This window comes from Massilia aurea, assembly GCF_040790145.1.
Lineage (GTDB): Bacteria > Pseudomonadota > Gammaproteobacteria > Burkholderiales > Burkholderiaceae_D > Telluria > Telluria aurea_C.
The window spans coordinates 55,821-111,451 of record NZ_JBFMMP010000012.1 but is presented as its reverse complement, the minus strand read 5'-3'; the positions used below and the strand labels follow the sequence as shown (position 1 = coordinate 111,451).

The window sequence follows — 55,631 nt, the reverse complement described above, 5'->3', positions numbered from 1 at the left end:
CCGGAAGCCGTCGCCTTTGCCAGCGGCGCCGGCGACGTGTTGACGAACGCACGCGTGGTGGCCGATATCGGTGCAGCGCTCGATGGCTGCAATTTCGCCGCCGCCGTTTCGGCCCGCCTGCGCGAGTTTTCGCCCCCCGTCTGGACCCCGCGCGCGTTCGCCGAACACGCCGGCGCCGCCCCCGAACTGCACGCCGCCATCGTGTTCGGCAATGAACGCGTCGGCCTGCCGAACGACATCGTCGAACGCTGCAACGTGTTGATCAATATCCCGGCCAATCCGGACTACTCGTCGCTGAACCTGTCGCAGGCGGCCCAGGTGCTCGCCTACGAGGCGCGCATGGCGTCCGTCGACGGCGCCGTCAACACGCGTGGCGTCGGGTTCCAGGGTGACGCCGCCAGCGTGACCCAGATCGACGGCATGTACGCGCACCTCGAGCAAGCGCTGGTTGCCATCGGTTTTCTCAACGCCGACAACCCGAAAAAGCTCATGCCGCGCATTAAACGCATGTTCGCGCGCGGCGGCCTTGAACTCGAAGAAGTCAACATCCTGCGCGGTATCGCCCGCGCGATTCTCAAGGACGAATCGCCGCGTTGATGCATGCCGAGCGGCAGGCCTATACTCGTATCATGGACACCTCCCGCATCGCCCCGCGCCTGCCCGGCCGTCAATTGACGGAGCCGGCATGAGCTCGCGCCTGCTGCTGCGCCTCATCCTGCTGGTCCAGGTGCTGATCGCCTGCGCCATTGGCGCGGCAGCCGCCTGGTTCGGCGCCGGGCCGTGGCAAGCCGCCGCCCTCGGCGTGGCCAGCGTGGTCCTGGTGCGCCTGGCAATCAACGCGAACAATTTTGTGATGAGCCGGCGCGTCGCCAGCCCCACGCCGCCCGAGCACCAGCTCGGCGTGGCCGGGGCCTTGCGCATGTTCGGCGAAGAGTTCGGCGCCAGCATGCTGGTCAGCTCCTGGCACATGCCGCGCGCGCGGCCCCACACGCGCATTTACCCCGACTGCGCTACGCCCCCCGTCCTGCTGCTGCATGGTTACGGCTGCAACAGCGGCTACTGGGCGCACCTGGCGCCACGGCTCGACGCGGCCGGCATCAGCCACGCCACCATTGACCTGGAACCGCTCACCGGCGACATCGACGGCTTCGCCGATGCGATCGAAGAGGGCGCAGGACGGCTACGGAAACAGACCGGCGCGTCGCAGGTGATCGTCGTCGGCCACAGCATGGGCGGCCTGGCCGCGCGCGCCTGGCTGCGCCGCCACGGCAGCGCGCAGGCGGCGCGCGTCATCACGCTCGGCACGCCGCACCACGGCACCTGCCTGGCCGCGCTCGGGATCGGCGTCAACGCCACGCAGATGCGGCGCGCCGGCGTCGACGGGCCTGCCTGCGCCTGGCTGAACGAACTCGCCGCGCATGAAGACGCGGCCACGCGTTCGCGCATCACGTCGATCTACACGCATCACGACAACATCGTCGCGCCCCAATCGTCAGGCCATCTGGGCGGCGCGCGCAACCTCGCCATGGGCGGCGTCGGCCACGTCGCACTGGGCCGCAATCCGCGCGTTCTGGCCGCCGTGATGGACGAGATCATGGGCGTACAAACGGCCGGTCGGGCACGCCCCGTTTCGCACGCCATTCATTGAATCCACCCTGCGCCCGAGCGTGGTACAGTGATGTCAATAACGCATTCCCCGGAGCATTCAGTGGCGCGTATCCTGATCATCGAAGACAACCCTGCGAACATCGAACTGATGTCGTTCCTGCTCAGTGCTTATGGCCACTCACCATTGAGCGCGGCCGATGGCCCCCGCGGCGTGGCCGCTGCGCGCAGCGAGCGCCCCGACCTGATCGCCTGCGATGTCAACCTGCCAGGCATGGACGGCTTTGCCGTCCTGGCCGAACTGAAAGGCGACCCGGCGCTGGCCGGCGTGCCCATCCTGGCCGTGACCGCGCTGGCCATGACGGGCGACCGTGAAAAAGTGCTGGCCGCCGGCTTCGACGGCTATATCAGCAAGCCGATCGAACCCGAAAGTTTCGTGGCCGAGCTCGAAGCCTTCCTCACCACTGCGCCGCCTTCCGCCCCGGCTCTGCCTCAGGCCCAGGCCGCGCCGCCAGTCCGGACTACGCCGGTTTCTGCGTCCACGGCAGCGGCGGCCGCAGGCGAACGCACGCTGCTGCTGGTCGACGACGACCGCTTCATGCTCGGCGTACTCAACGATATGCTGATCGGCCAGCCGTACCGCGTGCTCAGCGCCTGCTCGGGTGAAGAAGCGCTCGAGGTGCTGTCGCACGAACCGGTCGAAGTCATCCTGTGCGACCAGGCCATGCCGGGCATGCGCGGCACCGAAGTGCTGGCCGAGGCGGCCGCGCGCTACCCGAACACGGTGCGCCTGATGCTCTCTGGCCAGCCCGACCTGACCGAAATCGAAGCAGCCATCGAAAGCGGCGTGGCCGATGGCCACTACATCAAGCCTCTGGGCGCCCGCGCGCTGCGCGAGCAGCTCGACGAAGCGTTTCGCCTGCAGAGCGCGCGCGCCGCCGCCTGAGGCTGGCGAGCCGCGAGGCTCGATAGAACGACCGTTCGATGATATCCTTGCGGGAACACACACGAACAGCGGCCTACATGCAACAAAAAGCACCGCGCCGGACCCGTGAACGCATCCTCGAGCTCTCGCTCAGGCTGTTCAACGAGTTCGGCGAGCCCAACATCACCACTACCGTCATTGCCGAAGAGATGAATATCTCGCCCGGCAATCTGTACTACCATTTCCGCAACAAGGACGACATCGTCAATTCGATCTTCGTGCAGTTCGAGGCGGAGATCGAGCGCATCCTGACGGTGCCGGCCGGGCGCCGCTCGAACATGGAAGACGTGTGGCTGTACCTGCACCATATGTTCAAGCTGATCTGGCGCTACCGCTTCTTCTACCGCGACCTGAACGACCTGCTGTCGCGCAACCGCAAGCTCGAACTGCACTTCAAGGCAATCCACGCGCACAAGATCAAGGTCGCGCGCCAGTTGTGCGAAGACTTGCGCTCCGAAGGCTCGCTCGACGCGTCCGACCAGCAGATCGGCGCCATGGCGACCAATATGGTGGTCGTGGCCACCTACTGGCTCTCATTCGAATACGTGCGTAATCCGCGCAAGTACAGCGAGCAGCAGGCCATCGCCGATGCGCTCGCGCGCGGCTGCTACCAGGTGCTGTCGATGGTCGGCCCGTACCTGAATGGCGAAACGCGCGTGCTGTTCGAAAAGCTCTCTGACGACTACCTGAAAAAACTGTCGGCCGACGCCCGCCCCGGCGCCGACTTCCTTTAAAAATGCACACGATGAAAACCCTTGCTGTCTATTGCGGCGCCGCGCATGGCGTCAACCCTGCCCACGCCGATGCCGCGCGCCTGCTGGCGCGCGCCATGGTCGAGCACAACATCAACCTCGTCTACGGCGGCGGCAAGGTCGGCCTGATGGGCGTGATCGCCGATGAAGTGCTGCGGCTCGGCGGCGAAGCCACCGGCGTCATTCCGCGTGCGCTGGTCGAGCGCGAAGTGGGCCACGCGGGCCTGACGCGCCTGTTCGTCGTCAAGGACATGCACGAGCGCAAAGCGATGATGGCCGATCTGTCCGAAGGCTTCATCGCCATGCCGGGCGGGATGGGCACGCTGGAAGAGTTGTTCGAGATGGTGACCTGGGCCCAGCTGGGTATCCACGCCAAGCCGATCGGCCTGTTGAACGTGAACGGGTTCTACGATGGCTTGCGCGCCTTCGTGGGGCACCAGGTAACAGAAGGCTTCGTGCGGCCCGAGCATCAAGAGCTCATGATCGCAGACAGCGATCCGGACTCGCTCATTCACCGCCTGCGCGCTGCGGCGCCGGTGCTGCTGGCCTCGAGCCTGCCGTCAGCCGCAGCAGACGAACTAAAAGGGTAGGATTGAACGTCTAGTGTCCTGAATCAGAGATTCGTTGAATAAATACGGCGAGCGTCGCCCTGACACTGCGTCGCAAATGCGCGCAAGGCCCCGGCCTTGCTGTGCTTTGCTCCTTGTTTCAGGTCGACTTCGCCACATTTATTATTCAACGAACTTCCAATTCAGGACACTAGGCCACTTCGATCCGGTCGCGGCCCGCCGCCTTGGCCCGGTACAAGGCCTTGTCTGCGCGGCTGATCGCTTCGGTGAACGGCTCGCCAGCGCGCCGCTCGGTCAGGCCGGCCGAAAAGCTGATCCGCCGCTCCGGCGGCATGCCGTCGATCTGCAGCGCGTGCACGCGCGTGACGATGCGTTCGAGTACCTGGCGCGCGGCCTGTGGCGAGGCGTTTGGTAGCAGCAGCAAGAATTCTTCGCCACCCCAGCGTGCCAGCGTGTCGTGTTCGCGCAGCGCGCCGTGGGCGGCGCCGGCGAATCCGCGCAGCACGGCGTCGCCCATGGCATGGCCATACTGGTCGTTGACCTGCTTGAACAGGTCGAGGTCGAGCAGCGCCACGCAACTGGTCGCCGGCGCCGAGCGTCGTTCTTCGGCGCCCAGCAATTCGTTCATGTGGCGGCGGTTGGCCAGCGATGTCAGTTCGTCGACCGTAGCCAGCACGCGGATGGTCTCGACGGCGGCCAGCAGATCCTGCTTGCTGGCTTTCATACGACGGCGCAGCTTGGTCATCTCGCTGGCCAGCAGGGCGGTCGACAGCAGCGCCGCCGCCAGGTAGCCGAAGCTCATCGCCTCGACGGCGGGTGGATGTCCCAGCGGATCGCTCGCCTGCAACCACCACATGGTGCCGGCCATGCCGGCCAGTGCGGCCCCGGCCAGCAGCAGCGCATGGCGCCGGTGCATCGCGAAGGTGCAGAAGGCGATCGCCACCACCAGCATGCTCAGGAGAGAGGCGCGCAGCGGGCCGGCGATCGCGTAGCCCGCCATCGTGCAGCCGATCGCGAACAGCGACTGCATGGCTGCCAGCACGTCGGGCGCGATCTTCAAGCGGATGCTGAAGCGGATCAGCGCATAAAAGCCCAGCGTACCGCTCGCGGCGACGATGCCCAGCACCAGCGCCGGGCGTCCCGGCGTGTAGCCAAATTTTACTTGCGCCGCCAGCAGGCTCATGGTGGCCACGTAGAGCATCGCGGTGGCGATCCAGTAGTTGCGCATGCGCCGCAGTGTGAGCGCCTCGCGCGATAGTGGCGGGGTATTGCTGGCGCTACTCGGTACAGGGGGCATGCGCGTCTCCTGCGCCACCCGCGAGCAGGCGCGCGATGTCACCGGCCGGGAGCGGACGGCTGAACAGGTAACCTTGCATCTCGTCGCAGTCGTTGGCGCGCAGGAAATCGCGCTGCTGTTCGGTCTCGACGCCTTCGGCGATCACGCGCAGATCGAGCTTGTGGCCCAGCGAGATCACGGCCATCGCGATGGCCTGGTCGTCGGGCGAGTCGGCCAGGTCGGCGACAAACGATTTGTCAATCTTGAGGCGACTGATCGGGAACGACTTGAGCGCCGACAGGCTCGAGTAGCCGGTGCCGAAGTCGTCGATCGACAGCGCCACGCCCATCGCTTCGAGTTCGCGCATCTTGTCGACCGAGCGCCCGAGGTCGCGCATGATCAGGCTTTCCGTCACCTCGACCTCAAGGCCACTGGCCGGCAGGCCGCTGGCGCGCAGGGCGTCGGTGACGCGCTCGACCAGGCGCTTGTCCTCGAACTGGCGCGCCGAGACGTTGACCGACACGCTGACCGGGGTCAGTCCATCGGTGCGCCAGGCCTGGGCCTGGGCGCAGGCGGTGCGCAGCACCCAGTCGCCGATCGGCACGATCAGGCCGCTTTCTTCGGCCAGGCCGATGAAACGCAGCGGCGAGATCAGGCCTTGCTCAGGGTGGCGCCAGCGGATCAGCGCTTCGACGCCGAACAGGCAATTCGTGCGCAGGTCGAGCTTGGGCTGGTACAGCAGTTCGAACTGGCAGGGGCCCGGATAGTCTTCGGCGCAGGTGTCGATCGCCGCGCGCAGGCCTTCCAGCATCACCAGTTTCTCGTCGACGCTCTCGTTCATTTCGCTGACGTAGTACTGCACGTTGTTGCTGCCCGCTTCCTTGGCGCGGTACATGGCCACGTCGGCGTGCATCATGAGGGCGTTGGCGCTGGCGCCGTCGCGCGGGTAGAACGTCACGCCGATGCTGCAGCTGACCTGCACTTCCTGGCCCTCGACCAGCACCGGCTCGGTGACGGCTTCGCGCACCTGTTCGAGCAGCGGTGCGATCGCCGCCGGGTCGCCCGCCAGTGCCGGCAGCAGGATCACGAATTCGTCGCCGCCGAAACGCGCCAGCGTGTCTTCACGGCGCAGGCAGCGCCCCATGCGCGCGCCGACCACCTTGAGCAGTTCGTCGCCGGCGTTGTGGCCCAGCGTGTCGTTGACCAGCTTGAAGCCATCGAGGTCGATGAAGGCCAGGCCGACCGCGTGCCCGGCGTCACCTGCGGCGACGATCGCCTGGCCCAGGCGCTCGCGCAGCAGGCTGCGGTTGGGCAGGCCGGTCAGGTCGTCGTGGTGCGCCAGGTGGCGGATGCGCTGCTCGGCGAGCTTGCGCTCGGTGATGTCGCGCACGATCACCACCACGCCGCCCTCGACCGCCACCACCTGGCGGTGCAGCCAGACGCCCGGCTGGGGCAGCGTCTGCGCCAGCCATTCGGTCTCGCGCGCGACGCCGTCGCGCGCCACCGCCGCCAGGTCGTCGAAGATGGACACGCCGATCGCCGGCGGCAGCAGGCTCGACATCGGTTTGCCTGCCATCTGGCCCTTGCTCAGGCCCGAGAAATGCTCGGCGCGGCTGTTGGTGGTGGCGATGGCGAAATCGCGCACCTCGCCGCGTGGGCCGAACATCGTGCGCAGCACGAAAAACGCGTCGGGACTGGCTTCCGACGCGGCGGCGTAGGTTTCCTGCGCCAGCCGTTCGCGCCGGCGCGCCTTGGCCAGCTGCCACGACCACGCACTGACCAGGATCACGACGGCGATCAGCAGCGCGCTTGCCGCCCCCGCCCCAAGCAGCCAGGCGCGCCGTTGCTGGTTGAACGCGGCCATCTGTTCGGCCTCTGACAGGCCCGCCACAGCCACCAGCGGGAAGCTGTTCATCGGCTGGCTGGCAACGGTGCGCGCCTCGGCAGCGATTGCCGGCGCGCCGCGCGCGCCCGTGCCGGCCGCCACACCGCCGTGCACGCTGAGCGCAAAGCGCTGGCCCCACGATACCGTCTCGCCAATGCGCAGTGCGCGCAGCACGCCGTCGGTGCCGGCCATGCCGAGCATGCCGCGGTCGCCCTGGCGCGAACGTTCGTAGCCGCTGGTGAAATAGGCCGGGTCGAGCGCCACGACCGCCACGCCGGCAAAGCGCCCGGCGGCGTCGTCGATGCGGCGCGAGAAGTGGACCACCGGCTCCTGCGAATCCTTGCTCAGGCTCGTGAGGCTGACGAACGGTACGTCGTCGCGGGTCTGGCGATGAAATTCGAACCACGCGGCGCCACCCATGTCGCGCACCGTCGATGCGGGGTTGCTGGCGACGATGCGGCCGCTGGCATCGCTGATCTCGACCTGGAACACTAGGCCGGGCGGCAAGAGGCCTTTGGCTTCGAGCGCGGGCAGTGCGCCGGTCGGGCCGTTCTGTTCGACCGCATACTTCAGCACGCGCAGGGTCTGGTCGATCGCGCTCAGGCTGCGCGCCAGCTGCGCTTCATAGGTGTCGAGCAGTTCCTTGGTGGCTTCGCGCGTGGCCGCGATGGCGGCGCGCCGCTCCGCCTCGATCACGTGCAGGGTGCCGAACCACATGGCGCCGAGCAGGACCAGCGCGAACAGCGGCAGCGAGATGTGCGTCTCGAGCGCCAGGCCAAGCCAGCGCGCGAGCGGACTGCGCGTGCGCGGCGCGCCGGCAGCGGCCAGCGCCGGGCCGGTCGGACGCACGAGCGTGTTCATGGCGCGCTCACTAATTGGGCGCTCACTGCAGCACCATCACCGGGCGCACCGACGCATCGAGCGCGGCGCGCTCGATGTAGCCGATCATCGACGGGTTGTCTGCCACCAGGCGGCGCACGGCGGCATCGTTCGCGGCCTCGCGCGGCGGCTGGCCGCGGCCGGTGAACACCATCTTCGACCAGTGCGCCTTGAGCAGCGCGGGGGTCTTGCCGGTGAGCTGGCGATAGAACAGGTCGCGCTGCGCTGCGCCCAGGCCCTGGTCGATGGCGATGGCGGCGGCGCCATCCGGGAAGCGGCCGGTCTGGCCGAGGAAGATGGCGCTGACCTGTTCGGCGTTGAGCACCGGGTTCGGATTGCGGCTCGAGACAATGACGACCAGTTCGGCCGACGCACTCGAGGCAGCGATGCACAGCGTGCACAGGGCCAGCAACTGGCGGGAGTAGGTACCGAGGAGAGTTTTCATCGGCGTCAAAATACAAAGTCCAGCGCGACGCTGGTCACGTTGATCGTGCGATCGGAACGAAACAGAGGCGTCGGGTTGATCAGGGTGCCGCGCGAGCCGCCACGCGGGCGTACTTGCTCGAACTGCAACTTGAGGGCCAGGTCGGATGCGACATCCCAGCGCACGCCGGTGCTCCAGGTCGTCTGCACGGGTATCGTCGCCAGGACGGCGTTGAGCGCGCCATTGAGCTGGGCGGCGCCGGCGGCCAATGGCGGGGGCAGGCCTTGCAGCGACAGACCTGGGTCGGTCGTGCTCACGTCGGAGCGAATCTGCGCATAGCCCAGGTACGGCGTGAACGCACCCTGGCGCCAGCCGGCCCCGACATACACCGAGGTCCCGCTGCCTAGCAGGGAGTCGGTACGGGTGCGGCCCGTTTCGGCGGTGACGAACCACGCGCCCGGATCGTAGCTGGCGCCGGCGCTGATCATCGTCACGCGCTTGTCGACGATGGCGTAGCGCTCGGCCAGCATCTGGCCCTGGGGACCGAACATGCGCAGGCCGGCGAACAGATCGGCTGCGATGGCGGTGTTCAGGCGCGCGCGGGCCGCCGACAGGCGGACAGTCAGCGGACCGTAATCGATGCTGTGCGACAGTCCGAGGATATTTTCGGCGTCGATCTGCAAACCGTTGCCGAGGTCCTGGTCGGTGCTGCCCGAAAAGACCTGGGTGGCATGGCGCACGGCGCCGGTGCTCCAGCGCCAGGTGGCATCGACGCCGTCGCTGCTCGAAATCGGCAGCGCGCCATAGACTTCGACCGGCGTGCGCACCCATGGAATGGTGTAGCCGACCTTGCGCGACTCTGCGCCAAGGAACACCGGCAACGCGATGCGTCCGGCCCGCACGGCGAGATCGGGCGTGAGCTGGTACTTGATGTTGGCCCATTCGACCAGCGGCTGGTAGCTGCCGTCGAGGCGCTGTTCGCTGATCACCTGCAGCACGCCCGACCAGGCGCCCTGGCTGACGTCGAGCTGGGCGCCGAGGCGACTGTCGACATTCGGGCTCCATGCGCCCGATGCGCCGGCGCCGCTGGCGCGCAGAATGGACGAGCTGAAGTCGGCATTCTTGCTGTTCGAATGGACGACGCCGAGCGTGCCGAAGCCGGACAGTTTCCAGGTGGGCTCTGCCGTCTCGGGTGCGACGTCGGACGCCAGTGCGTACAGCGGCGAGCAAGCGAGCACGCAGGTAGCGAACGCGGCAGGCAATAGCGTGCCAGTGAAATAGTGCAAAAGCATGTGGTGTGATGTTGGCGCAGTGGGCCTGTGCGGTGTCGGATTGACGCCGGACCAGAACCTGAAGACTCTAACGAAGCGTACCGTCAAAGTCGAGTGGTGCTGAATAGTTTGGACGATTGGTGATGTTGATGTTGTGGTGCTGCAACGATAGTTGCATATAGTAACATCTTCACGAAAGTGGCGTCGCCTCGGCGCTCCACAAGCGTGCGCCAGCCAGGTCGAGCCAGGTCAGGTACAGGCGCACGTCGAATTCGAGCTGATGATAGGCCGGCTCCATCCAGCAGCACAGCTTGTAGAACGCCTTGTCGTGTTCTTTCTCTTTCAGGTGTGCCAGTTCGTGCACGGCGATCATGCGCAAGAACGGCAGCGGCGCATCGCGAAACAGGCTGGCGATGCGGATTTCGTGCTTGGCTTTCAGGCGCCCACCCTGCACCCGCGAGATCGCCGTGTGCAGGCCGAGCGCGTGCTGGACTACCTGGATCTTGCTGTCGAAAACCACCTTCGAAACTGGCGCGGCCTGGCGCAGGTAGTCGTCCTTGAGGTCTTGCACGTAGTCGTACAGGGCGCGGTCGGTGCGAATGCCGTGCGGCGCCGGATAGCGCTGGCGCAGCGTGTCGCCAAGCCGGTCTTGCGCGATCAGGCCGCTGACCTGGGTGCGCAGTTGCTCGGGGTAGGCAGTGAGGTATTTCAGGGTGTGCATAGGGCGGGCAATGTACCACAGGGTGGGTGTGCCGCGCGACACAGACTCGTTAACCTGTAAACGTCATTCCCGCGACGGGCGAATGACGGTCTCCAAGCGAACAACCAACAACTGCCTAGCTCTCTTTGCTGCCCTGCCGATTGCCCTTTTCGGCCACCGCAGTGGCCGCGGCCCGCTGCGCCGACTGCCGGCTCTCGCCACCCTTGCGGCCGATATCGGCCATGTGCGCGCGGTTGCGGCTCACGGCTTCGCCGCCTTTCTGGCCGGCGCGGCGCGCTTCTTCGGAATCGAATTCGTGCGCCGTGCCTTTCTGGTGCGCCGCCTGGCCGCCCTTGCTGGCGATTTCACGTTGCTGGTTCTGGTCCATCGCCGCAAAACCGCGCTTGGCCGGGTGCCCGCTTTTCTGGGCGCTGCCGGTGCTCGTACCTTTATTGCCGTTCTCTTTGCTGGTCGCCATGTCGATCTCCTGTGCCCGTGGGCTGTCAGTGGTAGAGCTCGTACCCGAATGCCATGAGCGCACAAAGGTTGCGCTCTTGCGTTTAGAGAAACGTGGTGAGCGTTAGTTCCGCCGTATTTGTGGCTTGTTGTCGGTGCAGATCGACGCGCTTCATTGCGGCTTGCGCGCTGTCGGTTGCGCCATGTCTGCCGCGAACATGGGCGCATTGGCCAGGCCGGCCTGCGCCTCGGCCAGCATGCCCATCATGTTTTGCTGGTAGTTGCGCACATGCTCCCCGAGCGGCTGCCAGCCGCGCATGGCGACGGCGCTCAGTTGCAGGGGATCGGTGCAGGCCGCGAGCTGGCGGCCGGTGTCGAGCGCGGTCTCGAGCGCCTGGCGCGCCATCTGCATATTCAGTTCACTCACGCGCGCCAGCAAATCGACATTGCGCTGCGACAGCGTGGCGATCATGCCGGCCTGGGCATCGAGCTGGGCCTGCAGCGCCGGATTGGGCGGGACACTCTCGGAAAAGGAAGGCATGGCACGCTCCATGGAGGGAAGGGCGGTGCGCCCTGACCTTGTACGACCATGGAGCGGGCCGGAAGTTCTGGCGCGTCAGGCGTCGGCCACCTTGAGCACCAGCTTGCCCAGGTTGCGGCCCTCGAACAGCATCAGCAGCGCCTGCGGGAATTGCTCGAAGCCGTCCACCACGTGTTCATGGCTGGCGATCTCGCCGGCCGCCAGCCACGCCCCCAGTTCGGCCACCGCTTCCGGGTAGCGCGCCGCGTAGTCGAACACCACCATGCCCTCCATGCGCGCGCGGTTCACCAACAGCGCCAGGTAGTTCGACGGCCCCTTGACCGGCGCCGTGACGTTGTACTGCGAGATGGCGCCGCAGATCACGATGCGCGCCTTCATGTTGATGCGGGTGAGCACGGCGTCGAGGATGTCGCCGCCGACATTGTCGAAATAGACGTCCACGCCTTGCGGGCAAGATTGCTTGAGCGCGGTGGGCAGGTCGCCCGCCTTGTAGTCGATGCAGGCGTCAAAGCCCAATCGCTCGACGACGAACCGGCATTTGTCGGCGCCGCCGGCGATGCCCACCACGCGGCAGCCCATGCGCCTGGCGACCTGGCCCACGGTCATGCCAACGGCGCCGGCCGCGCCCGAGACCACGACCGTGTCGCCGGCCCTGGCCTGGCCCACGTCGCGCAGGCCAAAGTAGGCCGTCATGCCCGGCATGCCGAGCAGGTTCAGCCACGCGGTGAGCTGGCCCACGCGCGGGTCGATCTTGACGAGGTTGGCGCCCTTGTCATCGGCCGGCCCGGACCAGTAGCGTTGCACGCCGGTGCCGCCGGCCACATGGTCGCCGACAGCAAAGCGGGGCGAGCGCGAGGCCATCACCACACCAAGCCCGCCGGCGCGCATGACTTCACCGATGGCGACCGGGCGGATATACGATTTGCCCTCGTTCATCCAGCCGCGCATGGCCGGATCGAGCGACAGGTACAGCACCTTGACCACGACCTCGCCGTTGCCTGGTTCGGGCACCGCGACTTCATGGAATTGCCAGTCGTGCGGCCGCGGCAGGCCGACCGGGCGCGCGGCGAGCAAGAATTGCTGGTTCGGCGGGAAAGCATTGGTCATGCGGGTCTCCTGGTCATGGATGAATGATCTCTGCCGGGAAGTCTATACCGCACCGCCGCACCGCGCGCGCCGCGCATGCGACAATAGCGGGTTCACGAGCGAGCTTACCAGCGCTACCACCGATCAATCCGTTCAAAGCACCGCATCAATGGCTATCAAAGCGACCATCTACAAGGCCGACCTGTCGATTGCAGACATGGACCGCAACTATTACCAGGAACACAGCCTGACGATCGCCCGGCATCCGTCCGAGACCGACGAGCGCGTGATGATCCGCGTGCTGGCCTTCGCGCTGCACGCCGACCCGGCACTGGCGTTCACCAAAGACCTGTTCGACGTCGAGGAGCCGGCCCTGTGGCTGAAAGACCTGACCGGCGCCATTGACCTGTGGATCGAAGTAGGCCAGCCCGACGAGAAGCGCTTGCTGAAAGCTGCCGGCCGCTCCGAGAAAGTGATCGTCTACAGCTACAGCGCGACGAGCAATATCTGGTTCAAGGGCATCGCCAACAAGATCGAGCGCGCGAAAAACGTCAGCGTGATCAATATTCCGTCCGAGATCAGCGCCCAGCTCGAAAAAATGGCGGCGCGCTCGATGGCGCTGCAATGCACGATCCAGGATGGCCAGGTGTGGCTGACCAATGGTGTCGACACCGTGCTGGTCGAGCGTGAAGTCTTGCGCGGCGCGGCGTAAGACTGTATTTTTCACTGACTTTCATTTGCCAAGGATTGCCATGACCCGTCACCTGATCGCCGCGCTTGCCGCCGGCCTGTTTTCCATCTCCGCGCTGGCCCAGGTCACCGTCACCGAACCGTGGGTGCGCGCCACCGTGCCGGCCCAGAAAAGCACCGGCGCCTTCATGCAGCTGCAATCGGCCACGCCGGCGCGCCTGCTCGAAGTGCGCACGCCCGTGGCCGGCCGCGCCGAGATCCACGAGATGGCGATGGAAGGGCAAGTGATGCGCATGCGCCAGGTGAAGGGCCTCGATCTGCCCACCGGCAAGCCGGTCGTGCTGGCGTCGGGCGGCTATCACGTGATGTTGCTGGACCTGAAGCGCCAGCTGAAAGAAGGTGAAAACGTCGAACTGACGCTGGTGGTGCAGGACGCCGCCGCCAAACGCTCGGAAGTGAAGGTGACGCTGCCAGTCATGCCGCTGACGCACAGCGGCAAGCCGGCAGCGCACGATGCGCACAGTGGCCACGCGGGTCACGCCGGCCACTAATCAAGGCAGGCTTTTTCAGTGCATCACTGCGGCGCGCTCCCGATGCGCCGCACTTCGCCCGAGCCGGCCACACTGCGGCTCACCTTCGGGTCGCCGTAATACCCGACGTCGCCCGACCCGGCGATGCTCGCGCGGATTTCGTTCTTCGCCCACACCGTGGCGTCGCCCGAACCGGCCACGCTGATGCGGGCGGTGTCTGAAGCGATCCGGCCCAGGTCGACATCGCCCGATCCGCTGATCGATACCGCCAGGTCGCGCACCGCGCCGCCATCGGCGCGCAGGTCGCCGCTGCCGGCCACACTGGCCGACACCGTCTCGGCGTCCAGGCGTGCGATCTGGATCTTGCCCGATCCGCCCAGGTCCAGGTCCACCCGTTTGCCGCGCAGGACATCCGCATCGATGGTGCCCGAGCCGCCCAGCGACAGGCGCTCGATCTGGCGCGCCGTCACGACGATCTTGAGGTTGCGCGTGCGCAGGTTCAGGTTGCGCTTGGCGGGACGAATGCGCAGCATGCCGTCTTCCACCTGCGTTTCGATCAAGGCCTGCAGATTGTCATCGGTCTCGACCGTGACGCTGTCGACGCTGCCGCTGCGCAGTTCCAGCCGGCCCGGCAGCCCCATCGCGATGCCCTTGAACGACTCGACCTTGCGGGCCTGGCGCGTGACGCTGCCGTTGCCTTCGACCTGTTCGCTGCCGAACGGCCAGGCCATCGCCGTGGGCGGCGCGGCAGCGCAGGCGAGGGCGGCGGCAAGCATCAGCGCGCGCAGGGCAGGGGTGGAACGATAGGCTTGCGACATGAAGGGCTCCTTGAAAGTCTGTGGGAATGGTTGGCATATTGGCAGGACACCATGGCATTGCCGAGTCGTTTGCGACAGACTGCGCGCGGCGCGGTGTGAAATGCAAGACGGCAGGTTGAAGCGCAGGATTCGCTGATTCCCACGCAAACGGCCGAGATGCACTAAAATAGTGCGCTTTTTGCAACGGAGTAGTGCGATGAACCTGATTTTGTTGGCGCTCGCATTCTGTGTCGGCATTGCCATGTCGGTGCAGGCGGCTGTGAACAGCCAACTGGCCCATTCGATCGGGGCCAATTCGGTGATGGCGGCCCTGGTGTCGTTCAGTTGCGGCACCGTCGTGTTGCTGACGGTGGCGCTGGCCAAGGGCGGCGTGGGTGGCCTGGGCGCGACGCTGACGGCGCTACCGTCGCAACCGGCCTGGAAGTTCCTTGGCGGTTTCCTGGGTGCCGCGTTCGTGTTCGGGACGGTATTCCTGGCGCCGCGTATCGGACTGTTGAGCCTAATCGTGCTGGTGATCGCCGGTCAGCTGATCAGCTCGATGGCGATCGATCATTTCGGGCTGATCAATATGGCGATGCGCAAGGTATCCGGTGTGCGCATCGTTGGTGCGCTGGTGGTGGTGATCGGGGTGACGATCACGGTGTTTGGCGAGCGCATTGTTGCGAGCATGTCACGCTGAAGATTTTTTTCTTTAATGCAATACTCCGGTTCTATAATGGTCGACACTTGATCTTTTACCAGCATCGGCCAGATGGAACATCACCAGTCCTCGCAGATTCCCACCCTGTCGTACATCGAGAACGAAGACCATCCGGTATTCGAAACATTGGTCCAGCAAATCCTGCATCTGCTGAACTCGAAGCTGGTGTTCTCGGACATCATCATTCACCAGAACAGCCCGTTGATGCTGCGCCAGCCGAAAGGGCTGGTGGCGGTGACCGATTCGCCGATCACGAAGGAAGAGCTGGAAGAATTCTTCGACGTGATCGAGCCGAACTGGCCGCAGCGCATCATGTCGCGTGCGTTCGACCGCTCGATCGACCTGCACACGGCGCGCATCCGCGCCAACTGCTTCCGCTTCCAGGGCGGCAAGCGCATCGGCTGCGTGATCCGGCGTTTCCCGAAAGAGCCGATTCCGCTCGATGACCTGGGCCTGTGGGCCGATGAGCGCGAGTTCGCGCGGCTGACCAGCGGCCTGGTGCTGATCATTGGCGACACCTGTCAGGGCAAGTCGACGACGATCGCGTCGATCCTCGACGAGATCAACCGCCACCGCTCGGGCCATATCATCACCATCGAAGATCCGGTCGAAACGCTGATCCCGCAACGCAAATGCATCATCACGCAGCGCGAAGTGGGCGAAGACGGCGACGTCGACAGCTACTACCTGGGCGCACTCGACGCGCTGCGCGAGCGCCCGGACGTGATCGTCATCGGCGAGATCCGCGACGCCCAGACGGCGCAGGAAGCACTGGCGCTGGCCGAATCGGGCCCGCTGGTGCTGGCGTCACTGCATGCGCGTTCGACCGAGCTGGGCCTGCAGAAGATGCTGCGGCTGCTCGGTAACACGGACGCCCAGGCGCAAGCCCTCGCGCACGCACTGCGCGGGGTGCTGTGCCAGGCACTGCTGCCGTCGGTCGAGGGCAATCGCTATCACCTGGCCACCGAATGCCTGACGCCGAGTCCGGCCGTGGTGCGCATGCTCGAAGCCGGTGACCTGGGCAGCATTCGCGCGCACATGAATCGCGGGATCGACGCAGGGTGCCACACGATGAATGCGTCGCTGGAAGGCTTGCTGGCGTCGCACAAGGTGCGGGTCGAGGATGCGCGCAATGCGACCACCGATCGCGTGGCGTTTGCCGACATGGTGTGATGCGTCAGTCGAGAGACACCGCTCGGTAGCGATTGACTTCGGCCGCCGTCACCGGCGCACCGGCATTGCCCCAGCTGGTGCGCACCCACGTTAATACCGCCGCCACCTGCGCATCGTTCAGTTCATGCCCGAACGGCGGCATGCCGTACGGCCGCGGATTGCCGCGCGTGCCGGGCGGGAAGCCGCCGTTGACCGTCATCCGGATCGCGTTCACGGCCGGCGTGATTGTCACCGCGCGATTGCCGGCCAGTGGCGGATAGGCCGGCAGCCTTCCTTTGCCATCGTCGCCGTGACACGCCGCGCACTGCGCCGCGTAGATGCGGCCACCTTCGGCCAATACCTGTTCGCCGGCCGGCGCTGGCGCAGGCTGCGAGACTGAAGGCGCGGCGGCCAGCGATTTCAGATAACCCGCCATCGCGCTCAGATCCCCCGGGCTCAAGTGCTGCAGGCTGCGCGCCACCACCTCGGCCATCGGCCCCGTCGCCGAGCCGCGCGGCGAGATGCCGGTGCCCAGCAGCGCGACGATGTGCGCCTCGCTCCAGTCGCCCAGGCCCGCCTCGGCATTGGCCGTCAGCGAGGGCGCGTACCAGCCGAGGGTAGGTATCATGCCGCCGCCCAGCGCGCCATCCGTCGCGCCCAGGCCGTTGCGCGTGCTGTGGCACGCGCTGCAATGACCCAGGCCTTCGACCAGGTACGCGCCACGATTCCAGCTGGCGCTCCGCGCAGCTAGCGCCTTGAATTGGGCGGGCCGGAAGTACAGCAGGCGCCAGCCGGCGAGTAACGCTTGCTGGTCGTACGGGAAGCGAATCTCGTGCGGCCGGTTCGCCTGGCGCTGCGGCGGCAGGCTGCGAAAGTACGCGAACAGCGCATCGGCATCCGAGCGCGTGACCTTGGTGTAGTTCGTGTACGGGAAGGCCGGATACAGCAGGCGGCCGTTGGGCGCCACGCCATTGTGCAGCGCGTTCCAGAAGTCGTCCGCGCTCCAGGCGCCGATGCCGGTGGCGCGATCGGGCGTGAGGTTCGGGCCGTAGAAGCGCCCGAACGGCGTATCGAGCGCGCGCCCGCCGGCATAGGCCACGCCGCCACGCGCCGTGTGACAGGCGATGCAGTCGCCGGCCCGCGCCAGGTACGCGCCGCGCGCGATGTTGGCGGGTGTCGTGGCCCAGGCATCGGGCGAACTCGCCGGCACGAATTCGGCGCGTGGCCAGGCCAGAGCGACCGCGAGGATGACAGCGCCCACTACCACCAGCAAGACGATCCGCATGGTCTTCATCACGGCGCGCTGCCACACAGAAGCGGCAGCGGCCGGGCGATGCTGTCGGCCGGCCGCGCATCGGGCGGCATCGGCTGCGCCGCCAGCCACCCTGATATGGCAGCGACATCCTCGGGTGACAATCGTGCAGCCACTTGCCCCATGCAGTCCGGCGCATGCGCGCGCCGCACGCCGTTGCGCCAGGCGCCAAACTGCGCGTTCACGTAATCGCGCGGCAGGCCAAGCAGGCCCGGAATGGCAGGCTGCACGCCGGTCAGGCGCGCGCCGTGGCAGGCGATGCAGGCGGGGATGCCGCGCACCTTGTCGCCGTCGTGTACGAGCTGTCGACCGCGTTCACGCAGTGCGGGTGACAGGTCGGTGGCCGAGGGCGGCAGCACGGTCGGCGCCTGCGCCGCGAAGTGGTCGGCGATCTCGCGCAGGTAAGCGTCGGGCAGATGCTCGACCAGATAGGTCATCACGGGATAGTGGCGCCGGCCGTCCTGGAAGTTGCGCAGCTGGTGATACAGGTAGCCGGCGGGCTTGCCGCCGATGCGCGGGTAGAAGCTGTCGTTGACGGGATTGCCGCGCGCGTCGACGCGCGCGTGGCAGGTGGCGCAGGCGAGCAGGCGCTGGGTGAGGGCGTCTGGAACGGGTTGCGGCGCGCCATGGGCCACAAACGTCACCGCGCAAAGAAGGGCGGCAGCGGGCCAACGAAAGCGTGCAGGTCTCATGGACTCACCGGCAGTATGGACGCCGACGATGATAGCGCGAATCTTGAACGCCGCGCGGGAATTACACCGCCGGCGTGTCGGCCTTCCAGCGCCGGTAGATCTTCAGCGCCGCATGGGCATCGTCCGCCGCATACTGCAACTGCTTTTCGGACAGGCGCGGCAGCGACCAGTTGGTGGTCGTGATGCGCTTGGATTTTTGCAGGCGCTGGCCAAAGAAACGTTCCACTGCGCTCCTTGCGCCGAGCGGATTCTTTTCGCCGCGCCGGCGCAGCGCCGTCGACAGGTCGAGCACGTTGCGCAATTCGATTCCGAATTTCGACTTCAGCCGCCGCACGTCGTCGCCCAGGCCAAAGCCCACCTTGAGGATGCTGCTTGAGGCGAGCACGGGCTGCAGCACGGTGAGGGCCAGCGCGATGCCGGCCGGCGTGGCGGTCTGGAACAGAAAGGCGAGCTGGTCGGTGGCCAGTTGCACCAGGTGCGGGCCGGTCGAGACTTCACCCTTGGCGAAGGTGGGCTTGGATTCGGTGTCGAAGCCGATGACGTCGGCAGCAAGCAGCGCCGCCAGGGCTTCCTGCGCGTCCGCGTCGGAGCGCACCAGCCGCACCTGGGCCAGGTCGATGCCAAGGTATGGCGGCAACTCGGGCGGCAGCTCGGACGGCAACGCTTGCGTTGCCGTGCCTTTCAACACGTCGCCCGAATTCAATTCTTGGAGAACTTGGACGCCAGCGCCTGCAGTTTTTCCTGGCGCTTGCGGTTGTTTTCTTCTTCGAGGGCGGCGTCGCGCTCGGCCTTCTTGCGGTCGGCTTCCTTCTTGAAGCGCTGCTGCAATTGCTCTTTGGCGTGCAGGCGGTGCGCTTCAGGCACTTCGGCGCCGGCAGTACCGTCGAGGTCGTAGCGGACCTTGGCTTTTTCCATCGCGCGCAGGTAGCGCATCGAACCGGTGTGGATGCCCAGGGCGGCGCGCATCGTTTTTTTGTCCAGGCCCGGCATGCGTGCCTGCAGCTGTTTGTCGATACCGATCGACAGCGGCAGGCAGTCACGGAAGGCGGGATACTCCTGCTGGAGTTGCTTGAGCAGCGAGCGCGCCGACTGGCCTTGCGCCGGGGCCGGGGCTGCTGGCGCCGCCGGTGCGGACGACAACTGCTCTGGCGATTGCGAAGGCTGCTGCGCGTCCGGGGTGTCCGGCGTGGCGTTGGTGTCGACGGACTCTGCAGGGGTATTGGTATTCATTGACTTCATGGTAAGAACAGGATTGCGAAGGATAGCACGGCGCTAAAAGGCGCATTGTACTAGTTCCACTAATAAATGTTGAGAAACCCGCACTGCGATGGAGCATGACAAGGCGAAATCGTGTATGATCCGCCTCTTGCCTTGAGTCCGGCTTGCGCCGGCGCAGACCAGCAAGAAGGTCGACATGTCGGGGCATCGCACTATGTGACTTGTGTATATCCCTTATCGGATCTATCAATTGTCACCAAAACTTGCATTGGGGCATAATAGCCTCATCTCCTATTCTTCTAGAAAAATAGATGCAAGCCCGTGTTAGCGGGCTTTTTTTCGTTTCGACATGCACAGCACGATTTTGAACAGCGACCAAGTCCCTCTGCCCGCAGCCCCCGATATTGAGCCGGCGCGCGCACCGAAGGGCAGGTCGAGCTTGAAGTCTGGCATGTCCGCCCCAAGGTAGGGCCACTTCCGTTCCCCCTTTCCCAGGTCCCGCACGCGGGGCCCGCTGGATTATTGACTTCGCAGGCGCGCTACTCGCCTCGACTGGAGAGTTTTAAGTTATGAAAAACACCGCCAAGACATTGACACTGACAGCGAAAAAAGCCCCGGCCAAGGCATCGGCCCCGCTGGCAGTGCCTAAAACCGCCACTTCCTACTTCCTGGAGACGGAAGCGGCGGCCAAGGTCACGGTGGTCAAGACCCGTTCGCGCCTGGCGACGCTCAAAGCCCAGGCCGACGCGATCCTGGCCGCTGGTGGCCCGGCCGCCGAGCCTGTGGCAGACGCACCGGCTACCGCGTCGGCTACCGCACCGGTTGCTGCAGTTGTGGAACCAGTCGCCATCGCGCCGGTGCAAGCTGCCGCGCCGGTTGAAGTCAGCGAGCCAGTTGCTGTCGAAGCCGACGCGCTCGCCGGGCAGGATCCTGCAGAAGACTATATGCCAGCGCAAGCCAAGCCGGCCGCGCCGCCCGTCATCGTGCGCAAGCGCGGTCGCCTGGCTGCCCTGAAAAACGCCGAGCCGGAAAGCGACGTCGCCGAAGAAGCCGCGCCAGCCGCAGCCGCGGTTGTCGAGACTGCGCCAGTCGCCGATGAAGCGCCGAAAGTCGTGCGCACCCGCACCGCGCGCCGCGTCGACGCCAGCCCGGCGTCGGTCGCCGTGGCCCAGACCAATGCCGTCGGCACCGTCAGCAAGACCACCGACGCCGCTGCGCTGGCCGCCATCGATACCTCGGGCTACCTGCTGCCGCAAGTGAAGGTGCCTGGTCGTCGCGGCCGCAAGCCGAGCGAATTCGTGCCGGAGAACGACGAAGTCGCGGCGCTGAATGCCGTCGAGCGCGCCGAAATGAAGGCCGCGTCGAAAGTGCGCGAGCGCAAGGCCAAGGGCATCGCCCTGCTGAAAGAAGAAGGTTTCTCCGAGACCGAGCTCGAGCGCCGCCGCCAGCAGCTGAAGAACCTGATCAATATGGGCAAGGAACGTGGCTTCCTGACCCACGCCGAGATCAACGATCACCTGCCGGAAAACATCATCGATCCGGAAGCAATCGAAGGCATCATCGCGACCTTCAACGACATGGGCATTGCCGTCTACGAGCGCGCGCCGGAAGCCGAAATGATGCTGTTGTCGGACCAGGCCGTCACGCCGACGAGCGAAGACGAAGTGGAAGCGGCTGCCGCCACCGCGCTGTCGACCGCCGACTCGGACTTTGGCCGCACGACCGACCCGGTCCGGATGTACATGCGTGAAATGGGCGCCGTGTCGCTGCTGACGCGCGAAGGCGAAATCGAAATCGCCAAGCGCATCGAGCAGGGCCTGAAAGACATGGTCCAGGCGATCTCGGCCTGCCCGACGACGATCTCGGAAATCATCGCGCTGTCGCACAGGATCGCGAATGACGAACTGAAAATCGACGACGTGGTCGATGGCTTCGTCGACATGAACGACACCCCGGCCCCGGCCGCCTCGGTCGCCCACGCCGCTGCCGTCAGCGAAGAGGACGACGAAGAAGAAGAGGAAGAAGTCGAGGAAGAAGAGGGCGACGTCAATAGCGGCGCCGCCGCCGGCTACTCGCCCGAGCAGCTCGCGCAACTGAAGAAGAGCGCGCTCGAGAAATTCTCGCTGATCGAACAGCAGTTCGACCTGATGGGCCACGCGTTCAAGAACAAGGGCTACGGTTCGGCCGCTTACGAAGATGCGCAAGCCGTGATCTCGTACGAGCTGCTGGGCATTCGCTTCACCGCGAAAGTGGTCGAAAAGCTGTGCGACACGCTGCGCGGCCAGATGGACGAAGTGCGTTCGATCGAGCGCGCCGTGCTGGACATCTGCGTGAACCGCTGCGGCATGCCGCGCGCCCACTTCATCAAGGTCTTCCCGGGCAACGAAACCGATCTGCAATGGGGCGACCGCGAAGTCGACTGCGCGTATCCGTACAGCGCGGTGCTGAGCCGTAACCTGCCGGCGATCAAGGAACTGCAACAGCGCATGATCGACCTGCAGGCGCGCGTGGCGCTGCCGCTGGCCGATCTGCGCAAGATCAACAAGCAGATGGCGGCGGGCGAGAAGCGCGCACGCCAGGCCAAGCGCGAAATGACCGTGGCCAACCTGCGCCTGGTGATCTCGATCGCGAAGAAATACATCAACCGCGGCCTGCAGTTCCTGGATCTGATCCAGGAAGGCAATATCGGCCTGCTGAAGGCGGTCGACAAGTTCGAATACCGTCGCGGCTACAAGTTCTCGACGTATGCGACGTGGTGGATCCGCCAGGCGATCACGCGTTCGATCGCCGACATGGCCCGCACGATCCGCGTGCCGGTGCACATGATCGAAACGATCAACAAGATGAACCGCATCTCGCGCCAGATTATGCAGGAGACCGGCAGCGAGCCGGATCTGCCGACCCTGGCCCTCAAGATGGAAATGCCAGAGAACAAGGTTCGCGAGATCATGAAGATCGCGAAAGAGCCGATTTCGATGGAAACGCCGATGGGCGAGGACGGCGATTCGCAGTTGGGCGACTTCATCGAAGACAACGCCACGCTGGCCCCTCTGGACGCCGCGCTGCACGCATCGATGCGCAATGTGATCAAGGAAGTGCTCGATTCGCTGACGCCACGCGAAGCGAAGGTGCTGCGCATGCGTTACGGCGTCGAGATGTCGAACGACCACACGCTGGAAGAAGTGGGCAAGCAGTTCGACGTCACGCGTGAGCGGATTCGCCAGATCGAAGCGAAGGCGATGAGCAAATTGCGCCAGCCGTCGCGCTCGGACAAGCTCAAGACGTTCCTGCACAATCAGTAATCAGTCATCAATAAGCTGCGCGCCGACTGGTTCGGCGCGGGAAAATCGCCCGGTTCGTGCCTGGTGTTGTTCAGTCAGCCTCAAGACCGTCATCCCCGCGCAGGCGGGGATCCAAGGCAGTTGCACAGTGATTGCACCAAGCATTCGTGGTGTGCGTGCAAACTTGGATCCCCGCCTTCGCGGGGATGACGTTTTTGAGCTGACTGAACGGTATTCCCGGTTCGTGCCGAGCCTTTTTCCTGGCGCAGGTTTTCACCTCCCTTCCTGATAAGACACTATGCATCCGACGTTACCCCTGCAAATCGCCTTCGCCTGTCTTGCCACCCTGACGTTGCTGCCGGCCACCGCCCAGGACGCGATCGTTCCCGATCGCCCCAATTTCGTCGATTCCACGGACGTCGTCGGCCGTGGCCAATGGCAGGTCGAAACCAGCGTGCAGGCCGAGCGGGACAAGGCCGATGGCGTGCGCACGCGAACCTACACGATGCCGACGCTGCTGCGCTACGGCGTGGGCGATGTGCTTGAATTGCGGGTCGAGACGGACGGGCGCACGGTCGAGCACACACGCGGCGCCGACAGCCTTGCCGGCTATGCGGACGCGGCTGTCGGCATGCGGTGGCATGTGCAGGACGCCGCACAGGGCCGACCATCGGTGGGGCTGGTGCTGCAGGCGGACTTGCCTACTGGCTCGCTGGCATGGCGCGGCCAGCGCGTGCGCCCGTCGCTGCGCCTGACCGGCGAATGGGATCTGCCAGCCGACATGTCGCTGGGCGTGACCACCGGCGCCGGGCAGGAGCGCAACGACGCTGACAAACGCTATGGGTATGGCTTGGCCGGCTTGGTGCTTGGCAAGGCGATCACGCCCGCCTGGGGCGTATTTGTCGAACTGGCGGCGCCGCAGATTGCACGCGCCGCCGACGGTGGCACGGTTGCCACGTTCGACGCCGGTGCGACCTGGCTGGTGTCGAACCGCTGCCAGCTCGACACCATGCTTGCACTTGGCCTGAACCGGCGTTCGCCGGATGCGGCGCTGACCGTCGGCCTGTCCTTCAAACTCTGAGCAAAAGCCCGGCGCTTAGCCGGTATTGCGCAGGCCTGCAGCCACGCCGTTGATCGACAGGTGAATCCCCCGATGCACGCGCGGATCGGCTTTCTCTGGGTCGCCGCTCAAGGCCCGGCGCCGGTGAATCAGCTCGACCTGCAAGTGATTGAGCGGATCGAGATACGCAAAGCGATTCTGGATCGAGCGCGCCAGCAGCGGATTGCCCGCGAGCCGTTCGCTGGCGCCGGTGATCGACTCCAGGCAGCGCAGTGTCTCGCCATGTTCGGCGGCGATGCGGCGGAAGATCCGTTCGCGCAGGCCCACATCCGGCACTAGGCCAGCGTAGCGCGAGGCGATTGCCAGGTCGGTCTTGGCCAGCACCATGTCCATATTCGACAGCAGGGTGGCGAAGAACGGCCACTCGGCGTACATCGTACGCAGTTCTTCCAGTCTGGCGTCGCGATCACCCTCTTCGAGCCAGCCCTTGACGCTGGACGCGAACCCGAACCAGCCCGGCAGCAGCAGGCGGCACTGGCCCCACGAGAAGCCCCACGGAATCGCGCGCAGGTCTTCGATGCGGCGTGTCGACTTGCGCGACGCCGGGCGCGAACCGATATTGAGCTCCGCGATTTCGGCGATCGGCGTGGCGGCAAAGAAGTAATCGGTAAAGCCGGGCGTGTCGTACACCAGGTCGCGGTACGCTTTATAGGCGCGGTTCGACAGCTCGGCCATCACGGATTCGAAGCGGTGCAGGCGCTCGGTCTGGTCCAGGCTCGCGGTATTGGGCGTCAGGCTCGCTTCCAGTGTCGCCGATACCAGCAGCTCCAGGTTACGTCGGCCGATCTCGGCGTTCGAGAATTTGGACGCGATGATCTCGCCCTGTTCGGTCAGGCGGATCTGGCCATTGACGGTGCCCGGCGGCTGGGCGCGGATGGCGTCGTAGCTCGGGCCACCGCCACGGCCGACCGTGCCGCCGCGGCCATGGAACAGGCGCAGCTTGACCTTCTGCTGCGCGAAGACCTCGACCAGTTTCAGCTCGGCTTGGTACAGCTCCCAGTTCGATGTCAGGAAGCCCCCGTCCTTGTTGGAGTCGGAGTAACCCAGCATCACCTCTTGCAGACGGCCCTGTTTCTCGATCACGTTCGCCACGAACGGCAGCGCCATCCAGGCGTCCATGATGCCGGCCGCGCGCTGCAGGTCGGGGATGGTTTCGAACAGCGGGATCACCATCACTTCGCCCGTCGCCGCGCTGGCACGCAGCAGCCCTGTTTCCTTTTGCAGCAACAGCACTTCGAGCAGGTCGGACACGGTTTCGGTGTGCGAGATGATGTAGTTGCGGATCGCGCGCGGGCCGTAGCGCAGGCGGATGTCGCGCGCGCAGCGCAAGATCGCCAGCTCGGACGTGGTCTCTTCGCCATAGGTTTCCCACGGCGAGATCAACGGCCGGGCGCCATCGAGTTCGCGCAGCAGCAGCGCGATCTTGGCGTCTTCGTCGAGCGCGGCGTAGTCCGGCTCTACGTCGGCGCGGGCCAGCAGTTCGGCCAGCACGCGCTCATGGATGTCCGAACTCTGGCGCATGTCGAGCGAGGCCAGGTGGAAGCCGAAGATGCGCGCCGCGCGCAGCAAGCCCGCCAGGCGCGGCGTGGTGAGCACGGCGCCGTGGTTCTGGCGTAGCGAGTCGGCCAGCGTTTCCAGGTCGGCCGCGAACAGCTCGGGGTCGAGATACGGCGCCGCGTGGCCGACTTCCTTGCGCAGGATGTGGCCCACGCCGAGCTCGCGCGCGGTGGCGGCCAGGCGCGCATAGATGCCGATCAGCGCGCGCCGGTATGGCTCGTCGCTGCGGTGCGGCGAGGCGTCGGGCGAGTTCTGCGCCAGTAGCTCCAGCGCTGGCGTGACGCTCACCAGCAGCGTCGATGCCGACAATTCGGCGCCCAGCGTGTGGACTTCGTCGAGGTAGAAATCGAGGATGGTCGTCGACTGGCGCGTCAGTGCGTGGCGCATCGTGTCGGCGTTGACGTTCGGGTTGCCGTCACGGTCGCCGCCGATCCAGCTGCCCATCTGCAGGTACGATGCGTGCGGCTGGGGGGCGGAATTTTCAGCGCTGCCCTCAGCGCCGTATTGTTCGGCGATCTCGAATTCGATGTCGTCATACAGCGCCGGCAGCTCGCGCAGGAAGGTGATGCGGTAGTAAGAGAGCGCGTTGTCGATTTCGTCGGCCACCGTCAGCTTGGAGTAGCGCAGCATGCGCGTCTGCCACAGCGTGGCGATGCGGGCGTGCAGCATCTGCTCGTTGCGCTGGCGTTCGCGCGGCGTGAGCGGCGTGTCGCGTTCGGCCAGCAGGCGCGCGATATCGTGTTCGGCGTCCAGGATGCTCTTGCGCTGCACCTCGGTCGGGTGGGCCGTGAGCACGGGCGAGATCAGGGCATCCTTGAAGAAGGTCTGCACCTGCTCGCGCCCGATCCCGGCGCCGGCCAGCTTGTCCAGCGCATAGCCGATGCTGCCGGCGCGCGGGGCCGAGCCCTTCAGCAGGTGCGCGCGGCGGCGGCGGTTGTGGTGCTGGTCTTCGGCGATATTGGCCAGGTGCGAAAAGTAAGAGAATGCGCGCACGACCGAGATGGTCTGGTCGCGCGTGAGCCCGTGCAGCATCGTCGTGAGTTCTTCGCTGGCGTCGGGGGCGTCGTCGCGCCGGAACCGCACGGCGGTCTGGCGGATGGTTTCGACCAGGTCGAAGACGGCGACGCCTTCCTGGTCGCGCAGCACGTCGCCGAGCAGGCGGCCGAGCAGGCGGATGTCTTCTTTGAGCGGCGCGTCCTTGTCGGCGCCAGCGGATACGTCGGGGAGGGCAGTGTTGTTCATATCGACCACAAGTAAGCGTTGTGCGAGGGCGGTTGGCCACGATCTGCAAGAGGCCCCCATGATAAAATTTGTGATCTTATGCAGGGAGCGGCTACCGGCATCGTCCGGATCGGCCCAATGACAGTGAAAGAATTCGAGTGTTAGCAGCTATACAGCAGGGTACGTCGGCCGCACCGGCGGCGCCCAAGAAACTGATTATCGCATCCCGCGAGAGCCGCCTGGCCATGTGGCAGGCAGAGCACGTGCGCGACCGGCTCGTAGCATTATATCCACAGTGTAGTGTTGAAATTCTCGGAATGACAACCCGGGGCGACCAGATTCTCGACCGAACGCTGTCGGCCGTGGGCGGCAAGGGCCTGTTCGTCAAGGAACTCGAAGTCGCCATGGCCGAAGGCCGCGCCGACCTGGCCGTGCACTCGCTCAAGGACGTGCCGATGGAACTGCCCGAAGGCTTCGAGCTCACGGCCGTGCTCGAACGCGAAGACCCGCGCGACGCCTTTGTCTCGAACGACTACGACAGCCTGGCTGCGCTGCCTCCCGGCGCCATCGTCGGCACCAGCAGCTTGCGGCGCCAGTCGCTGATCGCGGCGCGCTATCCGCACCTGGTGATCCTGCCGCTGCGCGGCAATCTCGATACGCGCCTCGGTAAGCTCGATCGCGGCGAGTATGCCGCCATCATCCTGGCCGCTGCGGGCCTCAAGCGCCTGGGCCTGCCGCAGCGCATCCGCACGGTGCTCGAACCCGAAACGAGCTTGCCGGCCGCCGGGCAGGGCGCGATGGCGATCGAGATTCTCAGCAGCCCGCGCAGCGACGGCGTCGACCTGCGCGCCGTGCTCGCGCCGCTGAACCATGGCGATACTGCCAGCGCAGTGCTGGCCGAGCGCAAGGTGTCGCGCATCTTTGGCGGCAGCTGCCAGATTCCGCTGGCGGCGTTCGCCACCGTGGACGGTGGCCAGCTGCGCCTGCGCGCGATGGTCGCCACGCCCGATGGCAAGCGCAGTGCGCATGCCGAAGTCACCGGCCCGGTCGGGCAGCCCGAGTACCTGGGCGAGCAAGTGTCCGAACTGCTGGCCCAGCAGGATGCGAATGCCATCCTGGCGGCGTGCCGCATCGATGCCGCCGCCAGTCAGGAAAACTGAGCGGATGCTTCAATCCGATCGCGTTGTCGTGATCACGCGTCCGCGCGCACAGGCCGCTGCGCTGGCGCAGGCGGTCGATGGCAGCGGCCGCGCGGCCGTGATCCTGCCGCTGCTCGAGATCAGCCCGGTCGCCGATGCGGCGCCGTTGCGCGCGGCGCTGGCCGAGCTCGACCGGTTTGCGCTGGTGGCGTTCGTGTCGCCCAATGCGATCGATGCGGCGTTCGCGTACGTCGACGCCTGGCCGCCAAGCGTGCCGCTCGCGATCGTCGGCGACGGCAGCCGCGCCGCACTGGCGCGGCATGGCGTGCGCGGTGACGCGTTCACCATCTTCAGCCCGGCCGACACCGCGCACAGCGATTCCGAGCATCTGCTGCAGAGTCTTGACCTGGCGGCGTTTGCGGGCAAACGCGTGCTGATCGTGCGCGGCGACGGTGGCCGCGAACTGCTGGCCGATGCGTTGCGCGCGGCCGGCGCCCGGGTCGAAGCGGTGGCGGCCTACCGCCGCGCCACGCCGGTATTGACACCTGAACTGGCCGCACGATTGCGCGCCTTGCTGGCGCAGCCAAACGACTGGATAATCACGAGCTCGGAGGCCCTGCGCGGACTGGCCGGGCTGGTACGATCTCTCGACGCCGATGGCGCAGGGGACGGCGCGGGTGCGCTGATGCCCCGGTTCTTGCAGCAGCGCCTGATCGTGCCCCATGCGCGGATCGCCGAAACGGCCCGTGCGCTGGGCCTGGAGCACGTGCTCCTCACCGGATCCGGCGATGCACGCCTACTAGCAGCGTTACAATCACAATAATGAACGAATTGCCGAACAATCCAGACCAACCCCAGGCCAACGTGCCCGCTCCCAGCCTTCACAAGCCGGACGATGCCCCCGCGCCGCCGGCCGCGCCGCCGCGCCCGAGCGGCCCGGCCACGCGCGGCCTGCTCGAGCGCGTGGCGCGTCCATGGCCGCTGGCCGTGATCGCGCTGGCGCTGCTGCTGGCGCTGCAAACCTTTTCGTCGCACACCCGCATCAACTCGCTGCGCCAGGACATGGCGCGCAGTCTGCAGAAGGGCAATGCGGTCAATGCCGAGACGGCGGCGCTGGCCCGCGACGTGGCCGACCAGTCGAAAGAGCTGCAGATCAAGGTCGGCGTGCTGGAAAGCCGCCAGAGCGAAGCGCAGAGCCAGCAGGTCGCGCTCGAGCAACTGTATAAAGATTTGTCGCAGAACCGCGATGAATGGGCGCTGTCCGAAATCGAGCAGGTGCTCGCCACCGCGAGCCAGCAGTTGCAGCTGGCCGGCAATGTGCAGGGTGCGCTGATCGCGCTGCAGAACGCCGACCGCGCCGTCTCGAGCTCGAATGCGCCGCAATTTCTCACCATCCGCCGCGCGATCGCGTCCGATATCGACAAGCTCAAGGCTTTGCCGGCGGTGGATCTGCCCGGCGTCGCGCTGCGGCTGGACAACGTGATCGTCCAGGTCGAGACACTGCCGATGCTGTCCGACGAGAGGCCGCTGCTGCCGGTGGCGCCGGTGCGCACGACGCGCCGGCTCGATCCCGCAGCCGCGCCGGCAAAGGGGAATGCGCCGGCGGCCCCGCCCGAATCGCTTGGCGTCGGTCAGCGGCTGCTGCAAACCTGGAGTCTCTGGAGCCAGGAGATGTGGGACGACGTGCGCCAGTTGATCCGCGTGCGCCGCGTCGAGGAGCCCGAAGCCCTGATGCTCTCGCCGAGCGAATCGTTCTTCGTGCGCGAGAACCTGAAACTGCGCCTGCTCAATGCACGCCTGGCCCTGTTGTCGCGTAACGAAACCACCTTCCGCGACGATCTGGCCACGGCCCAGACCATGCTGGCCAAGTATTTCGACACGCGCGCCCGCACCACGCAATCGGCCCAGGCGGCATTGCGCCAAGTGCAGGCCAACGACCTCACCATCGAGCTGCCGACCCTGGCCGACAGCCTGGGCGCGGTGCGCAACTACAAAGCGAAGCAATGAAAGTGAAGCGATAAGCATGCGTGTACTTCTCTGGTTAGTCGCCCTGATGGCCGCGGCCATCGGTATCGCAGTGACGGCGCGCTTCAATCCGGGCAATGTGGTGCTGTTCTATCCGCCGCACCGGATCGACATGTCGCTCAATCTGTTCGTCGTGGTGCTGATGCTGCTGTTCGCCACGCTGTACGTGTTGGTGCGCACCTTCTACGCCACGGCGCGCATGCCGCAGCGGGTGGCGGCGTACCGCCAGCGCCGCCGCGAGCGCGATGGCAACAAGGGCTTGCGCGATGCGTTGAAAGCCCTGTTCGAGGGCCGCTTCGGCCACGCCGAAAAAGCCGCCATGCGCGCCGCCGACCTGCCCGAAAACACTGGCATGGCGGCCCTGATCGGCGCGCGCGCGGCGCACCGCATGCGCGAGCCGGCGCGGCGCGACGCCTGGCTGGCCGGCATCGCGCACGACACCACGCTCAAGACGGCGCGCCTGATGACGCTCACCGAACTGCTGGTCGACGACCACCGCCCCGAAGCGGCGCTGGAAGCGGTGGCCGAACTCAATGCCAGCGGCCAGCGTCACATCCACGCGCTGCAATGGGCGATGAAGGCCAACCAGCAGGCGCGCAACTGGCCCGAGGTGCTGCGTCTGGTGCGCATCCTCGACAAGCGCAATGCACTGCATCCGGCGCTGGCCCGCCGCCTGCGCGAAATGGCCTACGAAGCGTTGCTGGGCGAAGAAGGCCACGACGCCGAATCGATCCGCTGGACCTGGGCCACGGTGCCGCTGCAAGACCGCACCGTGCCGTACGTGGCGGCGCGCGCCGCCGGCGCCTTCAATGCGCGCGGCCTGCACGATGAAGCACGCGCGATTGCCGAAGAGTCGCTGCGCGCCAACTGGGACGAGCGCGTCGTGCGCGCCTACCGCGATGCGGCCAGCCCGGCCGGTTCGCCGTCGCTGCTGGCCCAGATCGAGGCTTGCGAAACCTGGCGCCGCGAACGGCCGCTCGACGCCGAGCTGGCGCTCACGCTCGGCACACTGTGCCTGAAGCAAAAGCTGTGGGGCAAAGCCCAGCGTTATCTGGAGCAAGCCTTGTCGGACGCGACGGAAGCGGCGATGGTGCGCGAGGCGCACCTGAAACTGGCCCAGATGCACGAGGCGCTGGGGCAGGACGAGCCGGCGGCAAAGCATTACCGGCAGTGCGCTCTGGCGACCGTGTTGTAACGCGTGCCTTTCGCTATAATGACGGACTAATTTTGACTCTTTTGCAACCAAGGATCCTCTCATGAGCTTGAATAACGTCCCAGCCGGCAAAGACGTGCCGAACGACTTCAACGTCATCATCGAAATCCCGATGAATTCCGATCCGGTCAAGTACGAAGTCGACAAGGATACCGGCGCGATTTTCGTCGATCGTTTCATGGGTACGGCCATGCACTACCCGTGCAACTACGGCTACGTGCCGCAAACCATCGCCGACGACGGCGACCCGTGCGACGTGCTGGTCATCACCCCGTTCCCGCTGCCGCCAGGCGTCGTGGTCCGTTGCCGCGCCCTGGGCGTGCTGAAGATGACCGACGACGGCGGCGGCGACGCCAAGGTCATCGCAGTGCCGATTGAAAAAGTGCTGCCGATGTACAAAAAAATCCAGTCGCTCGACGACGTGGAAGAGCTGCGCTTGAAGCAGATCCAGCACTTCTTCGAGCACTACAAGGATCTCGAAGCCGGTAAATGGGTCAAGATCGAAGGCTGGGCTGGCATCGATGAAGCCAAGGCCGAGATCGTCGCCGGCGTGGCAGCATTCAACAAGGGCGCCGAGGCGTAAGCCAGCGCGCAAGCAGTGCCCGAAAGCCGGCAACCTGCGAGGGTTGCCGGCTTTTTGCTTTCATCCACGCCGGCTCATGTCACCACCCTATGTCGCGCAGCAGCGTCAAGGTCAGGTCGCGCGGCGGACTGACAACGTGGGGCAGGTCGTCATTGATCGCCGGTTCCATCAGCAGGTTCGGCCTGGCCTCGGTGGTGAAATGCGACACCGACGAGCCGGGCGCAAGAACGCCCGGCGTGTAGAGCAGCATGCGACCCCTGGCATCCGTCCCGGCCAGCCGATCCGGGTCGCTGGCCAGGCGCGCTACCACGCCGGAGCGGGTACGCGAGCGGTTCTGCAGTACGGCTTTCAGTGCCACCCCGTCGGCCCGGGTGATGCGCGCGGAGGGTATCGCGATGTCCGGTGCGTCGCCGGGCAGGTCGGCCACTTCACCGGCCACGTTGTCGGCCAGGATCATGCCGATGGCGCCGGCCGTCTGCACATTGCGCGCCTTGACCGTGAAGTCGCAACTGCCCCGATCGACCAGCGCCACATTGCCGCGCACCGCCAGCGCATTGGTCGGACTCAAAGGCGTGCACGCCAGGCCGGCGCCGTTCGTCTGGTCCATCACCGGCATCAGTTGCCCGCTGACGGGCGCCGAATCAATCGACGGGCCGAAGTTCGCCTCGCCCACGAAGTAGTTGCGCGCGGCGTTGCCGCCGGCGACGCCGCTGATGGTCAGCCGCGACGCCGGGTCGAGCACCGCGGGCGCCGCAGCGGTGACCGACGCGCCGTTCCACGAAAGGCGGCGCCAGGCGGTGGCGCTGGCGGCACGTTCGGCATCGCTCATCTGCGCCCACACGCGCTCGCGCACGTTATCGAGCAGGTAGAAATCCCACACCGATGGCCTGCCTTGTAGCTGCTCGCCGGTTGCATCATCGGTGAATGTCTGGAAGCCGAGTCCGTGGGCGATTTCGTGCAGCAGCGTGGTGACGAGGTCGATGCCGTCGCCCGCGTTGCGGTCCAGTCCCAGGTAGAAGGTCAGGCCCGGCACGCAGTCGGGGAACAGGCCGAGGCGCGAATTAAAGCGGGCGATGATGTGCGGCGCGGTTGGCCCGGCGAAATCGACGCCGGCCAGCTTGCTGGCCAGGGCGCTTGGATACCACGGACCGCGAATCGGTGCGCCGGCGAACTCGGCCACGACCTGGTTCGCGCCGGCCGCGCCCAGCACGGCGCCGGTAGCGTTGCAGTCGAGCGGCAGGAAGGCCGCACCGATACGGATCGGCACGTCGCTGACCAGGTGCGAAGCCCAGATGTCGGCCGCATACTGGAAGGCGTACAGGCGCTGCTCGCCGAGCGTGACGCCCGGATTGCCGCCGACCGGTTCGGCTGGCGTGGGATCGTTGAAGCCGACGCCGGCGGCATTCTGGTTGACGATGACGATGGTGGCGGCGTGCGCCGTACCGAGACCGGCACCGAGACCGGCGCCAAGGCCGACAAACGCCAGCAGCACGCACGCAAGCAGGCGCGCCAGGGCGCCGGCGCCCAGGTTGTGCATGCGCTTAACGGTGGTCATCATGGGACGCTCCTGCGCGCGCTACGGCTTGTTCGATTGCCTGCGTGGCGGCATGGGCGCTGTCGACGCAGTGCTGCGTCGCCGTGCCGTCCGCGCTGCGCCGGACCACCGCATACACCAGGCCGCGCTCGCCCAGTTCCACGGTACGTTCGCCGCCCGGGCCGACGACTTCGGTGATCGGCGCAGGCCGCGGCGTGGAGCTCGACTGGCGCCGCAGGTTTTGCAGTTCGCCCGGCGTGGGCGCGCGCAACTGGCCCGTCTCGGCATCGCGCACGACGGTGAGGCCCTGCGCGGCAGGGGTTGGCGGGGTGGCGCCGGCGGCGCCGAACAGCAGCGCCAGCGCAAGGAAGGATAGTGGGGCAGTGGCTCGCATGGTGGCTCCGGATCAATGGCGCTCGCGGCGGCGCAGCAGGCCCAGCACGCCCAGGCCGCTGGCCACTAGCAGCAGGCTGGTCGGCTCGGGTACCGAGGTGACAACGCGCACCGTGTCGAGCCCGACATAGCTCAGCGTCGCCGGATCGCCCAGGTAGCGAAACGCAAAGCGGCCTTCGCCGTCGACCGTCAGGTCAGCGCTCCACTGCTGCCATTCGGCGGGGAACTCGCCCGCGCCGCCGATGGTGGTCAAGAGCATATCGAAGGATGCCGCGTCGGTGCCGCTGCCGCTGCCGAAGCGCACCTCGAGCAGGTCGTCGAAGCCGTCGACGAGCTCGCGGTTGGTGAAGAACGACAGCGTGGTCAGGCCGCTGAGGGTGAGCGTGGGCGTGATCAGCCAGTTGTCGACGACGCCGAAGCCGTTGGCGGCGCTGAGAAAGCTCGCGGCGGCGTAGGCGCCAGGCGCCCCGGCCTGGGCCGAAAACACGTCGGGATTACCCTGGAACCAGGCATTGCCAGGCGGGAAGCTGCGGTTGATGCTGGCCCAGCCCGACAGATCGGCCACGTCGCCGAAGCCTTCGCTGAGCACTTCGATCCCGGCGGCGTGCGCGGCCAGGGGCGAGGCCGTGGCGGCAGAAACCACCGCTGTCGCGAGCAAGTAATTGAGTCGTTTCATTGATTGATACCGTTGTTGGGCCAGGTGAATGGGGTTCCCCTCGCTGGCGACGTCGGGGCCATTGCCAGCTCCATCATAGAAACCGCAGGCACTGCGGTATTGAGATGCGTTGGAGCGGCCGGGCGGCGTGCCAGGCCTGACTCAACGCGGGGGAGGGAACCATTGGAGGCCGAACGGGTCGGTGCGCGGCGTGTAGAACGCCAACAATAAAAAAGACCTCCGCAGAGGTCCGGGAATTCTCACGAGTTCGCCTGTCGTCGCGCCAGCCACGCGCGCAGGCGCAGCTTGCCCACGATGCCGATCGGGAAGAAGTAAATCGACAGGATGAACAGCACGCCCAGCCACAGCATCCAGCGGTCCGGGTGCAGGGCGGCGGCCAGCACCGGCACGCCCTCGAGCGCGGCCGATCCATGCGCCATCAGTTCTTTCAGGTAGTTCTGGGCCAGGATGAACAGCGTGGCGCCCACCACCGCGCCATACATCGTGCCCATGCCGCCGATCACCACGATCAGCAGGATGTCGGTCATGACCTCGAAGCCGAGCGACGTCTTCGGCCCCACATAGCGCAGCCACAGCGCCATCAGCGCGCCGGCCAGGCTGGCCGTCAGCGCCGCCAGCAGATTGGCCCAGATCCGGTACACCATCGTGCGATAGCCCAGTGCTTCGGCGCGAAACGCGTTTTCGCGGATGGCCAGCAGCACCCGGCCGAACGGCGAGTTGACCAGTCGCAGCAGGAACAGGAACAGCAGCAGGCAGCCGAAGAACACGACGTAATAGGTCAGCACCTTGCCATCGACGTAGCGCCCGAGCACCTGATCTTCGAACAGCAAAAAGCTCGGGGAAAGCACGTCCGGCACGCTGAAGGTCACGCCATCCTCGCCGCCGGTGAAATCCGACAGCTGCGAGGCCAGCACCGCGAACGATGAGGCCACGGCCAGCGTGATCATGGCGTAGAAGATGGCTTGCACGCGCAGTGCGAACAGGCCGACCACCAGCGCCAGCGCGAGCGAGAGCAGCAGCGCCAGGCCCAGGCCCGTCATGGCGACGGCCCAGGTGGGCTCGTCGATGCGCGCCAGCGCCAGCCCGATGCCATACGCACCGATCCCGTAGAACATGGTGTGGGCGAACGAGACGATGCCGGTGTAGCCCAGCAGCAGGTCGTAGGACGCGACCAGCACGATGTAGACGCAGATGGTGGCGGCCGTATTGAGCGGGCGCGCGCCCGAGGTCAGGAACGGCGCCAGCGCGAGTCCCAGCAGGATGGTCACCAGCACCACGCTGAGGATGCGGCTGCGCGGCAGGTCGCCGGATAAAAGTCGGATCAGCATGCTCAGCGCCTTCCCGTCGCGTACAGCCCGGCGGGCCGCCACAGCAGCACCGAGATCATCAGGATGATGCTCGAGACGAGCGCAATCTTGGGCGCCAGGAAGCCGGCGTAATTGGCCACCAGCGCCATGAGCAGCGCACCGATGAAGCAGCCGCCCACCGACCCCAGGCCGCCGATGATGATCACGATGAACAGCATCACCATGATCTCGCCGCCCATCGCGGCGGTCAGCGTTTCCTTGTACAGGCCCCACATCACGCCGCCCAGGCCGGCCAGGCTCGAGCCGGCCGCGAACACCATCACGAACAGGCGCCGGATGCGATAGCCGAGCGCTTCGACCATCTCGCCGTTTTCCACGCCGGCGCGCACGAGCAAGCCGATCTTGGTGCGATTGAGGATCAGGAACATCGCTGCGAACACCACCAGCCCGACCACCACCGCCACCAGCCGGTACCTGTCGATCGCCGCGTCGCCCAGCAGGATCGCGCCGCGCAGGGCCGTGGGCAGCGGCACGGCGATCGTCTCGGCGCCCCACAGCACGTGGATCAGCTGCTCGGCCACGATCATGCCGCCCATCGTGATCAGGATCTGTTTCAGATGCTGGCCGTAGACCGGCTTGATGATCAGGCGCTCGAAGGCCCAGCCCAGCAGCGCCGTGACGATCATGGCCACTGCGATCGCCAGCGCCAGCACGCCCAGGTTGATCGGCAGCGAATCCATCTCGAGCCAGCCGCGCATCGGCAGCAGCACGAGCGTGGCCGAAAACGCGCCGACGGCGACAAAGGCGCCATGGCCGAAATTGAGTACGCTCATCAGCCCGAACACGAGCGTCAGGCCGCTGGCCATTATAAAAATCATCATGCCCATCGCCAGGCCCGCGACGGTGAGCGTGAGCCAGGTGGGGAAACTCCCCACCAGTGGCAGCATGACGAGCATCAGCGCCGGCACGAGCAGCAGCGGCGCGATGTCGCGGCGGGTGGCCGGCAGCTGGACGTCGGCCGGCGGTACGGGAAGGATTGCGGACATGGTCACTCCTGTAGATGTGTGTCGGGCGACGACCCGAGCGACAGCCCGAGCAGGCGCTGTTGCAGCGCGGCGTCGCCGGCCAGCATGGCCATCGGGCCGGCATGGACCACGCGACCGTCGTCCATCACGCTGGCGGCATCGCCCAGCGCACGCACGAAATGAAAGTTCTGCTCGACCAGCAGGATGGTCGTGCCCTGCGCCCTGAGTTCGCGAAATGCGGCCATCAGGCTCTGCACGATGCCCGGCGCCAGGCCCTTGGTCGGCTCGTCGACCAGCAGCAGTTTTCTCGGTTCGACGATGGCGCGCGCGATCGCCACCATCTGCTTCTGGCCGCCCGACAGGTTGCCGGCCGGGTAGTGCCAGAACTTGCGCAGCGCCGGGAAAAAGCCGCAGATCCAGTCGACGCGCGCGGCGTCGAGCGGGCCGTCGCGCGCGGCCAGCAGCAGGTTTTCGCGCACCGTCAGTTCGGAAAACACGGCCATGTTCTCGGGCACGTAGGCGATGCCGGCGCGCGCGATGTCCGGCGTGCCGAGTACCGTGATGTCGCGCCCGTCGAAGTGGATGCTGCCGCTGCTGGCGCGCCACAGACCCATGATCGTGCGCAGCGTCGTGGTCTTGCCGGCGCCGTTGCGCCCCAGCAGGACGGCCAGCTCGCCGCGCGCCACCTGCAGATCGACGCCGTGCAGGATGTGGTACTGGCCGATGTGCGTGTGCACGCCGGCCAGGCGCAGCAAGGGTTGGTTGGTCGCGGGGTCAGGCGCGAGCATATTCGGTGTCGGACGTTCCAAGATAGGCTTCCTGTACGATGGTTGATGCCATGACCTCGCGCGGCGGCCCATCGGCCACCAGCGCGCCGTTGTGCAGCACGACGATGCGGTCGGCCAGCTGGCGCACGACGTCCATCTTGTGCTCGACCAGCAGCACGGTCTTGGCGGCGTCGCCCTTGACTTCGCGGATCAGGTCGAGCACCACCGGCACTTCGTCCACGCTCATGCCGGCGGTGGGCTCGTCGAACATCATCACGGACGGCTGCAGCGCCAGCAGGATCGCCACCTCGAGCTTGCGCTGGTCGCCGTGCGACAGCGTGCCCACCAGCATGTCGCGCCGCGCACCCAGCGCCACGCGCTCGAGGTAATACTCGGCGCGCTCGATCAGGGTCTTGTGGCTCGACCAGACCGAGAAAAAATTCAGGCCCATGCCGGCGCGGCTTTGCACCGCCAGGCGCACGTTCTCGATCACCGAGAGCAGCGGAAACAGATTCGTCAGCTGAAACGCGCGGCCGATGCCAAGACCCGTGCGGCGCGCCGCGCCCAGGCGCGTGATATCGCGCCCGTGCAGGTGCACGCTGCCGGCGCTCGCGCGCAACTGGCCCGATATCAGGTTGAACCACGTGGTCTTGCCGGCGCCATTGGGCCCGACGATCACGGTAAGCGTGCCGGGATAAAAGTCGGCCGTGACGGCGTTGACGGCGACGTGGCCGCCGAAGCGGATCGTCAGGCCGCGCGTGGACAGGGACGGCGCAGCAGGGCTGATAGCGGCATCCATGTCAGCGCTTGTTCCGCACCGGCAGCGGCATCTCGGCGGCCGGGATTTCGCGCACCAGTTCCAGCAAGTCCCACTCGCTCTTCTGGTCCTTCTTGATGCGGAAGTGGTACATCGGCTGGATCGCCTGGTGGTCTTCGCGGCGGAAGGTCATGGTGCCTTTCGGCGTCTCGAAGGTCATGCCTTCCATCGCGGCGGCCATCTTGTCGCCATTGCCGTCGGGGGTCTTGCCCAAGGCTGCAACGACCGCGCTGGCAGCGGCCATGCCGCCGGCGGTGAACATGTCGGGCGGGGTCTTGAAGCGCTTGGTGTGCTGCGCCACGAGCCAGTCGTTCATCGGGTTCTTCGGAAAGTCGTAGTAGTAATAGATAGTGCCTTCGGTGCCGGCGTAGGCCTTCCAGGTCTTCATCACGGGCAGGATATTGCCGCCCGGGGCCAGCGCGATGCCGTAGCGCTCGGGCCTCATGTCGGCGATCTTGTTCATCGGGTTCGGGCCGGCCCAGACAATCGCGAGCACGCGCGGCTGCGGCTTGTCTTTCAGCGCATCGAACAGGCGCTGCGACGATGCCGTGAAGTCGGTGGTGGCCAGCGGCGCGTATTCTTCGTGGATGACCCTGGCCTTGCTGCCGGTGGCCGCCAGGGCTTCCTTGCCGGCCTTGATCGCATCGCGCCCGAACGCGTAATCCTGTGTCAAAAATCCCACGCTGCCGCCTTTGAGCGTGCTGGCGGCCGCCAGCGCATCCTGCATCGAACTACGGGCGGTGCGAAAAATGTACTTGTTCCACTTGTCGCCCGTGATCGCATCGGCCACGGCCGGCTCGACGATCAAGACCTTCTTGTATTCCTTCGCCACCGGCAGCATGGCCAGCGCCGAGCCGGACGACGTGGTGCCCACGGCGATGTCGACGCGGTCGTCGCCATACGCTTCGGCCAAGAGCGTGCGGCCCAGGTCGGGCTTGCTCTGGTCGTCCTTGACGATGACGCGGATCTTGCGGCCGTTGATGGCCATTGTGCCCTTGGTGAGGTATTCGAGGCCCAGCATGAAGCCGTTCTCGGTCTCGCGCGCATAGGTCTCGAGCGCGCCGGTCTTGCCTGCGATGAGCGCGACCTTGAAGTCCTTGCCCTGGGCTGAAGCTTCGGACGCGGTGCCAAGCGCGAACGCGGCCAGCAGTGACAGGGCGAATGGTTTGATCGAATGGGGCATGCCGTCTCCTTGGGTATTTTTGTAGGTTATGGCGTCCGCACCAGGAAGGCGCGGATCGCATCGAACGCGGGTGCTTCGGTCAGCATCGGCGCGTGGCCGACGTTCGGCACCTCGGCGTACGCCATGCTGGGCGCCGTCTTGCGCATCCAGGCCGCCTGCGCCGGTTCGACCAGGTCGGACAGCGCACCGCGGATCAACAGCGTCGGGCGATGCCGCGTCAGGCGCCGGAACGCCAGGCGCAGCGCCAGCGACGTGGCGGGCATGCGGCCCGTCAGCAGGCTGGTGGCAATGCCCGGATCATAGCGGGGGCACAGCAGGCCGTCGTCGCGCTGCTCGAAGGCGCGCCGGGCCCACTTGTTCCACTCGGCGGCCGGGTTGTCGGGGAAGGCGCAGGCGTTGATGTCGCGGACATGGCAGGCCGCCTCGTCCCAGGTCGAGAACAGCGCCGGCTTGCCGGCGTAACCGGCGATGCGCGCCAGGCCGCGCGGCGACAGCACCGGGCCGACGTCGTTGAGGACCGCGCCGGCAACCAGGTCCAGGCGCATGGCGGCCAGCGTCATCGTGATCAGGCCGCCCATCGAGGTGCCGATGAAGACCGCGCGCGCGATGCCCAGCGCGTGGGTGAGGGCCAGCACGTCGGCGGCGTAGACCGACGGCGTGTAGTTGGCCGGATTCGGGTCGCGCGCGGAATGCCCGCGCCCGCGCACGTCGAGCGCCAGCACGCGCCGGCCCAGGCCCGCCAGCTGCGGCGCGAGTTCGTCGAAGTCGAGCGAGTTGCGCGTGAGGCCGTGCAGGCAGATGACCGGCAGGCGTGCCGGGCCGGCGGCGGCGGGGTAGTCGCGGGCGTAGAGCGTGAGGCCGTCGCTGCTGATGTAGGTGATGGGGGTGGAGAGCACTCGGGGGTTCCTGTTGATGTGACGGCGGCTTTGCGTTAGTGACTTCGGTGGAGAAATTGGGTCCCCGCCTTCGCGGGGAGTCATTGCCGCCAGTGGCGGCGATGACGAATGTCTGCCGACAGTTAAAAGCGCAGCTCGAGGGTTGCCGAGACTGTGCGGGGGTTGCCGTAGAACGCGGTGAGCGTGCCTTCGTTGCCCAAGGTCGGAAACAGGTAGCCGGCGGTTTTGTAGTGCTCGTCGTTGAGGTTCTTGCCGTGCAGGCCGGCGCGCACCTTGCCGTCGGCGCGGGTCCAGACGACGCTCGCGTCCCAAATCTTGTACGAGTCCTGGTCGAGGATCGACGCGGTTTCGAACTGGCTGGTGGCGCCCTTGAACGAGTAGCTGCCGATCAGCGATACGCGCCCGTTGTGGCCCATGATCGGCAGCGGGATGTCGTAGTTGGCGCGCAGGTTGGCCGAGTTCTTCGGCGTGTTCTGGAATGTGCGCTGGCCGGCCACGTCGACGTTCGCCACGATGTATTCCTTGTACTTGGCGTCGATGTAGCTGTACATCCCGGCCACCATGAAGTTGGGCGTGATGTTGGCGACCGCCTCGAGTTCGACGCCCTTGATTTCGGCCTTGCCGGCGTTGGTCGTCACGCCGGCGAAGCTGTCGTCGCGCCCATCGCCATTGGTATCGATGGCCACCGAGCCGGGAATCTGCACGTCCTGGTAATCGCTGTAGAACACGGCCAGGTTGGTCGTGATGCGCCCGCCGTTGAAGGCCGATTTGAGGCCCAGCTCCGATGTTTCGATCGTCTCGGGCGCATAGCCGGCGCGCGCGGTATCGAGCGGGATCCGCGTGCCCACCACGTTCAGGCGCGGATCGAACCCGCCGCCCTTGAAGCCTTCGGAGTACGACGCGTACAGGTTGTGGGCGTCGTTCATCTTCCAGCTCAGGGCCACGCGCGGCGTGAATTTCTTGTCTTCGCGCTCGAGCAGGCCGCCGCGCAGGTCGGTGTCGGTGCGGAACAGGATCGCGTTCGGATTGCCCATCTCGGGCGAGCCGGCCAGGCCGAAATAAATCTGGCGCAGCACGTCGGCTTCGCGCTTGTCGACCGTGTAACGCCCGCCCAGCGACAGGTTCAGGCCATCGACGATGGTATAGCTGCCGTCGAAGTAGGCGGCCCATGCCTCTGTGTCGATGTCGCCCATCGTGAAGGTCGAACTGGGAAAGGCGCCGGCCAGGATGGTGTCGAACTTGTTGTAGGCGTTGGCGTCCATGTAGTACACGCCGGCCACGCCCTGCAGTCGCGCGCCGGTGTAGGTCACCTGCAGCTCCTGGCTGAACTGGCGGTTGGTGTACAGCGCCGGCACTTCCATGTCGACCACGGGCAGGGCATCGAAGTCGATCGGCGCCCACGATTTGTCGCGGCGTGCGGCGGTGATCGATTTCAGGCTCCACTCGCTGTTGACGTGGTAGTCGATCGTGGCCGAGCCGCCGTACGAGCGCACTTCTTGCTCGCGGCCCAGCGCGCGGGTCAGGTTGCCGCGCGTGTCGAACACATCGTCCAGAATCGGCGCGCCGCCGGTGCGCCCGACGATCAGGCGGTGCCCGTTCTTGGGGTTGGAATCGTCTTGTGTGAAGTCGCCGGCGAAGCGGACGAACAAGTCTTGCGTGGGCGTGAACTCGGTCGAGAGACGGCCGGCCGTGACGTCCTTGTCGTAGTTGCCCTTGCCGGTAGTGAGATTGTCGCCGAAGCCGTCGCGCTTGAAGCGCGCGAAGGTGCCGCCGACACGTACGGTATCGGAGACCGGCGTGCTGGCCGTGACCACGGCTTCCTTCTGGCCGTATTCGCCGACCGTGGCGCGCACGCGCACGTCGCGCTGCGGCGCGAGCTTGCGCGTGACGTACTTGACCGCGCCGCCGATCGTGTTGCGGCCATACAGCGTACCCTGCGGGCCACGCAACACTTCGATGCGCTCGACGTCGTAGATGTCGGCCACGGCGGCCTGCGGGCGGGCCAGGTAGATGTCGTCGATGTAGATGCCCACGCCAGATTCGAACCCGGCCAGCGGGTCGGCCTGGCCGACGCCGCGGATGAACGCGGTGAGCGTGCTGTTGGTGGCGCGCGAGGCCTTGAGCGTGGTGTTGGGCAGCGACAGGGCGAGGGCGGTCACGTCGGGAATCGCCTGCTTGGACAGCTGGTCGGCCGAGAACGCGGTGACCGACACCGGCACGTCCTGCAGCGACTCTTCGCGCCGGCGGGCGGTGACCACCACCTTGGACATGTTTCCCCCGGTGTTCTCTGCCGCCGCGCTGGACGCAACCTCGCTCGTGGCCTCCTGCGCGTGGACGGCGCCGATGGCGCCGCCGGAAAGGGCCAGCAGGGCGCAAGCGGACTGGTTCAGCAGCTTCAGTTTCCTGGTCGGACGCATTCTTGTCTCCTCGTTTTTTTGTCGCGGCCCGCAGTGCGCACTCGCGTATGCCGCTGAGTGTGCACCTGCTGGTTTTGGTTTAAAAGTCAACGTTTGCCCACCCCGTTGTGCATTAATGCACAGCTCACCGCACCGGACCTGTGCGAAATTTGACGCGGCTCAGTTGCTGGCGCTCTAGTGCACCGCACCAATTCGTGTGCTCGGACAGCGACGGTGGACGTTTTGCTTGCAGGGGGAATGTGCACGAGCGCACAATCTGTCACCTTGATCATGAACAAGCGCTCTCATGAATACGCTTCCTGAGTGGACAGACCTGCGATTCTTCCTCGAACTGGCGCGCGCCGGCACCTTGTCGGGCGCCTCGCGCCGACTGAACGTCGAGCACACCACCGTAGCGCGCCGCATCGACCGGCTCGAGCACCAGCTGGGCGCCACGCTGTTCGACCGTTCGCGCGAAGGGTATGAGTTGACCGAGGTCGGCACCGCGCTGCTACCGCATGCCGAGGCGATGGAAGGTGCTGCGCTGGCGGCGGCCGAGCAGATCGGCGGCGCCGAAGTGGCGGCTCACGGCGTCGTGCGCCTGGGCGTGCCCGAGGTGTTTGGCGTGAAGGTGGTCGCGCCGCTGCTGGTCGATTTGCTGGCGCAGCATCCCGATCTGCAGATCGACTTGCTGGCGCTGCCGCGCTTTGCCAACCTGGCCAACCGCGAGGCCGACCTGGGCGTGATGCTCGACCCGCCCACGACGGGCCGCTATGTCGTCACCCGCCTCGCATCGTTCCGTTTCTATTTGTATGCTTCGCCCGCGTACCTGGCCAGGCATCCGGTGATCCGCGAGCAAGCCGACCTGGCGCGCCATGACTTCGTCGACTACGTGCAGGACCGGCTGGCCAGCCGCGAGCTGTCGTACCTGAATGAATTGGGCTTCACGCCGCGCCGGCGCATGTGCTGCTCGGGCATGACAGCGCAGATCGAGGCGGCGTCGCTGGGCATGGGCCTGATGATGGCGCCGCCATATGCAGTGCCGGGGGACGGCCGCCTGGTGCCGGTGCTACCGGCGTTTTCGGCCGAGCGCTCATTCTGGCTCGCCGCGCCGGCCGACCTGTACCGGCTGCGGCGCGTGAAGGTGGTGTGGGACGTGCTGCGCGAGTATGCCGACAGCTCGCCGGGGCTGTTCGTCAAGGATGGGATGCAGTAGTTTCCAGCGCCAATTGCAGAGCCGCGCGCCCGTTCATAGTATCCTCGCACGGTATTTATTTTCCCAGGGCCACCATGCGCAGCCAGATCAGCGACGACATCACCTTCCGCAAACTCGAGATCCTGCTGGCGTACATGGAGGGCGGCAACCTGAACGCCGCCGCGCGCATGCTCGACATCAGCGCCGTGAGCGTGCACCGCGCGCTGCATTCGCTCGAGGACGGCATGAGCTGTCAGCTGTTCAGCCTGCAAGGTCGCAACCTGATTCCTAATGAAGCGGCGCAGGTGCTGGCCGATGTGAGCCGCGAAGTGGTGCGGCTGATGGCGGACGGGATCGCGGCGACGCGCTCGGCGGCGGGGTATTCGGCCGATCATCTGAAGATCGGCTCGCTGTATTCGCTCACGACCGGGACCATCCCGGATGTCATCATCGGCATCAAACTGCGCAAGCAGGAACTCGAAACCGAACTGGTGCTGGGATCGAATGCGGATCTGCTGCACAAGCTCAAGCAGAATGCGATCGATGCGGCGCTGATGGCGGTGCCCGAGCCGGATCCGGATATCGAGTCGATCGTGCTGTTCGAGGATGAGATTTTCTTTGCCGCGCCGGCCGGGTCGCCCTATGCGGGCATGGCCGAGGTGGATCTGCGCGCCTGCGCCGACGAGAAATTCGTGTGCCTGAAGGATGGGTTCGTGACCTTCAGCGGTTTTCAGGAAGCGTTTCGAATCGCGGGGTATGCGCCGAGTATCGTCACCCGCGTCGGCGATATTTTCTCGTTGATGAATCTGGTCGGGGCGGGGATTGGCTACACGCTGCTGCCGGGGCGGGTGCGGCATGCGTTCGGCGACAAGGTGCAGTTGATACCGTTGAAGAACGAGTACCTGATGCGGCAGACGATCGGGTTGAGTTTTTTGCGGGTGCGCGAGCGGGATCCGAATTTGCTGGCGCTGGCGGCGGTGTGCAGGATGTTGAAGCACCGGCCGCGCGAGCGACAAGATTGAATCAGGTGTCGCGCCATTTCGTTCTGATGGCGCACTGTGCTACTGCCTGCACTGAAATCAAAAGGCTCTCAATCGAGAACCTTTGAATCTTGCTCACGGCTTGGTGGCTCGCTGTGAGCCAAGCGCATGTCTCAGCGCCTCCGACTGGTTCTCCAAACTGATTCGCTGCCTTGCCGCCTCCCGCCGAAGGGCCTGGGCGCTTCCGTAGGCCGCCACGAGCCGAGCAGCATAGTTCGTCGCAAGCTTTTGCATCATGTCGAACGGGAAATCGTCGTCAAAGATTCTGGCTCTGAAAACTTGTCGAGCGTCCGCTTCAAGCACTTCGCACTTTTCACGATCGACATTGAGAATGAAGCCGAAGCCGCCCGCGGTGTATTGGGGGTCGTCACGCGTTGGTTTGCTGTCGACCTCGTAACCGTTCAGGACGTAGTATGTCCGACCGGATGCATCGCTCGCTTTGGCAAAGACAAACCACACGCCCTTGACCTCTTCGCTGTCGTTCAGGACATGACATCCCACCGCGATATCTTTCGGAAGCGGCTCTGACTGTACTTCCATTTGACTTTGGCGAACTTCAAGCAGACGCTCTCAGAAAGCAGTGAACCCGCCACAATGCCCGGAATAATCTGCCCGATCAGCACGTTTTCAAGCTCGATCTCGACATATTTGATCGGCCTCCCGTCGCCGTCTGCCCGCATGAATTCAAACTTGGCCTTGGGGATGGTTTTTCCCGTCGCGCATGTTTGCATCAGGATCGGTGAGGACAGATCCGCAATCTTGTCGAACATGATGTCGTCCAGCTCGCAGCGCTCTGCGGTGTGCCCGCCATTCGATGACGCGCATGCTGACCGCGGCTGCATGATTCCCCAATGGACGGTAGAACATTCGATCCGGCCTTTATGCGAGCTGTCGTCTGATTCCCCTTTGATACCATCGATTTGCAAATAAACATCGCTCGCCATGACTTGCTCCGCTGTGAGTGGCGGAGCGACATTCTTGCGCTCGCCATCTCTGACGCCTTTGGGCTCCGTCGAAGGCAGCGTCCAGGCACCGGCGGTTCGGCATGTAACACGTACATTTGCCAGTTGGTGCGCGCTGGCGGCTTCCCAGGGCCAGGCGCGCCAGAGCCGATTTGTAGCGGCCAGGCGCGATCCAGGCATCGCGCATGCGACGCGACGGCTATCGGGCCGTCATGCATGAGCAATGCGATCTTTGCGCTGAGGACAGTGATACTGGGGTCAGGTCTGACAGTGGCGAGTCAGGTCATTAAACACGATACTCAAGCCCGCTTCAACTGGCTGATCACGCTGGCAACCTTGGTCGTGATCATATCGACCGCCGGATTGTTCGCCCCGTGCGGGATGATGATATCGGCGTTGCGTTTGGTCGGTTCGATGAATTGCTTGTGCATCGGCCGCACGGTGTCCAGATACTGGCTGATGACGCTTTCCACCGAGCGGCCGCGTTCGGTGATGTCGCGCTGCATGCGGCGAATGAAGCGGATGTCGGACGCCGTATCGACGAAGATCTTCAGCGACATCATGTCGCACAAGGCCGGGTCATACAGGGCGAACAGGCCTTCGATCACGATGACGGGGGCCGGCTTGACCGGGATCGTGCGATCGGAGCGGTTATGGAGCGTGAAGTCGTACTCGGGCATCTCGATCGATTCGCCCCTGCGCAGGGCTTGCACATGCTGCACCAGCAGTGACCATTCAAAGGCCTGGGGATGGTCGTAGTTTTGCTGGGTGCGAACTTCAGGACTGAGGTGGGTCTGGTCGCAGTAGTAATCATCTTGCATCACGACCGACACCATCTCGGCGCCGAACATGGATAACACTTGCCTGGACACCGTGGACTTGCCACTGCCGCTACCGCCTGCGACGCCAATAATAAACGGTTGGAAAGGAATACTGAGCATGCCGAATGATACCGGAACCAGGACCGGACTGACAGGTCCTGCCGGTGAGACGGTCGCCGAATTCACGCGCCGGATCGCGGACTGACGCCGTTTTTCGGCTTAAGATGCGCAATGCTCATCGCCGTCCGGAAGGAATGAAAATGCATCGTTTCTCACTGCTTGCAGCCGCCGCATTCAGCATCAGCTCTTCCGTTTCAGCCCAGGACGTGATCCTGATCGGCGAAGTCCAGCAAGTCATCGTGCAGCGGTCCGGCACCCCGGACTGCCCGCCGCCATGCCCGCCTGTTACGCTCAATCCGGACGGATCAAAAAGGATCTGCATATCGAATGGCGGTGGGTGCCAGACGATGGATGTGAAAATCGAGCATGTCTATCGTGGCGTCGCCAACGGCGAGACGCGGCGATTCAAGTCGCGCATCGGTGAGTGGGGCCCGACCTTTCCGGTGAAGGAGAAACGGATCGTGGTGAGCGAAGCGGCGGGGACAGTCTCCTGGTCCCCGGCAATCGAACAAGCCGGCAAGATTTTCATCGACCCGAGACGTATGAGGACGATTGGCGGCGTGCCAATCTCGGTCAATGACAGTGACAGTAGCGAGCTGGCGGCATTGGCCGAGCTACTCGAGCGTGTCCCGACCGCGCTTGGGCACTAACGCGAGAGATGTCCGCGCGCACGCCTTTACTTCAGGCTGCGCAACGCCGCCTCGATCGCCGGATACGTAAACACAAACCCCTCGCGTGCAAACCGCAGCGGCACCACCCGCTGGCCCTCAAGCAGCAAGTCGGCCTGCTCGCCCAGCGCCAGGCGCATCGGCCAGCCCGGCGTCGGGATTACGCATGGCCGTTTCCAGACGCGCGCGGCCGCCTGGCTGAACTCCAGCTGCGACAGCGCGATCGGCGCTGTGAAGTTGGTCACGCCGACCTTTGGCGCCGACCGGTCGCTCAGCGCAAGCCGCCAGCGGTGCGCGATGCCGGACACGAGATCGTCGATGTGGATCCACGACAGCCACTGGCGGCCGCTGCCCAGCCTGCCGCCAATGCCCAGCCGGATCGGCAGCAGCATCATCGGCAACGCGCCTTCGTGGCCCAGCACCAGCCCGAAGCGCATGCACTCCACCGGCACGCCATGGCGCACGGCGCCGGCGGCGGCGGCTTCCCACTCGCGGCACAGGTCCGACATGAACATCGGCTGCGGCGGCGCCGATTCGTCGAGCTTGGTATCGTCGCCGATCGCCTGGATGCCGTAGTAGCCAATGGCGGATGCCGACAGCAGCAGCATCGGCTTGTGGCTGGCGCGCCCGATCCAGTCGACCACCTTGTCGGTCAGCGCGACGCGGCTCTGGCGCAGGGCGCGCTTGCGTGCCTCGGTCCAGCGCTGGCCCAGAATGCGGGCGCCGGCCAGGTTGATGACGATGTCGACCCTGGTGTCGGGCGGCAGGTCGTCCATCGACGCGATGGCGCGCACCTGGCCATCGAACATCTGTGCGGCGCGGTCGGTGTCGCGCGTCAGGGCGATCACGGTGTGCCCGTCTTTCAGCAGCGCGCGCACCAGGTTCTGGCCGACGAATCCGGTGGCGCCGGTGACCAGGACGCAGCGCGGTGTCGTGTCGAATACAGGGGGCGGTGTCGCGTGGGTGTCCATCTTGTTCTCCGGTTGTGGTCTTTGGGGGCGTGGCCCGTATTGCAGCACCGATTTTACCCGCTGCGGACGGGCAACACTTCCGCTGACAGTAAACGTCGCCAGCTCAGCGTAATTGATCTGGGCGGCGATCGGGATTACCTTTGCGTCACAACCTGCATAACAAAAGAGCATGGGCCGGCCCGTATCCCAACCGAGGAGACGATGGCGACAGGCCCTGCATTGGAGACGTATCACCAGCGGATAGCCGGGTGGAGCCGGCGCCGCATCACGTAGGAGCCACCCTGTGTCCTCTCATGTCATAGCAATCTGCGTCCTGGCACTGATGTTCATCGTCGCCACCGCCATGCCCATCAATATGGGCGTCATCGCGTTTGTCGGCGCCTTTTTGGTGGGCACCATCGTCTTCAGCATGGAGACCAAGGCCATCATGTCCGGCTACCCGGCCGAACTGTTCCTGACCCTGGTCGGCATCACGTTCCTGTTCGCGCAGGCCCAGAACAATGGCACCATCGACTGGCTGGTGCGGCAGGCCGTGCGCGCCGTCGGCGGGCGCATCGCTGCCATCCCCTGGGTCATGTTCTTCGTGACGGCGCTGCTGACATCTGTCGGCGCAGTGAGCCCGGCGGCCGTGGCGATCATCGCGCCGATCGCCCTGAGCTTCGCCGCCAAGTACAAGATCAATCCATTGATGATGGGCCTGCTCGTGATCCACGGCGCGCAGGGCGGCGGCTTTTCGCCAATCAGCATCTACGGCGGTATCACCAACAAGGTCGTGATGGAAGCCGGGCTGCCGATCTCCCCGTTGACCACTGCCTTCACCAGCCTGGGCGTGAACCTGGCCGTGTCGGTCATCCTGTTCTTCGTGTTCGGCGGCGCCAAACTGATGCGCCAGGAAATGCCGAAGTCGAGCGGCAAGGGCATGCCCATGACGCCGTTCACCCCGCCAGTGGCGGTCGCAGCGCAGGGCCCGCAGATCTACGGCGACGCCGAAAATGAAACCGGTACCGAAGAACGCCTTACGGCACAGCGCTCGACTGCGGCAGTCGGTGCGGTCGGCGTTGGCGGCCCGGGTTCCGGCCTGGGCGCAGGGGAGGTCGCGCTGGACGCCGGCCCCACCTTCCACCAGTTGGTCACGGTGTTCGGCCTGGCCGCACTGGCGGTTCTCGTGCTGTTCTTCAAGCTCGACATCGGCTTCGTCGCCCTGAGCATTGGTCTGGTGATTTCGATCCTGTCGCCGCAAGTGCAAAAGCGCGCGATCGGCCAGGTCTCGTGGCCCGAAATCATGCTGATCGTCGGTGTCAGCACCTATGTCGGCGTGATGCAGAAGATGGGCACCATCACCTGGGTCGGCGAGAGCGTCGCCAGCCTGACCTCGCCCCTGACGGTGGCCTTGTTGCTGCTGTTCGTCGGCGCCATCGTCTCGGCCTTCGCCTCGTCGACCGCGGTGCTGGGTTCGCTGATTCCGCTGGCCGTGCCGTTCCTGGCGTCGGGCACCGGGGTCGACGCCATCGGCTTCATCGCCGCCATGGCTGTCGCCTCGACCATCGTCGACGTCAGCCCGTTCTCGACCAACGGCGCACTGGTACTGGCCAGTGCCCAGGGCATCGACCGCGACGTGTTCCTGCGCCAGCTGATGATCTACGGCGGCATCATTACACTGGTCGCGCCGGTCGTCGTGTGGCTGCTGTTCGTGGTGCTGTAACCGCACCCAATTTTTGGAGTTTTTCATGAATCATCTTGATGGCCGCTGGACCGGCCAGCAACGTAACCGCAGCGAGCGCCTGGCGCGCGCCGGCGCTGCCCTTGGCGGCGCGCTCGACGGCAAAGTCGTCCAGGCCTCGCACATCGTCGAGCTGCTGCATGCCGTGCTCGAACCGGGCGATCGCGTGTGCCTCGAAGGCAATAACCAGAAGCAGGCCGATTTTCTTGGCAAGGCCCTCACGCGCGTCGATACGGCGCGCGTGCATGACCTGCACATGCTGTTGTCGGTGCTCTCGCTCCCGGAACACCTGGACGTGTTCGAGAAGGGCATCGCCTCGAAACTCGACTTTTCATTTTCGGGCCCGCAGGCGGGGCGCCTGGCCAAGCTGGCGCAATCGGGCAAACTCAATATCGGCGCGATCCACACCTACCTGGAGCTGTTCGCCCGCTACTTCATCGACCTCACGCCGCGCGTGGCGCTGGTGGCGGCCGAGATGGCCGACCGCGAAGGCAATCTGTACACCGGCCCGAACACCGAGGACACGCCGGCGATTGCCGAAGCCACGGCCTTCAAGAGCGGCATCGTGATCGCGCAGGTGAACCAGATCGTCGACAAGCTGCCGCGCATCGACATCCCCGGCGACTGGGTCGGCTACGTCGTGCAGTCGCCCACGCCGTACTACATCGAGCCGCTGTTTACGCGCGATCCGGCCCTGATCTCCGAGATCCAGGTCTTGATGGCGATGATGGCCATCAAGGGCATCTACGCCGAGTACGAGATCGAGCGACTGAACCACGGTATCGGCTTCGACACCGCCGCCATCGAACTGCTGTTGCCGACCTACGCCGCGAGCCTGGGCCTGAAAGGCAAGATCGCCCGTCACTGGGCCCTCAATCCCCATCCCGCCTTGATCCCCGCGATTGAAGCGGGTTTTGTCGAATCGGTGCATTCGTTCGGCTCCGAACTCGGCATGGAAAACTATATCCGCGCGCGGCCCGATGTGTTTTTCGTGGGACCGGACGGCTCGATGCGCAGCAACCGCGCCTTTTCGCAGGCGGCCGGGCACTATGCCTGCGACCTGTTCATCGGCTCGACGCTGCAGATCGATTTGCAGGGCAATTCGTCGACCGCCACACTGGGGCGCATCTCGGGCTTTGGCGGCGCGCCGAACATGGGCGCCGATGCGCGCGGCCGGCGCCATCCAAGCAAGGCATGGCTGAAGGCCGGCGAGCAGGCGCGCGCGGGCCGCAACACGATCCCGCGCGGGCAAAAGCTGGTGGTGCAGATGGTCGAAACCTTCCGCGAGCACATGGCGCCGGCGTTCGTCGACAAACTCGACGCCTGGCAGCTGGCCGAGCAGGCCGGCATGGCGATCCCGCCGGTGATGATCTACGGCGACGACGTGAGCCACATCCTGACCGAGGAAGGCATCGCCAACCTGCTGCTGTGCCGCACCGACGAAGAACGCGAACAGGCGATTCGTGGCGTGGCCGGCTACACGCCGGTGGGGATGGCGCGCGACAAGCGCATGGTGGAAAACCTGCGCGACCGGGGGATCATCCGCCGCCCGGAAGACCTTGGCATCGACAAACGGATGGCGACCCGCGACCTGCTGGCCGCCAAGAACATGAAGGGCCTGGTGCGCGCATCCGGCGGGCTGTACGACCCGCCCAAGCGCTTCAGGAACTGGTAAGGAACACATCATGGAAACGCTGAACTATCGTTTCGAAGGGGGGCGGCGCTTGTTGACCGGCATGCCGCAACTGGTGGGCGTGGTCGGCTCGGGCAATCTCGAGATCCTGATCGAGCCCGCGCACCTCAAGGGCGCGTGCGAGATCGAGGTGCGCACCGCCGCCGTCGGTTTTGGCGCCACCTGGCAGGCCGTGATGGCCGATTTCCACGAGCGCTGGAGCCTGGCCGATGCGCGCGTGAGCGTCAACGACATGGGCGCCACGCCCGCCGTCGTGAGCCTGCGCCTGGACCAGGCGGTGGAGTCCCTCACCAATCTGCCACCAGGAGGCACGCCATGAGCAGCTATCAGGAACTCACGGCGCGCCAGCGCATTCCGGCGATGTTCGACGCCGGCAGTTTTGAAGAATTCCTTCCGCCGTCGATGCGCATCGTCAGTCCGCACCTGGCGCAGCTCGATGCTGCGGTGTCATTCGACGATGGCGTCGTGGTCGGGCGCGGCAAGCTCGGTGGCCAGGTGGTCTTTGGCGCGGCGCAGGAGGGCGGCTTCATGGGCGGCGCAGTCGGCGAAGTCCACGGCGCCAAGCTGGTGGGCATGCTGCAGCGCGCGATCGACGAACGGGCGCATGCCGTCGTGCTGCTGCTCGAATCGGGTGGCGTGCGCCTGCACGAAGCCAACGCGGGCCTGATCGCCGTGTCGGAAGTCATGCGCGCGATGCTCGACGTGCGCGCGGCCGGGATCCCGGTAATTGCGGTCGTCGGCGGCGCCAATGGCTGCTTCGGCGGCATGGGCATCGCGGCGCGCTGCGCGAATACCGTGATCATGTCCGAAGAAGGGCGCCTGGCGATGTCGGGCCCCGAAGTCATCGAGACCGCCAACGGCGTCGAAGAATTCGATTCGCGCGACCGCGCGCTGGTCTGGCGCACCACGGGCGGCAAGCACCGCTACCTGCTGGGCGACTGCCAGGTGCTGGTGGAAGACGACACGGGCGCCCTGCGCGCCGCGGCGCTCGAAGCCATCGCCGACATACCGCTGGGCGGAGCGCCCTTGAGCCTCGATGGTCTGCTGGCCGAGCAAGCGATGCTGGAACGGCGCCTGCTCGACACGCAAGGCTTGAGCGAACCGATGGACGTGTGGAAGGGGCTCGGCATTCCTGAGCCGGCACGGGTGCCGATGCTGGAGCCCGACGCCTTCCTCGAACTGGCGGCGCAGCACCGCGCCACGCCCACGCTGGGAGAACGATGATGGATTGGCAGACAGTGGCAGCACAACTTTTCCCCGGCGGGCATGACATCGCCGAACGCGACAACTTTTTGAGCGGCAGCGCGCAGGTCGACGGCAAGCCGGTGGCGGTCATCGGCACCACCGGCCACACGCCGATCGGCATCGAGATCGCGCTGGCCCAGGCCCAGGCGATCCTGCGCACCGTGCGCGAGCATCCGGGGCGCCCGATCCTGATCCTGGTCGACACGCAAGGCCAGCGCCTGCGCCATCGCGACGAGATGTTGGGCATCAACAGCTATATGGCGCATCTGGGCAAATGCGTGGACCTCGCGCGGCGCGAAGGCCATACGGTCATCGGCCTGGTGTACGACCAGGCGCTGTCGGGCGGTTTCATCACCAGTGGACTGATCGCCAGCGCCTGTTACGCGCTGCCCGAAGCCACCATCCGCGTGATGGGCCTGCCAGCGATGGCGCGCATCACGAAGGTGCCCGAAGAACGCCTGACTGAACTGGCCAAGGACAATCCGGTGTTCGCGCCGGGCCCTGAAAACTACCTGCGCATGGGGGGATTGCACGGCATCTGGGAGAGCGACCTGGCGGGCGAACTGGTTCGCGCGCTGGCCGAGAGCAAGATTGAGGACGGGCGCATGGCGCTGGGCCTGGCGCGTGGCGGGCGCTTGCTGGCGCATCCCGTGGCGCAGGCGGTTCGGGTGGGCAGCGATGTTCGCGCGGCATGACCTGGTGTGGCTGACGAGCCGCGGCTGGCAGCGCGTGCGCGCCGGTGCGCCGCAGGCGGCCTTGACTGCCCTGGATCGCTGGCGCGACGGCGGCTGGCCAGCTGTCGTGCGGCGCGCCGAGGCGGCCATGCTGCCGGGCGAAGTGGCGATCGGGTTCCCGCTGCCACCGCGTCCCGAAGATGGCGGCAAGCTCAAATTTGGCTGCGCGGTGGAGATGTCGGATATCGGCCGGCGCACGCGCGCCTTGCCGCTGGTCGGCGCGCTCGACGCCGTGCCGGCTCAGTGGCGTGAAGGGCTGGAGGCGCTCGAGCGCCAGGCGGCCGATGCCGGTGTGGGCCTCGGCGTGTATGGCTCGGTGGCGCTGGCTGCGCTCACGGGCCAGTATTATCTGACGCCACTGTCCGATATCGACGTGCTGCTGCAGCCGCACACGCGGCGCCAGTTGATGATCGGGCTCGATCTGCTGTCGTGGCATGCGGGCATCCTGCCGCTCGATGGTGAAGTGGTGTTCCCCGATGGGCGGGCGGTCGCGTGGAAAGAACTGCGTGCAGCCTTCGCCAGCGCACCGGGCACGCGGGTCTTGTGCAAGGGGCTCGACCGCATCGCGCTGGTGCTGCCCGAAGAATTGATGGCGACGCTGGAGGAAGACACGTGGATAACCTGAACGTCGCGCGAGCGCTACCGATACGCCGGTTCGATCGAGGTGGGGCAAGCGAACGCGCCTTTTGCCAGCGCATCGCGCGCCTGGCCGTACGCAGCCTGTATGCGGAACTGGTGCTGTATCCGAAACCGGGCCTGGTCTCGAAGATCGACAACGGCAGCCATGCCGACATGACCGCCGCCACCTTCATGCGCAGCCTGTTCGCGTTGCGCCGCTACTTTGGCGCCATCGCGCAGGCCGGCATGGACGACGCGCCATTCCACGTACTGAAGCAACTGGGGATCGACGCCGAAGCGCGCATGTTGCGCGCGACGTACGGCATCAACACCCATCGCGGCGCGATCTTTTGCCTCGGCATGCTGTGCGCGGCCATTGGGCGCTGCCAAGCGCGTAACGAACCCCTGACCGCGCAGCGCATCGGCGATCTGCTGCGCGCCTGCTGGGGCCAGGCGCTGGGCGCGCACAGCATTGATGCGGGCGCCGGCTCGCACGGCGTCGATGCGGCGCGGCGCTACGCCGCCAGCGGCGCGCGTGAAGAGGGCGCGCACGGCTTTCCCTCGGTGTTCGACGTCGGCCTGCTGGCGCTGCGCCGCGCGCTGACTGCGGGCCGTGGCATGCGCGAGGCGCGCATCGACGCGCTGTTCGCGCTGATGGCCCACATCAGCGACACCAACGTCTACCATCGCGGCGGTGTCGAAGGCGCCTTGACGGTACGGCGCCAGGCGCGCGCATTCGTCGCACGCGGTGGCACTGGGGCGCCGGACTGGGAAGCGCGGGCGCTGGCCTGCCACCACACCTTCGTGGCGGCGCGCCTGTCGCCAGGCGGCGCGGCCGACCTGCTGGGCGCCGTGTGCCTGGTCCATGCCGTGACGTCGGGCTGAGATGGCCGGTCGACTCGCCATCCTGTGCCCGGGGCAGGGCGCGCAACATCCGGCCATGTTCGACATGGCGCGCATGGACTCGACGGCGAACCGCCTGCTCGACGCCTGGTTCGCCGACCCGGCGCTGGGGGCGACCCTGCGCGGGGGACTGGGCGAAGAACGTTTCACGAACCGCATCGCGCAACCGGCAATCGTGGCCGCGACGCTGGCGATGTGGGGCGCGTTGCAAGCCACGATTGCACGACCGGCACTGGTGGCCGGTTACAGCATCGGCGAATTGTCGGC

At 65.9% G+C, this 55,631-nt stretch carries 55 protein-coding genes (2 of these 55 cut by a window edge); 27 read left to right on the top strand and 28 right to left on the bottom strand.

Annotated features, from left to right (window positions below; translation table 11 throughout):
• The 5 genes from AB2N08_RS16570 to AB2N08_RS16550 form a co-directional block, all read left to right on the top strand.
• Window positions 1-597, top strand: the 3' portion of a protein-coding gene (locus AB2N08_RS16570) for an RNA methyltransferase (RefSeq protein ID WP_367611905.1). It extends 189 nt beyond the left edge of the window; only the last 597 of its 786 coding nucleotides appear in the window; the start codon falls outside the window, past its left edge; it ends in the stop codon at window positions 595-597.
• A gap of 88 nt (window positions 598-685) precedes the next feature.
• A complete protein-coding gene (locus AB2N08_RS16565; RefSeq protein WP_367611903.1) occupies window positions 686-1,648 on the top strand; it encodes an esterase/lipase family protein in 963 nt (320 codons plus the stop codon).
• 60 nt (window positions 1,649-1,708) lie between these two features.
• Window positions 1,709-2,551, top strand: a complete 843-nt coding sequence (locus AB2N08_RS16560; RefSeq protein WP_367611901.1) for a response regulator — start codon at window positions 1,709-1,711, stop codon at window positions 2,549-2,551.
• 77 nt (window positions 2,552-2,628) lie between these two features.
• Window positions 2,629-3,324, top strand: coding sequence for a TetR/AcrR family transcriptional regulator (locus AB2N08_RS16555; RefSeq protein ID WP_183550752.1), 696 nt, complete (start codon window positions 2,629-2,631; stop codon window positions 3,322-3,324).
• Window positions 3,325-3,335: 11 nt separating this feature from the next.
• Complete coding sequence (locus tag AB2N08_RS16550) at window positions 3,336-3,932, top strand: TIGR00730 family Rossman fold protein (RefSeq protein ID WP_367611898.1); 597 nt, start codon at window positions 3,336-3,338, stop codon at window positions 3,930-3,932.
• A 169-nt stretch (window positions 3,933-4,101) separates the two neighbouring features.
• On the opposite strand, the gene AB2N08_RS16545 is transcribed toward AB2N08_RS16550, so the two are convergent.
• From AB2N08_RS16545 to AB2N08_RS16510, 8 genes are all read right to left on the bottom strand, one after another.
• The gene (locus AB2N08_RS16545; protein WP_367611896.1) at window positions 4,102-5,208 is read right to left on the bottom strand and encodes a GGDEF domain-containing protein; all 1,107 of its coding nucleotides are present in this window, start codon (window positions 5,206-5,208) and stop codon (window positions 4,102-4,104) included.
• Window positions 5,189-7,933 carry a bifunctional diguanylate cyclase/phosphodiesterase gene (locus AB2N08_RS16540; RefSeq protein WP_367611894.1) on the bottom strand — a complete coding sequence of 915 codons (2,745 nt, stop codon included), beginning with the start codon at window positions 7,931-7,933 and terminating at the stop codon, window positions 5,189-5,191. The genes AB2N08_RS16545 and AB2N08_RS16540 overlap by 20 nt, the downstream gene beginning before the upstream one ends.
• 22 nt (window positions 7,934-7,955) lie before the next feature.
• A complete protein-coding gene (locus AB2N08_RS16535) occupies window positions 7,956-8,396 on the bottom strand; it encodes a phosphate ABC transporter substrate-binding protein (protein WP_367611892.1) in 441 nt (146 codons plus the stop codon).
• A gap of 5 nt (window positions 8,397-8,401) precedes the next feature.
• Window positions 8,402-9,667 carry a hypothetical protein gene (locus AB2N08_RS16530; RefSeq protein ID WP_367611890.1) on the bottom strand — a complete coding sequence of 422 codons (1,266 nt, stop codon included), beginning with the start codon at window positions 9,665-9,667 and terminating at the stop codon, window positions 8,402-8,404.
• A gap of 169 nt (window positions 9,668-9,836) precedes the next feature.
• Window positions 9,837-10,367, bottom strand: coding sequence for a YgjP-like metallopeptidase domain-containing protein (locus AB2N08_RS16525; RefSeq protein WP_367611888.1), 531 nt, complete (start codon window positions 10,365-10,367; stop codon window positions 9,837-9,839).
• 115 nt (window positions 10,368-10,482) lie between these two features.
• Entirely contained in the window at window positions 10,483-10,824 is a 342-nt protein-coding gene (locus tag AB2N08_RS16520; protein WP_367611886.1) for a KGG domain-containing protein, read from the bottom strand.
• A 150-nt stretch (window positions 10,825-10,974) separates the two neighbouring features.
• Window positions 10,975-11,343 (bottom strand): phasin family protein, encoded by a 369-nt coding sequence (locus AB2N08_RS16515; RefSeq protein WP_367611884.1) that lies wholly within the window; start codon window positions 11,341-11,343, stop codon window positions 10,975-10,977.
• A 75-nt stretch (window positions 11,344-11,418) separates the two neighbouring features.
• Window positions 11,419-12,450: an NADP-dependent oxidoreductase gene (locus AB2N08_RS16510; RefSeq protein ID WP_367611882.1), complete on the bottom strand. Its 1,032-nt coding sequence runs from the start codon at window positions 12,448-12,450 to the stop codon at window positions 11,419-11,421.
• A 148-nt stretch (window positions 12,451-12,598) separates the two neighbouring features.
• Between AB2N08_RS16510 and AB2N08_RS16505 the strand changes: the two genes are divergently transcribed.
• Window positions 12,599-13,141 (top strand): YaeQ family protein, encoded by a 543-nt coding sequence (locus AB2N08_RS16505; protein ID WP_367611880.1) that lies wholly within the window; start codon window positions 12,599-12,601, stop codon window positions 13,139-13,141.
• 40 nt (window positions 13,142-13,181) lie between these two features.
• The gene (locus tag AB2N08_RS16500) at window positions 13,182-13,670 is read left to right on the top strand and encodes a copper chaperone PCu(A)C (RefSeq protein ID WP_367611878.1); all 489 of its coding nucleotides are present in this window, start codon (window positions 13,182-13,184) and stop codon (window positions 13,668-13,670) included.
• A gap of 23 nt (window positions 13,671-13,693) precedes the next feature.
• Here AB2N08_RS16500 and AB2N08_RS16495 read toward each other — a convergent pair whose 3' ends face one another.
• Complete coding sequence (locus AB2N08_RS16495; protein ID WP_367611876.1) at window positions 13,694-14,467, bottom strand: head GIN domain-containing protein; 774 nt, start codon at window positions 14,465-14,467, stop codon at window positions 13,694-13,696.
• Between the two features lie 196 nt (window positions 14,468-14,663).
• On the opposite strand from AB2N08_RS16495, the gene AB2N08_RS16490 reads away from it, so the two are divergent.
• The gene (locus AB2N08_RS16490) at window positions 14,664-15,146 is read left to right on the top strand and encodes a DMT family transporter (protein WP_367611874.1); all 483 of its coding nucleotides are present in this window, start codon (window positions 14,664-14,666) and stop codon (window positions 15,144-15,146) included.
• Window positions 15,147-15,218: 72 nt separating this feature from the next.
• A complete protein-coding gene (locus AB2N08_RS16485; protein ID WP_367611872.1) occupies window positions 15,219-16,340 on the top strand; it encodes a type IV pilus twitching motility protein PilT in 1,122 nt (373 codons plus the stop codon).
• Window positions 16,341-16,344: 4 nt separating this feature from the next.
• Here the strand turns inward: AB2N08_RS16485 and AB2N08_RS16480 are convergent, their stop codons facing one another.
• From AB2N08_RS16480 to AB2N08_RS16465, 4 genes are all read right to left on the bottom strand, one after another.
• The gene (locus AB2N08_RS16480) at window positions 16,345-17,613 is read right to left on the bottom strand and encodes a c-type cytochrome (protein WP_367612000.1); all 1,269 of its coding nucleotides are present in this window, start codon (window positions 17,611-17,613) and stop codon (window positions 16,345-16,347) included.
• On the bottom strand, window positions 17,613-18,323 hold the full coding sequence (locus AB2N08_RS16475; protein ID WP_367611870.1) for a c-type cytochrome: 711 nt from the start codon (window positions 18,321-18,323) through the stop codon (window positions 17,613-17,615). The genes AB2N08_RS16480 and AB2N08_RS16475 overlap by 1 nt, the downstream gene beginning before the upstream one ends.
• Before the next feature lie 61 nt (window positions 18,324-18,384).
• On the bottom strand, window positions 18,385-19,008 hold the full coding sequence (locus AB2N08_RS16470; RefSeq protein WP_367611868.1) for a 3'-5' exonuclease: 624 nt from the start codon (window positions 19,006-19,008) through the stop codon (window positions 18,385-18,387).
• Between the two features lie 14 nt (window positions 19,009-19,022).
• Complete coding sequence (locus AB2N08_RS16465; RefSeq protein WP_367611866.1) at window positions 19,023-19,553, bottom strand: ProQ/FINO family protein; 531 nt, start codon at window positions 19,551-19,553, stop codon at window positions 19,023-19,025.
• Between the two features lie 557 nt (window positions 19,554-20,110).
• Between AB2N08_RS16465 and rpoD the strand changes: the two genes are divergently transcribed.
• Window positions 20,111-22,843, top strand: coding sequence for an RNA polymerase sigma factor RpoD (gene rpoD / locus AB2N08_RS16460; protein ID WP_367611864.1), 2,733 nt, complete (start codon window positions 20,111-20,113; stop codon window positions 22,841-22,843).
• A gap of 277 nt (window positions 22,844-23,120) precedes the next feature.
• Window positions 23,121-23,903 (top strand): transporter, encoded by a 783-nt coding sequence (locus AB2N08_RS16455; protein ID WP_367611862.1) that lies wholly within the window; start codon window positions 23,121-23,123, stop codon window positions 23,901-23,903.
• A 15-nt stretch (window positions 23,904-23,918) separates the two neighbouring features.
• Here the strand turns inward: AB2N08_RS16455 and ppc are convergent, their stop codons facing one another.
• A complete protein-coding gene (gene ppc, locus AB2N08_RS16450) occupies window positions 23,919-26,741 on the bottom strand; it encodes a phosphoenolpyruvate carboxylase (RefSeq protein WP_367611860.1) in 2,823 nt (940 codons plus the stop codon).
• A gap of 149 nt (window positions 26,742-26,890) precedes the next feature.
• Here ppc and hemC point away from each other — a divergent pair, with 149 nt between their 5' ends.
• From hemC to ppa, 5 genes are all read left to right on the top strand, one after another.
• The gene (hemC, locus tag AB2N08_RS16445; RefSeq protein ID WP_367611998.1) at window positions 26,891-27,880 is read left to right on the top strand and encodes a hydroxymethylbilane synthase; all 990 of its coding nucleotides are present in this window, start codon (window positions 26,891-26,893) and stop codon (window positions 27,878-27,880) included.
• A gap of 4 nt (window positions 27,881-27,884) precedes the next feature.
• Entirely contained in the window at window positions 27,885-28,682 is a 798-nt protein-coding gene (locus tag AB2N08_RS16440; RefSeq protein WP_367611858.1) for a uroporphyrinogen-III synthase, read from the top strand.
• Window positions 28,682-29,866 (top strand): uroporphyrinogen-III C-methyltransferase, encoded by a 1,185-nt coding sequence (locus AB2N08_RS16435; RefSeq protein WP_367611856.1) that lies wholly within the window; start codon window positions 28,682-28,684, stop codon window positions 29,864-29,866. The genes AB2N08_RS16440 and AB2N08_RS16435 overlap by 1 nt, the downstream gene beginning before the upstream one ends.
• A gap of 16 nt (window positions 29,867-29,882) precedes the next feature.
• Window positions 29,883-31,079, top strand: coding sequence for a heme biosynthesis protein HemY (locus tag AB2N08_RS16430; RefSeq protein ID WP_367611854.1), 1,197 nt, complete (start codon window positions 29,883-29,885; stop codon window positions 31,077-31,079).
• A 61-nt stretch (window positions 31,080-31,140) separates the two neighbouring features.
• Window positions 31,141-31,680 carry an inorganic diphosphatase gene (gene ppa, locus AB2N08_RS16425; RefSeq protein ID WP_367611852.1) on the top strand — a complete coding sequence of 180 codons (540 nt, stop codon included), beginning with the start codon at window positions 31,141-31,143 and terminating at the stop codon, window positions 31,678-31,680.
• Window positions 31,681-31,759: 79 nt separating this feature from the next.
• Here the strand turns inward: ppa and AB2N08_RS16420 are convergent, their stop codons facing one another.
• The 10 genes from AB2N08_RS16420 to AB2N08_RS16375 form a co-directional block, all read right to left on the bottom strand.
• Window positions 31,760-33,238 (bottom strand): PA domain-containing protein, encoded by a 1,479-nt coding sequence (locus AB2N08_RS16420; protein ID WP_367611850.1) that lies wholly within the window; start codon window positions 33,236-33,238, stop codon window positions 31,760-31,762.
• The gene (locus tag AB2N08_RS16415; protein ID WP_367611848.1) at window positions 33,222-33,608 is read right to left on the bottom strand and encodes a post-PEP-CTERM-1 domain-containing protein; all 387 of its coding nucleotides are present in this window, start codon (window positions 33,606-33,608) and stop codon (window positions 33,222-33,224) included. Before AB2N08_RS16415 ends, AB2N08_RS16420 begins: the two co-directional genes overlap by 17 nt.
• A gap of 12 nt (window positions 33,609-33,620) precedes the next feature.
• On the bottom strand, window positions 33,621-34,283 hold the full coding sequence (locus tag AB2N08_RS16410; RefSeq protein ID WP_367611846.1) for a choice-of-anchor J family PEP-CTERM protein: 663 nt from the start codon (window positions 34,281-34,283) through the stop codon (window positions 33,621-33,623).
• Between the two features lie 239 nt (window positions 34,284-34,522).
• Entirely contained in the window at window positions 34,523-35,611 is a 1,089-nt protein-coding gene (locus AB2N08_RS16405; RefSeq protein WP_367611844.1) for a branched-chain amino acid ABC transporter permease, read from the bottom strand.
• A 2-nt stretch (window positions 35,612-35,613) separates the two neighbouring features.
• Window positions 35,614-36,636, bottom strand: coding sequence for a branched-chain amino acid ABC transporter permease (locus tag AB2N08_RS16400; protein WP_367611842.1), 1,023 nt, complete (start codon window positions 36,634-36,636; stop codon window positions 35,614-35,616).
• Between the two features lie 2 nt (window positions 36,637-36,638).
• The gene (locus AB2N08_RS16395; RefSeq protein WP_367611840.1) at window positions 36,639-37,403 is read right to left on the bottom strand and encodes an ABC transporter ATP-binding protein; all 765 of its coding nucleotides are present in this window, start codon (window positions 37,401-37,403) and stop codon (window positions 36,639-36,641) included.
• The gene (locus tag AB2N08_RS16390) at window positions 37,390-38,181 is read right to left on the bottom strand and encodes an ABC transporter ATP-binding protein (RefSeq protein ID WP_367611838.1); all 792 of its coding nucleotides are present in this window, start codon (window positions 38,179-38,181) and stop codon (window positions 37,390-37,392) included. The genes AB2N08_RS16395 and AB2N08_RS16390 overlap by 14 nt, the downstream gene beginning before the upstream one ends.
• 1 nt (window position 38,182) lies before the next feature.
• The gene (locus AB2N08_RS16385) at window positions 38,183-39,382 is read right to left on the bottom strand and encodes a substrate-binding domain-containing protein (protein WP_367611836.1); all 1,200 of its coding nucleotides are present in this window, start codon (window positions 39,380-39,382) and stop codon (window positions 38,183-38,185) included.
• 26 nt (window positions 39,383-39,408) lie between these two features.
• Window positions 39,409-40,278: an alpha/beta fold hydrolase gene (locus AB2N08_RS16380; RefSeq protein ID WP_367611834.1), complete on the bottom strand. Its 870-nt coding sequence runs from the start codon at window positions 40,276-40,278 to the stop codon at window positions 39,409-39,411.
• Between the two features lie 122 nt (window positions 40,279-40,400).
• Complete coding sequence (locus tag AB2N08_RS16375; protein WP_367611832.1) at window positions 40,401-42,695, bottom strand: TonB-dependent receptor; 2,295 nt, start codon at window positions 42,693-42,695, stop codon at window positions 40,401-40,403.
• 286 nt (window positions 42,696-42,981) lie between these two features.
• Between AB2N08_RS16375 and AB2N08_RS16370 the strand changes: the two genes are divergently transcribed.
• Window positions 42,982-43,890: a LysR family transcriptional regulator gene (locus tag AB2N08_RS16370; protein ID WP_367611830.1), complete on the top strand. Its 909-nt coding sequence runs from the start codon at window positions 42,982-42,984 to the stop codon at window positions 43,888-43,890.
• 74 nt (window positions 43,891-43,964) lie between these two features.
• Window positions 43,965-44,891 (top strand): LysR family transcriptional regulator, encoded by a 927-nt coding sequence (locus AB2N08_RS16365; RefSeq protein WP_367611828.1) that lies wholly within the window; start codon window positions 43,965-43,967, stop codon window positions 44,889-44,891.
• Window positions 44,892-44,984: 93 nt separating this feature from the next.
• Here the strand turns inward: AB2N08_RS16365 and AB2N08_RS16360 are convergent, their stop codons facing one another.
• The 3 genes from AB2N08_RS16360 to udk all read right to left on the bottom strand — a co-directional run bounded on the left by AB2N08_RS16360 (window position 44,985) and on the right by udk (window position 46,812).
• The gene (locus AB2N08_RS16360) at window positions 44,985-45,449 is read right to left on the bottom strand and encodes a hypothetical protein (RefSeq protein ID WP_367611826.1); all 465 of its coding nucleotides are present in this window, start codon (window positions 45,447-45,449) and stop codon (window positions 44,985-44,987) included.
• A complete protein-coding gene (locus AB2N08_RS16355) occupies window positions 45,392-45,853 on the bottom strand; it encodes an Hcp family type VI secretion system effector (RefSeq protein WP_367611824.1) in 462 nt (153 codons plus the stop codon). The genes AB2N08_RS16360 and AB2N08_RS16355 overlap by 58 nt, the downstream gene beginning before the upstream one ends.
• A 317-nt stretch (window positions 45,854-46,170) precedes the next feature.
• Window positions 46,171-46,812: a uridine kinase gene (gene udk, locus AB2N08_RS16350; protein WP_367611996.1), complete on the bottom strand. Its 642-nt coding sequence runs from the start codon at window positions 46,810-46,812 to the stop codon at window positions 46,171-46,173.
• A 140-nt stretch (window positions 46,813-46,952) separates the two neighbouring features.
• Here udk and AB2N08_RS16345 point away from each other — a divergent pair, with 140 nt between their 5' ends.
• Entirely contained in the window at window positions 46,953-47,462 is a 510-nt protein-coding gene (locus tag AB2N08_RS16345) for a hypothetical protein (protein ID WP_367611822.1), read from the top strand.
• A gap of 26 nt (window positions 47,463-47,488) precedes the next feature.
• On the opposite strand, the gene AB2N08_RS16340 is transcribed toward AB2N08_RS16345, so the two are convergent.
• Window positions 47,489-48,451: a TIGR01777 family oxidoreductase gene (locus tag AB2N08_RS16340; RefSeq protein WP_367611820.1), complete on the bottom strand. Its 963-nt coding sequence runs from the start codon at window positions 48,449-48,451 to the stop codon at window positions 47,489-47,491.
• 283 nt (window positions 48,452-48,734) lie between these two features.
• Here AB2N08_RS16340 and AB2N08_RS16335 point away from each other — a divergent pair, with 283 nt between their 5' ends.
• The 8 genes in view from AB2N08_RS16335 to AB2N08_RS16300 are tightly spaced (at most 25 nt apart) and all read left to right on the top strand, a layout consistent with a single transcriptional unit that may run on beyond the window.
• Window positions 48,735-50,153: an SLC13 family permease gene (locus AB2N08_RS16335; RefSeq protein WP_367611818.1), complete on the top strand. Its 1,419-nt coding sequence runs from the start codon at window positions 48,735-48,737 to the stop codon at window positions 50,151-50,153.
• A gap of 25 nt (window positions 50,154-50,178) precedes the next feature.
• Complete coding sequence (gene mdcA / locus AB2N08_RS16330) at window positions 50,179-51,846, top strand: malonate decarboxylase subunit alpha (RefSeq protein WP_367611816.1); 1,668 nt, start codon at window positions 50,179-50,181, stop codon at window positions 51,844-51,846.
• 10 nt (window positions 51,847-51,856) lie between these two features.
• Window positions 51,857-52,183 carry a malonate decarboxylase acyl carrier protein gene (mdcC, locus tag AB2N08_RS16325; RefSeq protein WP_367611814.1) on the top strand — a complete coding sequence of 109 codons (327 nt, stop codon included), beginning with the start codon at window positions 51,857-51,859 and terminating at the stop codon, window positions 52,181-52,183.
• A complete protein-coding gene (locus AB2N08_RS16320) occupies window positions 52,180-53,088 on the top strand; it encodes a biotin-independent malonate decarboxylase subunit beta (protein WP_367611812.1) in 909 nt (302 codons plus the stop codon). Before mdcC ends, AB2N08_RS16320 begins: the two co-directional genes overlap by 4 nt.
• Window positions 53,088-53,804 (top strand): biotin-independent malonate decarboxylase subunit gamma, encoded by a 717-nt coding sequence (mdcE, locus tag AB2N08_RS16315; RefSeq protein ID WP_367611810.1) that lies wholly within the window; start codon window positions 53,088-53,090, stop codon window positions 53,802-53,804. The genes AB2N08_RS16320 and mdcE overlap by 1 nt, the downstream gene beginning before the upstream one ends.
• Window positions 53,788-54,468 carry a malonate decarboxylase holo-[acyl-carrier-protein] synthase gene (gene mdcG / locus AB2N08_RS16310; RefSeq protein ID WP_367611808.1) on the top strand — a complete coding sequence of 227 codons (681 nt, stop codon included), beginning with the start codon at window positions 53,788-53,790 and terminating at the stop codon, window positions 54,466-54,468. The genes mdcE and mdcG overlap by 17 nt, the downstream gene beginning before the upstream one ends.
• Window positions 54,465-55,346 (top strand): triphosphoribosyl-dephospho-CoA synthase MdcB, encoded by an 882-nt coding sequence (mdcB, locus tag AB2N08_RS16305; protein ID WP_370662432.1) that lies wholly within the window; start codon window positions 54,465-54,467, stop codon window positions 55,344-55,346. The genes mdcG and mdcB overlap by 4 nt, the downstream gene beginning before the upstream one ends.
• Window position 55,347: 1 nt before the next feature.
• On the top strand, window positions 55,348-55,631 hold the 5' end (the start) of the coding sequence (locus AB2N08_RS16300) for an ACP S-malonyltransferase (protein ID WP_367611806.1). It continues 643 nt past the right edge of the window; 284 of the gene's 927 nt are visible here — the first part of the coding sequence; it begins with the start codon at window positions 55,348-55,350; its stop codon lies beyond the right edge, outside the window.

Excerpts from the sequence above, each read along its gene's own strand:
- AB2N08_RS16495 (WP_367611876.1), bottom strand. The coding sequence starts at position 14,467 with ATGTCGCAAGCCTATCGTTCCACCCCTGCCCTGCGCGCGCTGATGCTT.
- ppc (WP_367611860.1), bottom strand. The coding sequence starts at position 26,741 with ATGAACAACACTGCCCTCCCCGACGTATCCGCTGGCGCCGACAAGGAC.
- AB2N08_RS16505 (WP_367611880.1), top strand. The coding sequence starts at position 12,599 with ATGGCTATCAAAGCGACCATCTACAAGGCCGACCTGTCGATTGCAGAC.
- AB2N08_RS16420 (WP_367611850.1), bottom strand. The coding sequence starts at position 33,238 with ATGATGACCACCGTTAAGCGCATGCACAACCTGGGCGCCGGCGCCCTG.
- AB2N08_RS16440 (WP_367611858.1), top strand. The coding sequence starts at position 27,885 with ATGCTTCAATCCGATCGCGTTGTCGTGATCACGCGTCCGCGCGCACAG.
- AB2N08_RS16565 (WP_367611903.1), top strand. The coding sequence starts at position 686 with ATGAGCTCGCGCCTGCTGCTGCGCCTCATCCTGCTGGTCCAGGTGCTG.
- AB2N08_RS16475 (WP_367611870.1), bottom strand. The coding sequence starts at position 18,323 with ATGAGACCTGCACGCTTTCGTTGGCCCGCTGCCGCCCTTCTTTGCGCG.
- AB2N08_RS16390 (WP_367611838.1), bottom strand. The coding sequence starts at position 38,181 with ATGGATGCCGCTATCAGCCCTGCTGCGCCGTCCCTGTCCACGCGCGGC.
- AB2N08_RS16550 (WP_367611898.1), top strand. The coding sequence starts at position 3,336 with ATGAAAACCCTTGCTGTCTATTGCGGCGCCGCGCATGGCGTCAACCCT.
- AB2N08_RS16360 (WP_367611826.1), bottom strand. The coding sequence starts at position 45,449 with ATGGAAGTACAGTCAGAGCCGCTTCCGAAAGATATCGCGGTGGGATGT.
- AB2N08_RS16405 (WP_367611844.1), bottom strand. The coding sequence starts at position 35,611 with ATGCTGATCCGACTTTTATCCGGCGACCTGCCGCGCAGCCGCATCCTC.
- AB2N08_RS16525 (WP_367611888.1), bottom strand. The coding sequence starts at position 10,367 with ATGCACACCCTGAAATACCTCACTGCCTACCCCGAGCAACTGCGCACC.
- AB2N08_RS16510 (WP_367611882.1), bottom strand. The coding sequence starts at position 12,450 with ATGACCAATGCTTTCCCGCCGAACCAGCAATTCTTGCTCGCCGCGCGC.
- AB2N08_RS16375 (WP_367611832.1), bottom strand. The coding sequence starts at position 42,695 with ATGCGTCCGACCAGGAAACTGAAGCTGCTGAACCAGTCCGCTTGCGCC.
- udk (WP_367611996.1), bottom strand. The coding sequence starts at position 46,812 with ATGCTCAGTATTCCTTTCCAACCGTTTATTATTGGCGTCGCAGGCGGT.
- AB2N08_RS16435 (WP_367611856.1), top strand. The coding sequence starts at position 28,682 with ATGAACGAATTGCCGAACAATCCAGACCAACCCCAGGCCAACGTGCCC.
- AB2N08_RS16555 (WP_183550752.1), top strand. The coding sequence starts at position 2,629 with ATGCAACAAAAAGCACCGCGCCGGACCCGTGAACGCATCCTCGAGCTC.
- AB2N08_RS16500 (WP_367611878.1), top strand. The coding sequence starts at position 13,182 with ATGACCCGTCACCTGATCGCCGCGCTTGCCGCCGGCCTGTTTTCCATC.
- AB2N08_RS16515 (WP_367611884.1), bottom strand. The coding sequence starts at position 11,343 with ATGCCTTCCTTTTCCGAGAGTGTCCCGCCCAATCCGGCGCTGCAGGCC.
- mdcG (WP_367611808.1), top strand. The coding sequence starts at position 53,788 with ATGTTCGCGCGGCATGACCTGGTGTGGCTGACGAGCCGCGGCTGGCAG.
- AB2N08_RS16480 (WP_367612000.1), bottom strand. The coding sequence starts at position 17,613 with ATGAAGACCATGCGGATCGTCTTGCTGGTGGTAGTGGGCGCTGTCATC.
- AB2N08_RS16370 (WP_367611830.1), top strand. The coding sequence starts at position 42,982 with ATGAATACGCTTCCTGAGTGGACAGACCTGCGATTCTTCCTCGAACTG.
- AB2N08_RS16545 (WP_367611896.1), bottom strand. The coding sequence starts at position 5,208 with ATGCCCCCTGTACCGAGTAGCGCCAGCAATACCCCGCCACTATCGCGC.
- ppa (WP_367611852.1), top strand. The coding sequence starts at position 31,141 with ATGAGCTTGAATAACGTCCCAGCCGGCAAAGACGTGCCGAACGACTTC.
- AB2N08_RS16320 (WP_367611812.1), top strand. The coding sequence starts at position 52,180 with ATGAGCAGCTATCAGGAACTCACGGCGCGCCAGCGCATTCCGGCGATG.
- AB2N08_RS16530 (WP_367611890.1), bottom strand. The coding sequence starts at position 9,667 with ATGCTTTTGCACTATTTCACTGGCACGCTATTGCCTGCCGCGTTCGCT.
- AB2N08_RS16465 (WP_367611866.1), bottom strand. The coding sequence starts at position 19,553 with ATGAATACCAATACCCCTGCAGAGTCCGTCGACACCAACGCCACGCCG.
- mdcA (WP_367611816.1), top strand. The coding sequence starts at position 50,179 with ATGAATCATCTTGATGGCCGCTGGACCGGCCAGCAACGTAACCGCAGC.
- AB2N08_RS16490 (WP_367611874.1), top strand. The coding sequence starts at position 14,664 with ATGAACCTGATTTTGTTGGCGCTCGCATTCTGTGTCGGCATTGCCATG.
- AB2N08_RS16485 (WP_367611872.1), top strand. The coding sequence starts at position 15,219 with ATGGAACATCACCAGTCCTCGCAGATTCCCACCCTGTCGTACATCGAG.
- rpoD (WP_367611864.1), top strand. The coding sequence starts at position 20,111 with ATGAAAAACACCGCCAAGACATTGACACTGACAGCGAAAAAAGCCCCG.
- AB2N08_RS16345 (WP_367611822.1), top strand. The coding sequence starts at position 46,953 with ATGCATCGTTTCTCACTGCTTGCAGCCGCCGCATTCAGCATCAGCTCT.
- AB2N08_RS16400 (WP_367611842.1), bottom strand. The coding sequence starts at position 36,636 with ATGTCCGCAATCCTTCCCGTACCGCCGGCCGACGTCCAGCTGCCGGCC.
- AB2N08_RS16365 (WP_367611828.1), top strand. The coding sequence starts at position 43,965 with ATGCGCAGCCAGATCAGCGACGACATCACCTTCCGCAAACTCGAGATC.
- AB2N08_RS16395 (WP_367611840.1), bottom strand. The coding sequence starts at position 37,403 with ATGCTCGCGCCTGACCCCGCGACCAACCAACCCTTGCTGCGCCTGGCC.
- AB2N08_RS16520 (WP_367611886.1), bottom strand. The coding sequence starts at position 10,824 with ATGGCGACCAGCAAAGAGAACGGCAATAAAGGTACGAGCACCGGCAGC.
- AB2N08_RS16410 (WP_367611846.1), bottom strand. The coding sequence starts at position 34,283 with ATGAAACGACTCAATTACTTGCTCGCGACAGCGGTGGTTTCTGCCGCC.
- AB2N08_RS16355 (WP_367611824.1), bottom strand. The coding sequence starts at position 45,853 with ATGGCGAGCGATGTTTATTTGCAAATCGATGGTATCAAAGGGGAATCA.
- mdcC (WP_367611814.1), top strand. The coding sequence starts at position 51,857 with ATGGAAACGCTGAACTATCGTTTCGAAGGGGGGCGGCGCTTGTTGACC.
- AB2N08_RS16415 (WP_367611848.1), bottom strand. The coding sequence starts at position 33,608 with ATGCGAGCCACTGCCCCACTATCCTTCCTTGCGCTGGCGCTGCTGTTC.
- AB2N08_RS16540 (WP_367611894.1), bottom strand. The coding sequence starts at position 7,933 with ATGAACACGCTCGTGCGTCCGACCGGCCCGGCGCTGGCCGCTGCCGGC.
- AB2N08_RS16455 (WP_367611862.1), top strand. The coding sequence starts at position 23,121 with ATGCATCCGACGTTACCCCTGCAAATCGCCTTCGCCTGTCTTGCCACC.
- AB2N08_RS16535 (WP_367611892.1), bottom strand. The coding sequence starts at position 8,396 with ATGAAAACTCTCCTCGGTACCTACTCCCGCCAGTTGCTGGCCCTGTGC.
- AB2N08_RS16385 (WP_367611836.1), bottom strand. The coding sequence starts at position 39,382 with ATGCCCCATTCGATCAAACCATTCGCCCTGTCACTGCTGGCCGCGTTC.
- mdcE (WP_367611810.1), top strand. The coding sequence starts at position 53,088 with ATGGATTGGCAGACAGTGGCAGCACAACTTTTCCCCGGCGGGCATGAC.
- AB2N08_RS16430 (WP_367611854.1), top strand. The coding sequence starts at position 29,883 with ATGCGTGTACTTCTCTGGTTAGTCGCCCTGATGGCCGCGGCCATCGGT.
- AB2N08_RS16340 (WP_367611820.1), bottom strand. The coding sequence starts at position 48,451 with ATGGACACCCACGCGACACCGCCCCCTGTATTCGACACGACACCGCGC.